Genomic DNA, 57,671 nt, shown 5'->3' with positions numbered 1-57,671 from the left:
ATGGGTGTCCACGGCCATGGTCGGTTGGCCGAAGGCGGTGTTGAGCACGACATTGGCGGTTTTGCGGCCGACGCCGGGCAGCGCTTCGAGCGCTTCGCGGGTATCCGGCACTTCACCGCCATGTTTTTCCAGGAGCAGCCGGCAGGTTTGCATAATGTGTTTGGATTTGGTTTGGTAGAGGCCGATGGTACGGGTGTATTCCATCAGCTTTTCTAGGCCTAAATCGAGAATGGCTTGCGGAGTGTTGGCCACAGGAAAGAGTTTGGCGGTAGCTTTATTGACGCCTTTGTCGGTGGCTTGGGCGGAGAGCAGCACGGCGATGAGCAGCTCGAATGGGCTGTGAAACACCAGCTCGGTGGTGGGATTGGGGTTGGCGTCGTGCAGGCGTTGAAAAATTTCGCGGCGTTTTTGCAGATTCATGTTTGATGGATGATGTTGGTAACTATTAGATAATCTATATAAATATTTTCAGGTAGCCTTAATCGAGGCTACCTGAAAAATGTTGCGCTCTTCGTAGAAGTTAAGTGCCGCTGCTCACGCGTAGTTTTTGGCCGGGGTGCAACACGCTGTTGCTCAGGTTGTTGCTACGTTTGATGTCAGCCACGGAGGTGTTGTAGCGGCGGGCGATGGATTGCAGGGTATCGCCGCTGCGCACGGTGTGGGACATGGTTTGCTGGCGGCTGTTTCTGCCATTGCGATCGTTGCCGGTGCGGCTGTTACGGTCGTTGCGGCTGCTGGATTTGTTGTCGGCATAGCGGTTGGCGGCCTGATGATTACTGCTGGCGCTCACATGCAATACTTGGCCGGGGCGGATATTGTTGCCGTGCAGGTTGTTGACGCGGCTGAGGTCGGCCACGTTCACGTTGTAGCGGCGGGCAATGGAATACAGTGATTCGCCGGCCCGCACTTTGTGGGTTACGGTTTGTGCGCCACGGCGGTTGGCCTGCTGCTCTTGTCGGGCAGCGCGGCGTTGGTTGTTGCCGGTGTTGGCGGCTAGCTGGCCGAAGCTGGCATTGTTGGCGCGGCGAACCTCAGCTTGGGCTTGGCGGCGAGTTTCCTGGGCTTCGGTTTGTGCTAAGGAAGCACGCACGGCGGCTGCGGCACTGCTGCTGCCGGGTTCGTCGGCAGGCTTGGTATTATCTGCGCTGCTGTTGCCAGCCAAGGACATCAACGGGTCGGGCTGGGGATTGCTGTTGTCGGCAAGTTCAACGGTTTCAGGTAGCCTGTCGTTTGGGCTGTGGATGTTGTTGGGCGTGGCGGGTTGGTCTACGGATTGGGCAGCTGTTTGGACAACCGTTTGAGCTGGGGCTACCTGAATATCGGGCGAGCTGTTCACGCGGGGTGCGGGTTCGGTGGAACGGGTGCCGTTGGAAGCCAATGCGGTAAAAGTAGCAGGGGCAGTTGGGTTTTGCGCCTGCTGCACGGGGGCATGGACGGGTTCGGGCGGGTTGGCCGGTTGGACTGAGGCTACCTGAACAGGGACGGGCGGTGTTACAGGCTGGGCAGCCGGTTTGGCAGCGGCCACGATGCTGTTGCGTTCGGATACGCTCTGGCTGTTGCGGCGGATGAGGTTGCCCAGCGGGTCGCCGCCGGCGGGTTTGTTGTCGGCAAGCATCTGCACGCCGCGGCCAAGCTGGCTGTTGTTCAGGCTGTTTTTGGCCACGAGAATAGGCAAACCGGCACGGATAGTGTTGCTGCTGAGGCCGTTGGTGCGGCGCAGGTCGGCCACGCTCACGCCGTTGCGGTCGGCGATGTCGCTGAGGGTGGTGGCACCGTCAGAGTGCAGGATGTCGTAGGAGAGCAGGGATTCTTTGGAGGCACTGCGCAGGTTGCGCTCAAAAGCATTGACTGCGCCTACGGGCAAGAGCAGTTTGCGCTGACCGTTTTCGGGCAGGAACACGGGCACTTTGAAGCTGGGGTTGAGCGCTTCGAATTCGGCTTGGCTGATGTTGGCCAGACGGGTGATGGCGTTGATATCTATCGGGCTATCGATGCTGATGGCTTCGAAATAGGGCTTGTTTTCGATGTTGGAAAGATTTAAGCCGAATACTTGCGGGTTGCTCACGAGGTTGCGCACGGCTAGAAGCTTGGGCACGTAATTGCGCGTTTCGTTGGGCATATTGAGGTTTTCATACACCGGCTCGAGCCCCTGGCTGCGGGCGCGGTTTACGGCGCGGCTCACGTTGCCTTCGCCCCAGTTGTAGGCAGCCAGCGCGAGCGACCAGTCGCCAAACATATTATGCAGATATTGCAGATAGTTCAGTGCTGCGTTGGTGGAAGCGTAGATGTCGTGGCGGCCGTCGTAAATATTGTTTTGCGTCAAGCCGTAGTGGCGGCCGGTAGCGGGCATAAACTGCCACAGGCCGGAGGCTCCCACGTGAGAACGGGCTTTGGTAACGAATGCGCTCTCAATAAACGGCAACAGAGCGATTTCGGAGGGCATGTTGCGCTTTTCCACTTCGGAGAGAATGTGGTAGAGATAGGGGCGGCTGCGCTCCACGGTGCGGTTGAAATAGGCACTGCGGGTGCTGAAGTAGGTTTCGTGGCGGCGCACGATTTCGGGATTGACTTCGCTCATGCGGAAGTCTTGCCGCATACGGCTCCACAGATTATTGTGGCGGGCTTGGCTGGGATTACGCAGAATGGCAGCGTTGAGGTTGGTGATGGAGGCGGCAATCTGCTCCGGTGTATAGTTTTGGGCGAGGGCAGAAGCTGGAATTCCCAGGCTTAAAATGGCTAGGGAAAGAAATTTGAATTTACTCATGGCAGAGGAATGAGTCCGTTTGGTTTAACGTTATGATTAGCTAAAAATTTTTTGGATATTAAGGGTTGGGTGGAAGCCGTGTCAAGCCGCAGCTGAACGTTTTGCCGGCACGGCATGCGTAGAGATAAAATAATAACACGAGAGTGCACCCGAACTCTCATTTTCGGCAGGTTTCTTTGCGCTGTGTTTTGCAAAATTTTGTTTGATAGGTATGATGGCCAGAAGAATGAGGAGGCGGCATGATAGAAGAAAACAGGTTGGCCGAATGGCTGGATAACACTGCTACAGGGGGCTACCTGAAAATGGCGGAGCAGGCGTTTTTTGCCGTACATACGGATAATTTATATGGTGTTACCGTGACCACCTCGCTCTGCAACTGGGATTGCTGGCCGCATCAGGTGTTGCGGTTGGGGCGGGGTAGGGCGCAGGCAGACGTGGTGTGTGCACTGCCGCAACTGCCGCTGTTGTCGGGTAGCGTGCAAACCTTACTGTTGCCGCATGGTTTGGAATTGTGTGCGCAGCCGGAAGAATTGCTGCGGGAGTGCTTCCGCATATTGGTGCCCAACGGCAGTTTGGTGCTCAGCGGGTTTAATCCGTATTCGCTGTGGCGCTTCGGGCTACCTGAAAAACAACTCGGCCTGCGCGCCCATGCGCTGCCGCTGCCGAAAGTGCGGCGGATGCTGGCTGAGGCCGGCTTCAGGCCGGATACAGGGCGGTTTATGGCGTATGTGCCGCCGTGGAAAAGCAGTCGGGCGTTGCAGCGGTGGCGGTTTATGGAGTTGGCGGGTAACCGCTGGTGGCCGGCAGCCGCCGCGGCTTATGGTTTGGTGGCAGTGAAAACAGTGTATCCGCTTACCCCGCTGCGCGAAAAGGCCGGCCAACTGCGGAGCGAAGGGTTTTCGCTGCTGCCGGGAAATTGTCGGCAGGGATAGGGGGGGAGAAAATGGTTGCGTTGCTGTGGGCATTTTAGTATAATTACGTGAATTACCTTGGAAAGGTGGATGAGTGGTTGAAGTCGCACGCCTGGAAAGCGTGTATACGTGAATAGCGTATCGAGGGTTCGAATCCCTTCCTTTCCGCCAGAACATTTTTGTAGAGTACGCGCTTTGCAAATCCAAGAAAAAACAGCCAGCTCACACTGCTCGGCTGTTTTTGTATCTGTAGCTAAAGTCCTTCGCTGCCTACGTTGTCAATCTGTTTTGCTGTGTAGCAGTTATGGGAATTTTGCTATAGCTGTACTGTCCACCAGCGGCCGTAAAGGCAATCTGAAAGGAGAATCCTATGCATTTTGATACTGAAGTTATCCACAGTAGCTACAATCCGGACGAGCACAACCGTGCCGTGATGCCACCTATCTACCAAAATAGCATGTTCGCTGTACACACCATTGGCGAAGATATTCCATACCGCTATTCGCGTATGGGTAATCCCACGCGCAAAATTTTGGAAGACACCGTGGCTGAGTTAGAACATGGTTGTGCCGGCTTTGCCTTCGGTAGCGGTATGGCCGGCATTGATGCCGTGTTCCGTACCGTATTGCGCCCCGGCGACACTATCGTAGCCGTGGCCGATATCTACGGCGGTGCCTACGACCTGCTCACTGAAGTGTATGCCCAATGGGGCATAAACGTGATTTTCGCCGACCTTACGCTACCTGAAAACCTAGATAAGCTTTTGGCCGAACACAAAGTGAAACTCGTGTGGCTGGAAAGCCCCAGCAACCCGCTGCTGCGACTGGTAGACATCTCTTTATTGGCACAAAAAGCCAAAGCTGCCGGCGCGGTGGTGGGCATCGACAACACCTTCGCCACTCCCTATCTGCAAAACCCGCTCGATATGGGCTGCGACATCGTGTTCCACTCCGCCACCAAATACCTCTGCGGCCATTCCGACGTGCTGATGGGTATTGTGGTGGCTAAGGAAGAAGCCCTGGCCAAACGCCTGCAAAGCACCTTGATAAACACCGGCGGCATTGCCGGGCCAATGGATTGCGCCCTTGTGTTGCGCGGCATCAAAACCCTCTCCGTGCGCATGAAGCAGCATCTGGCCAACGCCGCCGAGCTCGCCCGCCGCTTGGAACAGCATCCCGCCGTGGATAAAGTGTTCTATCCCGGCCTGCCCAGCCATGAGCATCACGAATTGGCCAAACGCCAAATGCGCGGCTTCGGCGGCGTGGTGTCGGTATATTTGAAGAAAGACGGCCAAGCTGCTGCCGATTCTGTTATCCGCAACCTCAAACTACTGCACATGGCCGCCAGCCTTGGCGGCGTGGAAAGCCTGGTGAACCATTCCTTCAGCCAATCGCACAGCGGCATGAGCCCGGCGGTGAAAGAAAAACTCGGCATCCGCGAAGGCCTGCTGCGCTTCTCCGTGGGCATTGAGGATATTGAAGACATTTGGCGCGACATCGATACTGCATTGAACACCACGCTGTAACGCGCCTGCCAGAATGGCAAACAGGCTACCTGAAAACTTGCATGGCATTTCAGGTAGCCTTTTATCTGCCGCCACATTCCCCGAAGCCAGCCCAATCCGCTACAATACGCCCTTTCTCAATAGCGGATTCACTTAAAGTTTTGCTACGGCGTTGGTTCGCTTGGTATCGAAAGCTTGTTAATCCTCTATCTATCTCATTTCGAAAGCCAATATCATGACCATCAAAACCCGTTTCGCCCCCAGCCCCACCGGCTACCTGCATATCGGCGGCGTGCGCACCGCGCTGTATTCATGGGCATTTGCCAGACATCACGGCGGCGAATTCCTGCTGCGCATCGAAGACACCGATTTGGAACGCTCCACCGCCGAATCCGTGCAAATCATTCTCAACGGCATGCAATGGGTAGGCCTGCACGCCGACAATGCCGACAATATCGTTTACCAAACCCAAAACTTCCCGCGCTATAAAGAGTTAATCCAACAACTGCTTAATTCAGGCCATGCCTACCATTGCTATTGCAGCAAAGAAGAATTGGAGCAGATGCGCGAAAAAGCCGAGCGCGAAGGCACGGCCACTTACGACCGCCGCTGGCGGCCGGAAGCCGGCAAAACACTGCCGGAAATTCCCGCAGGGGTAGAGCCAGTTGTCCGCTTCAAAATGCCGACCGACGGCGTAACCCGCTGGAATGATTTGGTAAAAGGCGAAATCAGCATCCCCAATGCTGCGCTCGACGACCTCATCATCGCCCGCGCCGATGGCACGCCCACCTACAACTTCTGCGTGGTGGCCGACGATATGGACATGGGCATCACCCACGTTATCCGTGGCGACGACCATGTGAACAACACGCCGAAACAAATCAACATTTTCAAAGCCCTCGGTGCCACCCCGCCCGAATACGCCCACCTGCCCATGATCCTAAACGAGCAGGGCAAGAAAATCTCCAAACGCAGCGGCGACACCGTGGCCATTACCGAATACGAAGACATGGGCATCCTGCCCGAAGCCCTGCTCAACTACCTCGCCCGTTTGGGCTGGGCGCACGGCGACGACGAGTTTTTCAATATGGAGCAGTTCGTGCAATGGTTTGAGCTGGAACACGTTTCTTCCTCCGCCAGCCGCATGGATGCAAAAAAACTATATTGGATCAACGCCGAACACATCAAAGCCACAAGTAACGCCGAACTGGCCAAACTGGTGTTGCCACGCTTGGAAAAACAAGGTGTTGTGGTTTCAGGTAACCCCAAGCTGGAAGACGTGCTGGCATTGGTGAAAGACCGCGCCCACGATTTAAACGCACTGGCCGCCGAATGCACCTACTTCTACCGCAAAGCCGTGCCGTTGGAAGCCGATGTGGCCAAACATTGGGATAGCGAAGCTCCCGCGCGGATGCAGCGTTTCGCCGCCAAACTGGCCGAACTGCCCGAACAGGATTGGACGGCAGAAAACATCCACGCCCTGTTCCCTCCGTTCTGCGAAGCCGAAGGCATCAAAATGGGCAAACTCGGTATGCCGCTGCGCCTGGCGGTGTGCGGCACCGCCAAAACGCCCAGCGTGGATGCCGTGCTGGCCTTGATCGGCAAAGAAGAAGTGTTGCACCGTATCCGCGAGTCGGCTTAAGCCTGCGAAAGGCTACCTGAAAGCAGCTACCCTGTTTCAGGTAGCCTCCATCACATCATGAATCAACTCATCCTCGATTTTCCCGCTGCTCCGCCGAGTTTCGACACCTTTCTCGGCCAGGGCAACCGCGAGCTGTTGCAAGTGTTGCGCGAGCAGCGCGAGCCTTTTGTGTATGTGTGGGGGCCGGCCGGCGCCGGTAAAAGCCATTTGCTCCAAGCTTGGGCGGCGCAGGCAGAAGCGGCCGGATTGTCCGCACACTACCTGAATGCCGCTGCCGAACCGCTGCACGAGATGCCGCCGGCAGACTGCCATCTCGCCCTCGACCAAATCGACAGCCTCGATGCCGACGGCCAAGCCGAATTGTTTAATTTCTGCAACCATATCCGCCAGAGCCGGCAGGGCGCACTCCTGATTGGCGCCAGCGTGCCGCCGGCGCGCTTAGCCGTGCGTGAAGACCTGCGCACCCGCATGGGCTACTGCCTGGTGTATGAAATCAAACCGCTCAGCGACGAAGAAAAAATCGCCGCCTTGGTCGAAGCCGCCCGCAGCCGCCAAATCCGCATTTCGCCCGATATTTTCCGCTATCTGCTGCACCATTGGCGGCGCGACATCGGCAGCCTGATGGCCATGCTCGACACCCTCGACCGCCACGCCCTAGCCAGCCACCGCCCCATTACGCTGCCCCTGCTCAAACAACTGTTGCAACAGAATATTTAAACCAATGAACCTCGCCATCTTCGACCTCGACCATACTCTCATCAACTGCGATTCCAGCAGCGAATGGAGTAATTTCCTGCACGAAAAAGGCATCTTCAGCGATGCCGATATGCAGCGCCATCAAGCGTTCGACCGAGACTACCGCAAAGGCTGCCTCGATCTCGATGCCTATCTCGCCTTCGTCCTGCGCCCGCTAGCCGAATACAGCCGTGCCGAGCTGGACGAAATGCACCGCGAGTTCATGCAGCGCATCCGCCCAAGCATCACCCAAATGGCCAGAATGCTGGTCGATAGCCACCGCGACGCGGGCGACACCCTGCTCATGATTTCCGCCACCAACGAATTCATCATCACCCCCATCGCCCGCGAATTCGGCATTGAAAACATCATCGGCATCAGCCTCGAAACCGATGCCCAAGGTAACTACACCGGCCGCCCGATAGGCACGCCCAGCTTCCAAGAGGGCAAAGTAACCCGCCTGCACCAATGGCTGGCCGAACGCGGCCAAAGCCAGGCCGACTACGAAAAAGTTTATTTCTACAGCGATTCCCGCAACGACCTACCGCTCTTGGAGCAGGTAAACCAGCCCGTAGCCGTTAATCCCGACCCCGTGCTCACCCTCACCGCCGCACAGCGCGGCTGGCCGATATTGGATTTTGTGTGATAGTGCCAATGGCTTAGCCGCAGTATGAAAAAAAGCTACCTGAAAATCCTGTTGCCAAGGTTTTCAGGTAGCCTTTTAGGGATAGCCGCTTTGCCGTTGCCCGGATTTGCCGCGCATTGCCAGGATATCTTTTGACGGATTGGGGCTTTCTTTTCCGGTTTCACCTTCTTGGCTACAGATTGATTAGCATTCATGACTTAAGATCCCTTATGGTTGGTTGGTAAATATATAAATTGGTGGAAAACTTCTCTTTGCTTCAATTTGTATATGCTTCGGCAGTCTTTCTCCCCGCTCCAAAAAAACCCTTAAATCCCTCTTCTATTGATGGTTGCTGAAGATAGGAGGTTGTTGCCTTATACAATACCCTTTTACTGACGGCATCATAATGTATTTCACTCCATAATGAAACATATGGTTTATTAGACAACTTAAAATTAGTATACCATGCCACACGTGTATTGTCGCCATCGCTAAATTGATACTCTATCCCTTCAAAATCCACTGTTTCCGGATAACGCGTGCCCACTTCTTTTGAAGTGCCGGCATAAGGATAATAGCCCAACTCCCGCCAAGCTTCCTCGCCGCCCACCATCCGTTTCCACTCCTCGGGATCCACATATACCCATACCCCCGTTTTTTTTGCATGCTTCCTCGGCATGACGGACTGCCTGCCAGTTCTCAATTTTCCATTTCACAATCCAGCCGCCCATCAGCAGCATAAATCCGGCAAATGCTCCGGCCTTCCCCGCCCAACCATATTGAGGCAACATCCGGGTGAATATCTTTCTGCCGAATTTAACGGCCAACCTTGTCAGCACAATCCACAAAATCAGCGAAAAGAAAAACAAAAATATAATAGCCAGTCCGTACATGTTTTACTCCATAAATTAAACTTGGATTTTCACCAATTGTATATTGAATTGGGAAAAAGGCTACCTGAAAATCCAAACCAGGGTTTCAGGTAGCCTTTGATTTGTAGCTATTCCAAACTGCTAATCCACTTCCCGTTCGTGCGGCAGGCGGCCGGCCCAGTCGCAGGCGAACTGGTAGGCGGTGCGGCCGGAGCGGCTGCCGCGCATCTGCGCCCATTGGAGGGCGGCGCGGCGGGCGGTGTCATCCAGCGGCAGGCCGGCATCGGCCAGCCAGCTTTCAGCCGCGGCGAGGTAGTCTTCTTGGCTGAAAGGGTAGAAGCTGAGCCAAAGGCCGAAGCGGTCGGAGAGGGAGACTTTTTCTTCCACTGCTTCCTGCGGGTGCACTTCGCCGCACTCGCCGGTGCGGGCGAGGTTGTCGGCCATGTGTTCGGGCATGAGGTGGCGGCGGTTGGAGGTGGCGTACACCAGCACGTTGTCGGCGCGGCGGGAGAGGCCGCCGTCCAGCGCGGTTTTGAGGGCTTTGTAGCTGTCTTCGCCGTCTTCAAAGGAAAGATCGTCGCAGAAAACGATGAATTTTTCACTGCGCGGGGCGAGCAAATCGAGTAGGGCGGGCAGGCCGGCAAGGTCGTGTTTGTCCACTTCAATCAGGCGCAGGCCACGCTCGGCGTATTCGTGCAGCAGGGCTTTGATGAGCGAGGATTTGCCTGTGCCGCGCGCGCCGGTGAGCAGTGCGTTGTTGGCCGGGCGGCCGGCGAGGAATTGCTCGGTATTGCGCACCAGGCGCTGGGTTTGCGGGCTGATGGCACACAGGCGGGAGAGGGGGAAAGTGTGCGGGCGGGGCAGGGTGGTGAGCAGGCCGCCGTTGCCGTGTTTCTGCCAGCGGAAAGCGATGGCTTGCCAATCGGGCTCGCGCTGTTCGGGCGGCAGGAGTTGGTCGAGGCGGTGCAGCACGGAGGCGGCTTGCGTGAGGAAGGGTTTGAGTTTCATGATTGGGTTGGGTGGCTGGTTATCAAAGGAAGGAAGGCTACCTGAAAATGTCGGCATGGCACAAGGGGCAGGGCAGTGATAGCCGATTGCTATAGCAATGGAAATTGTCATTTGCCCGCTCTAGCAGTATCATTGCCCATTTTTCAGGAAAGCCGCCATGAGTACCGCATTGATTCAAGATTACCTGCGCACCCAAGGCCTGAAACTGCCGGCAGAGGCGGTGCAGATAGCCATGCTCACCGCCGGCAGCGTGATGGCGGCGGGCAGGGCGGAGATTGAGCCGGAAATCCTGTGGTATCGCAGTGCAGACGGCACATTGGAGCAGCATCTGCCGCGCAACGAAGTGCACCACGCCCGGCTGCGCCAAATCTTTATGGCGCTTGATTCCGCCTATACCGCCAGCCCCTGCCGCAGCGCCGCCGTGTATCTGCTGCACACACCAGGCAGCCTGCTGCACCTGGTGGCGCAAGGCGAGCCGTTGGAAAAGCTGCTCGCCGTAGAGCAAGACTTAGAAGCCGCGCACACCGCCCACCTAGCCACGCGTAGCGCGCAAACCGGTTGGCTGAACCAAATAGACGACGTTGCCCAATGGCTGCAAAACGGCGACCTCGCCGGTAGCCGTCACCGCCCCGGCAGCCAGCTGGCCGTACCGGTATGCGCCGAAAACGGCCGCGTGCTCGGCGTGGTGTATCTCGAACATGGCCACACCGCCGCCTTCGATGAAGCCGCCCAAAGCATCTGGGTCGGCCTGGCTCTTGCCTTGACCGAACCGCTCGCCGCTTTGTTGCAGCCGGAAGACGCCGTCGAATAAAGGCTACCTGAAAGTTAAAAACAAGCACTCCACACACACCAAACAAGCACCATGACCCCGCTAAAATTCATCGCCTCCTGCCGCCTGCCCACCGAATACGGCATCTTCACCATGCACGGCTTCGAAGAGCCGAGCGGCCAAGAACACATCGCCCTGAGCATGGGCGATATCGCCAACGGCGAGCCCGTACTCTCCCGCATCCACTCCGAATGCCTTACCGGCGACGCCCTGTTTTCACAAAAATGCGACTGCGGCCCCCAGCTGCAAGCCGCCATGCAGGCCGTGCAGCGCGAAGGACGCGGCGTGATTGTGTATCTGCGCCAAGAAGGGCGCGGCATCGGCCTCATCAATAAAATCCGCGCCTATGCGTTGCAAGACCAAGGCCTCGATACCGTAGAAGCCAACCTCGCCCTCGGCCTGCCCGTAGACGCCCGCGATTTCAGCCTGGCCCAAGCCATCTACCAGCACCTCGGCGTTCACTCCATCCGCCTGCTTACCAATAATCCCGATAAAATCAGCAAGATGGAGCAAAGCGGCATTAAAATCACCGAACGTGTGCCACTTTTGGTGGGACAAAACAGCGAGAACACAGGCTACCTGCAAACCAAAGCCGCCAAACTCGGCCATTTGATCGACAACTGATTTTTCAGGTAGCCTCCCGCTCCAAGGCTACCTGAAACCTAAAATCCACCCAACAAAGGCAACTTCCATGACCCTCCGCATCGGACAAGGCTACGACGTCCACCAGCTCGTGCCCGGCCGCCCGCTCATTCTCGGCGGCGTAACCATCCCCTTTGAAAAAGGCCTGCTCGGCCACTCCGACGCCGACGCCCTGCTGCACGCCATCACCGATGCCCTGCTCGGTGCCGCCGCCTTGGGCGATATCGGCACCCACTTCCCCGACACCGCCGCCGAACATAAAGACGCCGACAGCCGCGCCCTGCTGCGCCAAGCCTACGCCGCCGTGCAAGCCCAAGGCTGGCGCGTAGTGAACGTGGACAGCACCATCATCGCCCAGCAGCCCAAACTGCGCCCCCATATCGCCGCCATGCGCGCCAATATTGCCGCCGACTTGGGATTAGCTGAAAACTGCGTCAATATCAAAGGCAAAACCAACGAAAAACTCGGCTACCTCGGCCGCATGGAAGGCATCGAAGCCCAAGCCGTGGTGCTGCTGGAAAAGGCCGTCGGATAAAACCCGAATCCCGCGTATAAAAACAAAAAACGAGCGGCAGAGGCACGGATTTGCCAAGTCGTCCGTTTTTCAGGTAGCCTCAAGCTCCATCAGGCTACCTGAAACCGGATTTTCCCCTCCTTCCTTTTTCAGGTAGCCTCTCTGCCACCAGCCGGAAAGGCCGCACGATGAAATTCACCAATCTCCACCAAAACTTCATCCTCCTCGCCCCGCTCGGCATCAAGCAACACCTTGAAAACCGCGCCTTCTGGCCCGCCTTCATCAACGAAATCAACCCCTTCTCAGGTAAAATCAAAGGAATACCGCGCATCGGTGCCAGTCAGTATGAAGGCAACGGGGAAGTCAAACTCGGCCGCTTATCGTGGCGCGCGGAAAAATTGCAGAAACTTGCCGATAACTACTATCTCAGCACCCAGCCGGAAGCCTTTGAATTTCCCTACTTCTTTGCCAATTTCCCCAGCCCCGTTACCTGTTCCAAGCAAGACACCACACCGGCGCTTACCCTGATGCTGCATGACGCCAGCTACGGCGGCCTGCCGCAGAGCGGCCTGCTGCTCAGCTTCCGCCAAGATTATTTCGACGAACTGGGCGAAACTATTGTGCACGAATTGCTCAACCGCCTCAGCGCGCTGCTGCAAGCCGGTTTGCGCCTGCGGAAACAAACGCAATACGCCTACCCCTACAAGGAGAGCCTTTCCGACGTATGGCAAGACTGCATCATGGATTTATTCCCCACCCATGCCGCCGAGCTGACGAAAAAAGGCTGGGAAATTAAAAAAGATTTTGCCGGCTGGGCAAAGTTCTAAACCCCGTCCGCCAAAGCAAAAGGGCAGGGCGGCCGCATACCCAAACTCCCGCCCGCATAGTAGAATAAGGCTACCTGAAACGAAGCCAAGCCCACCAATCACGCTAACAGGAGAACACTATGTCCGCCCAAGACCAACTCAAACGCACCGCCGCCCAAAAAGCCCTCGAATTCGTGCCCGAAAATGCCTACATCGGCATCGGCACCGGCAGCACCGTAAACTTTTTCATCGAAGAGCTGGCCAATAGCGGCATCCGCATCAAAGGTGCCGTTTCCACCTCCAAAGCCACCAGCGAACTCTTAAAACAACACGGCATTCCTGAAGTGCCGCTCACCGAAGCCACCGAGCTGCCCGTGTATATCGACGGCGCCGACGAAGTCAACCACAGCCTGCAAATGATTAAAGGCGGCGGCGGCGCGCTGTTGGCCGAAAAAATCGTGGCCAGCGCCGCCGAAAAATTCGTCTGCATCGTAGACGAGAGCAAATACGTTTCCCGGCTGGGCAAATTCCCGCTGCCGATCGAAATCATCCCCGCCGCCCGCTCGCTGGTATCGCGCCAGCTGCTCAAATACGGCGGCAGCCCGCAGTTGCGCTTGAATTTCACCACCGACAGCGGCCACAAAATCATCGATGTGCACAATATGCCCATCAACGAGCCGCTCAAACTGGAAGACGAACTCAACCGCATCCCCGGCATTGTCGAAAACGGCCTGTTCGCCCGCCATCCCGCCCACGTACTGATTATCGGCCGGGAGGAAGGCGCAGAAGTGATCAAAATCGGCGGCTGATTGTAGCCGTTTGGCCTGGTCGTGCGGCACAGGACAGGCTACTTGAACATGGCAGCCTTCAGTTTGGAGCGCAAACCTATTCCTTGGCCGAGATAAATGCCCGCACTCCATTGGATATTTCCATATTTCAGGTAGCCTTAAGCGTTCACCAGGCTACCTGAAAACATAAAACTTAAGTGGCGAGATTGTGTATTTGTAGCCAGTTTTATCCGTTGTTTAAACATGAAAAGTTCTACTTTATTAAAATGAATAATATTAAAGTTCACATAATATATATTATGTAAAATTATTATATTGGTATATAGCTTCGGTATTTGTTTATTGCTTTGGTTGTCCATAAATGCGTTTTTAGGAAGCTTCTGATCGGGTGAGCAGCATGGCATCGCCGTAGCTAAAAAAGCGGTATTGTTGCTCGATGGCATGGCGGTAGGCGGCGCGGATGTGCTCGACGCCAGAAAAGGCGCTCACCAGCATCAGCAGGGTGGATTTGGGCAGATGGAAGTTGGTAATCAGGCCGTCGGCTACCTGAAAACGGTAGCCCGGGGTGATGAAAATATCGGTATCGCCCTCGCCTGCTTGCAGGCGGCCGCTTTGGGCGGCGGCTTCCAGGCTGCGCATGGAGGTGGTGCCGACTGCCCATACGCGCTTGCCGTTTGCTTTGGTTTCCGCAATGGCTTCAACGGTTTCAGCGGGGATGCTGTACCACTCTTTATGCATTTTATGTTCGGCAATATTTTCGCTGCGCACAGGCTGGAAGGTACCGGCGCCCACATGTAGGGTAATTTCGGCACGACGGATGCCGTTTGCCTGCAGTTGATCCAACAATTCGGGGGTGAAGTGCAGGCCGGCGGTGGGGGCGGCAACGGCGCCTTGATGTTTGGCGTAAACGGTTTGGTAGTGTTCGTCGTCGGCTGCATCGGCGGCGCGCTCAATATAGGGTGGCAGCGGCAGGCGACCGGTTTGTTCGAGGATTTGGTATACGTTGAGGCTACCTGAAAACCGTAGCTTAAAAAGCTCGCCTTCGCGTTCTTCCATTTGCGCCCGAATGCCGCCGTCAAGTTCCAGCAGGTTGCCGGGCTTGGGCGACTTGGAGGAGCGGATGTGCGCCAGGGCGCAGTGTTCGTCCAATACGCGTTCAATTAGGGCTTCAATGCGACCGCCGCTAGCTTTGTGCCCGAACAGGCGGGCTTTCATTACTTTGGTGTTGTTGAACACGAGTAAATCGCCGGCTTCGAGCAGGTTTGGCAGCTCGGCAAACAGGCGGTCGCATAGGGGGAGGCCGGGGCGGGCATCGAGCAGTCGGCTGCTGCCACGCTGTTTGGGCGGCTGCTGGGCAATTAGGTGTTCAGGTAGGTGGAAATCGAAATCGGCAAGCTGCATGGTGCGGTAGGCAGGCGGAGAAAAGCGGGCATTATATAACCATTTTGCTTGGGTGTTTGGGGGTTGCATTTTCAGGTAGCCTTATATCGGCAGAGGCTACCTGAAAAAATCGGCAAGCGTTTTAAACCGATATTTTCAGATTACCCTTCGCCACCTCTGAAAAAATCGGCTAAAACCCTTGCCAGACGGGCATAAAGCAGCTACCTTTTGTTTGATTTCCTATTGCGTACGGTATTTCGATGAGCAAACAGCTGTATTCCGGCAAAATTTGGAGCAAACTCTGGCTGAAAGCGCTGCTTTTCGGCCTGGTTTTGTTGGTATTGTGGCTGGGTGCATCATTCGGTTTGAGCCGATTGCTCAGTGAAGCCCGCATCCGCCAAACTGCCAACCAAATGCTTGCCGCACAAGGCCAGCAGCTGAATTTTGATGGCCGTCAAATCGAACGCGGCTGGTTCCCCTATCCTTATGTGGTGCTGCACCAAGTGGGATTGAGCCGCACGCAGGAAAACGGCCAAACGCTGAATGCCGAGGCCGTGCAGCTTTCATTTAATTGGTCGGCTTTGTGGGGCGATGTGTCTATCCACAGTCTGCACCTGCAACGCGCCAGCATCAGCGCGCGTCGGCTGGAAAGCGGGCAATGGGAAGTGGCTGGGTTCACTGCTAACCAAGCAGCAAGCAGCACCCTGCCCCGCCATATCGAACTTGATGATTGTTCCCTGCGCCTGCAATACGGCGAACAAAAACAAACCATGCGTCAAGTATCCGGCTTTATCGATCGTGCCGATGAGAACTTCAGCCTCTCTGCCAGCCTGTTTGCCCCGCAGGAATACAGGATACAGGCCTCTGGCGCCTATAGCGGCAGCCACTTTGAACAACTACAAGCCAATCTTGCCGGCTTCCTGCCCAACGGCCAGCCCTTCACCGCCGCCTGGCAAGGCAATGCCGACTATACCGCCGAGCAAAGCCGTCTCAATACCAAAGACGGCCGGCTCAGTATCCAAGTTCCTGCCTGGTCGCTTAATATTGATGGCAATACCCGCAACTGGCAATTCTCCCCCGACAGCGTCGTTTTGCCTGAAACCCACATTGTCTTCAACGTCGACTCAGAAAATGGTCAATCCTCGGCTGAAACCGTGCGGCATAGCGGCAGCGGCAGCATCAACAAAGTTTCCTATCAAAACCGCACCTTAGCAATCGCTGGTTTCCAACTCAGTGGTGCAGTGGAATACGAGCAAGGCAGCAGCGGCTACAGCGCCAACGGCCGCCTCCAAGCACAGCCCGGACATTTTCAAATCGACAACCTCTACCTCAGCACCCGCCACAACGCCGCACCCGGCAGCATGCCCTATCTCTCCGGTCAATGGCATGGCCAAGCCGCCGGTAACAGCGAAAGTTGGAAAGCTGAACTGCAGGGCCGCCTCGACAACAATGAGGGCTACCTGAAAATTTCCGGCAGTTTCAGCGATCAAGGCCACAACATCGAAGCGGCTATCAATCTGAGTAAACTTTCACTCAGCAGCTATCTCGAAACCAAACGCCCTGCCCCTGCCGCCGAAAACACCGCAGCCCCTTTGTGGCTGCAATACTGGCCGCGAGCCCTGCACCACCGCCAAATTCGGCTTACCCTCGATATCGGCATGCTTGAAGGCTCCGGCCTGCAAATCCAAAATTTCCACAGCACCCTGCACCTAGACGCTGAAAAACTTGAAGCCCAAACCATCAAAATGCAGATGTACGATGGCAATGCCGAAGGCAGTGCCGTGTTGCACCACGGCAGCCGCCCCAAATGGGAAGCCGCCATCCGGTTCAACAACATCCAAATCAAACCCCTGCTGCAAGATGCCTTTCGCTTCAACCACCTCAGCGGGCGCGGTAACGCATCCTTCCACCTGGGTGCAGAAGGCCTCAAACGCAGCGAATGGCACACCACCCTTGCCGGACAAGGCAAAATCGTGCTCGACAATGGTGCGTGGCAAGGCATCAACCTTGGCAAAATCCTCAACAAGCCCGACAACCTACCCGCCCAAAACCTGATCCGCTATAACGCCGAGAGCAATACCCCCTTCCGCCATTTCAGCATCGAAGCCAGTGTAGAAAACGGTATGGGCACCACGCCCAGCCTCAGCCTGCAAAGCGACAGCCTCAACCTCAGCGGCCAAGGCAGCTTCGACATTCGAGCCACCACACTCAACTACGCCGTGCTCGCCAGTGTCGGCCAAGATCTCTGGCTGCCGTTAAAAATCAACGGCAGCATCAGCCGCCCCAACTTTGCCCTCGACTACCAACGCATCACTGGCAACCTGCAAAGCCCCGAACAAAAACAACGTGCCCTGCAAAATGTACTGCAACAGCAATGGCAGTGGATACAGAAACTGCCTGAAAATCAACAGCAATAGCTGTCGTGCGTATCTCCAGGCCGCCTGCTTGTTGGCAACAATTTTCAGGTAGCCTCAACCAGCCAAACAAAGGCTACCTGAAAGCATAAGCTTTAACGAAGTTAAAACCTGCGGCGCAATTTTTCAGGTAGCCTTTTACTGGAAGCGAATTGAATTGCACAAAACAGCCTGCTGCTGAAGCGCACAGGCTGTTGCTATTTGGAAAGGGTCTTGCCTAGTTTGGCAGTGGCTTGGTGTTTTAATCCCCTTACGCCCTGAGTTGCAGGTAGTTTTGCAAACCCAAACTTTCCATCAGATCGAGCTGGGTTTCCAGCCAGTCGAGACGTTCTTCGTTTTCGTCTTTCTGTTTTTCCAAAAGCTGACGGGAAACGTAGTCCTGCTTTTCTTCGCATACGGCAATGGCTTCCACTAGTGCCTGGTGTTTGTCTTGCTCTTTTTGCCGGTCGCATTGGATGATTTCTTCGGTGTTTTCGCCAATCAGCAGTTTGCCGAGCTCTTGCAGGTTGGGCAGACCTTCCAGCAGGAGGATACGCTCAATCAGGGCATCGGCTGCTTTCATATCGGTGATGGATTGTTTGTGGAAATAACCGCCCAGCTTTTCCAAACCCCAGTTTTTCAGAATGCGGGCATGCAGGAAATACTGATTGATGGTGATAAGCAGGATGCCCAGGTTTTTATTGAGCTGGCGGATAACTTCGCGATCGCCTTTCATACGTTTTCCTTTCCGTATTACAGCTGGCTTTGCAGGTAGTTCTGCTCGCCGAGCAGGTCGATGAGGCGCAGCTGCTGTTCGAGCCAGTGGGCGTGATCTTCTTCGGTGTCTTTGAGCTGGTTGATCAGCAAATCACGGGTTACGTAGTCTTGTTTTTCTTCGCACAGTTTGATGCCGCGTTTGAGGTTTTCGCGTACTTCGTATTCGGTATCCAAATCGAATTGCAGCATTTCGCGCACGTTGCGGCCGATGCGCACGGGAGCAGGCACCATCTGCGGAGTGCCGCCGATCATGAGGATACGGCGGATGAAATCGGCAGCGTGCTCGGTTTCGTCTTCCATTTCATGGCCGATACGGGCGAAGAGCTTGGTGTATCCCCATTCGTCGTACATGCGGGAGTGGATGAAATATTGGTCGCGGGCGGCGAGCTCACCGGCCAAGAGTTGGTTCATGTAGTCGATAACTTCTTTGTTGCCTTGCATTGTTTTACTCCTGTGGATAAATGGAATGATGCGTGTAATGGCAGCGGTAATATATGCTGTCGTTTCAACCTGGTGGATTATACGCAGCTTGTTGCAAAAATTCTCATATTGCGCTTATTAATGCGAATAATTATCCTGAAAAGTAAGCGATTTCTTTTCAGTATGCAGCAGAAAATTTCAGGAAAATAAAATGGTTAGGCAGCTTAGTTTAGCCAACTGAATCTGCCAATGATTATCAATGGATAAAATATTTACTTTTCTTTGCACTTAATAGTGTGTTTTTTAGGAATTTCATTAGAAACATTGGCTTGTACATATATGATAACTATTGCTATTTCATTAGGCACAACGGGCTATTTGCTGGTCTTGCCTTCTGTATTGGTAAAGGCTACCTGAAAATGGGTTCCTGCGAGGAAAACAGTTTTCAGGTAGCCTTTTGATTTTGAAACTTGGATTAAATACATCTTCATACCAAGCGATGATGCACTAACAGTACAAAAGCAAGATACAACAAAGGCTACCTGAAACCCCTTTCAGGTAGCCTTTGCCGACAAGTCTATCAAGCGGTTTCGCTGCCACCAACAGTTAAGCCGGCATCGATACGCAGCGTGGGCTGCCCCACACCCACAGGCACGCTCTGGCCTTCCTTACCGCACACGCCGATGCCGCTGTCGAGCGCCATGTCGTTGCCGATCATGCTCACGTGTTTGAGCACTTCCGGCCCGCTACCGATGATGGTGGCACCTTTAACAGGGTATTGCAGCTTGCCGTTTTCCACCCACCACGCTTCGGAGGCGCTGAACACGAATTTGCCGCTGGTAATGTCCACCTGCCCGCCGCCGAAGTTCACGGCATACAGGCCTTTTTCGATTGAGGCGATGATTTCTTCCGGCTCGCGGTTGCCGTTTTGCATGAAAGTGTTGGTCATGCGCGGCATCGGTGCGGCGGCGTAGCTTTCGCGGCGGCCGTTGCCGGTTACCGCCATGCCCATCAGCCGGGCGTTGGTTTCGTCTTGCAGGTAGCCGGCCAGGATGCCGTCTTCAATCAGCACGGTTTGTCGGGTAGCATTGCCTTCGTCGTCCAGATTGAGTGAGCCGCGCCGTTGCTCGATATTGCCTTGGTCCACCACGGTTACGCCTTTGGCTGCCACGCGTTCTCCCAAACGGCCGGCAAACGCGCTGGTGCCTTTGCGGTTGAAATCGCCTTCCAGCCCGTGCCCCACGGCTTCGTGCAGCAGCACGCCCGGCCAACCGCTGCCGAGCACCACGGTCATGCTGCCGGCGGGCGCGGGGCGCGATTCCAGGTTCACCAAAGCCTGTTTTACCGCCGCCTCCACATAACTGCGCAGCCGCTCTTCGCTGAAATAATCCAGCCCGTGCCGCCCGCCGCCGCCAAAGCTGCCCACTTCGCGCCGCTCGCCCCGCTTGGCCACCACGGTGATGCTTAAGCGCACCAGCGGGCGGATATCGGCAGCGGTGATGCCGTCCAGCCGAGCCAGATAGATTAAATCGTGTTCGCAAGTCAGCCCTGCCATCACTTGCACAATCCGCGGGTCGGCAGCTTTGGCCAGCTGTTCCACACGGTTGAGCAGCGCCACCTTGGCAGCAGAGTCTAAGCCGGGAATCGGATTGTCCGGTGTGTAGAGTGCAACCTGCTGGCGGCTGGCTGAACCAGCCAGCTTAACCTGCCGCTCCTGCCCCGCTGCACCGATGGTACGTACCGCTTCTGCCGCCTGCCGCAATACGGCCGGGCTTAGGCTGTCGGCATAGGCAAACGCCGTTTTCTCGCCCGACACCGCCCGCACGCCCACACCTTGATCAATCTGAAAACTGCCGGATTTCACCATGCCCTCTTCCAAATGCCAGCTTTCATAGGCGGTGCGCTGGCAGTAGATGTCGGCATAGTCCACTTGGTGGGTGGAAATGGCAGATAAGGCGCGGGCGATTTCGTCTGTGCCCAGTTGGTTGGCATGCAGCAGTTGTACGGAAATGGTGGAGTGCGCTGTGTTCATGGCGTTAAAGGATTGAAAACGAAAGTCGGGCGGCATTATATAACGGTTGGGCAGCAGCTCGTATTTTGTCTGTTGGCAGAATTGCGAAAATAAATCACATTTTAGGAGTATCGATAAAAATATTTCCTATCTAAATATTGATAGCAATTATCGCTTATGTATAATAGCCATGCCCTTTCTTATGGGGCATAGCTGAAGAAGCTATATCTACCCAATTCTACAGGAGTGCGCCTAGCGAAACCAATTGTTTAACATCCCAATATTCAAAACCGAAAAGTTGAAGCCCGCTGCCAAAAACAGCGGGTTTCGGCTGTTCGCAACTCTCGCAAAACAGCTTCGGATTTACTCTGCCAACCTAAATTAAGCTATAATGCCCCGATTTTGAGTGCAGGCTACCTGAAAATCAAGCAGCCTGTACAGACAATTTCCCCTGAGGACAAGAAAAATGGGCTTTTTGCAAGGCAAAAAAATCCTGATTACTGGCATGATTTCCGAGCGTTCTATTGCCTACGGCATCGCCAAAGCCTGTCGCAAACAGGGCGCCGAGCTGGCGTTTACCTATGTGGTGGACAAACTGGAAGAGCGTGTGCGCAAAATAGCGGCCGATTTCGGCTCTGATTTGGTATTCCGCTGCGACGTGCAGAACGACACCGAAATCGAACAAGTATTTGCTGGCCTGGGCAAAAAATGGGATGGTCTCGACGGCCTGGTGCACGCTATCGCCTTCTCGCCCAAAGAAGCTCTCAGCGGCGATTTCTTAGACAGCATCAGCCGAGAAGCTTTTGAAATTTCACACGATGTTTCTGCCTACAGTCTGCCCGCGCTGGCCAAAGCTGCTCGCCCGATGATGCGCAACCGCAACAGCGCCATCCTCGCGCTCACTTATCTGGGCGCCGTGCGTGCCATACCCAACTACAACGTAATGGGCATGGCCAAAGCCAGCTTGGAAGCCGCCATCCGCTTCACTGCCGCCTGCGTCGGCCCCGAAGGCATCCGTTGCAACGGTATTTCCGCCGGCCCGATTAAAACCCTGGCTGCCGCCGGTATCGCTGATTTCGGCCGCCTGCTCAACCACGTTGCTTCGCAAAACCCGCTGCGTCGCAACGTAACCATCGAAGAAGTGGGCAACACCGCCGCCTTCCTGCTGTCCGACCTCTCCTCCGGCATCACTGGCGAAATCACCTACGTGGACGGCGGCTACAGCATCAACGCCCTAAGCGGCACCGGCGCCTAATTTTCCGCCCGATTTAGCCCGTTAAGGGCACACAGGCTACCTGAAAACAATTTTAACGAAAGTAAAAATCCGTTTTCAGGTAGCCTCTTGCTTGCCCAGCACCAAGACAGTGCCCCGTTTTGGTGTTATCCTTGCGCTTTCCTAATATCACGCATTTTGGTTGTTGCATGAAAAAACTCCTTTGGCTGTTCTCCGGCCTCATCCTGCTGCTGGCTGCTCTGCTTCTCGGCGCGCCCTACTATCTTGGCATCAAAGCCGAACAAAGCCTGAACAAACAGCATGAAATCCTAAGCCACACATCCTTCTTGCAAGTCGAATCCCGTCGCTACGAGCGCGGCTGGTTCAATTCGCACGAAACCACCGTGGTGCGCTTCAAGCCCACCTTCCTGGCTCAGCTGCAAGACAAACTGCCCGACAACATTAAAACCATCCTCACCCAGCCCATCACGCTGGAGAGCAACATCAAACACAGCCTGTTTGCCAACGGCAGCATGCCTGTGCGTGCCGTGGTAGACACCGAATTCGTTTTCCAGCCCGAAAGCCGCGAAATACTGCAACGCTTCTTCGGTAGCCAAGCCCCTGCCAGCCTGCGCAACGTGATCCAACTCAACGGCAACGGCCGCCTCACTTGGCAGGTGCCTGCTTTCAAATACCAAGAGCTCTCCGGCATCGCCATTAATTGGCAAGGCCTCGAAGGTAGCACCGACTACGCCAAATACTTCACCGAATACCAAAGCAGCCTGAACAACCCCGGTCTCACCATCACCCTGGCCGACAAAGGCAGCGTTTCCTACAAAAACCTCCAGCTGCACACCGAAACCCGCGAAGGCAGTCACAACCTGGCCCTGGGCAGCAGCAAGCTCACCCTCGGCCAGGTGGAAGTGGAGTGGAAAGACAGCATCAACTACGACATCCGTCTTAACGATGTGCTGAACATGGTGTCCGACCTGCAAATCGGCAGCTTCATCAACCCCTACGGCCAAGTGCCGCCCGCCAAAATCACCCTCAACGACCTGCAAATCGAAACCCGCATGGATCAAGACGGCCGCTGGGTGAACACCGAAGGCAAATTCGGCTTCGCCAAGCTCAACTACGGCAGCGACAACTACGGCCCGCTGGCCATCCATGTGAGCGCCGAACACATCGATGCCGAAAGCCTCGCCGCGTTCAAAACCCGCCGCGACCAGCTCATCACCCAGCGCCTCAGTGACGAGCAAATGCGCGAAGCCCTGCTTGCCGCCCTGCGCAACGAAGCCGCCGGCCTTTTCACCAACGACCCCGTTATCCGGCTCAAACAGTTTGACCTCACCACCCCGCAAGGCATGATCAGCGGCAACGGCGAACTCAAATTCAGCAACCTCACTACCGCTGATTTGAACGACATTGACAAAATGCTCGCCCAAACCGATGCCGATTTCCACATTGCCGTACCGCAGCAAGTGATCGAGCGGCTCACCGTCGCCCAAGCTAAAAACTACATCAGTGTCGATCCCTCCCTACCCGATGCCGACCACGAAATCAAAGAAGCCGTGCGCCTGTGGCTCGACAGCGTGCTCGAAAGCATGGCGCGGCAAGGCTACCTGAAAATCGACGGCAACCAAATCGTGAGCACCCACATCGTCGTGCGCAACAAAACCTTCAGCATGAACGGCAAACGCATCGAATCGCAAGCCGATGAAAACCTGTTGCCCGACAGCTCCCTGCCCGCCGATTCCAGTACCCCGGCCACGCCGGCATCTGCGCCTGCCACCGCCTCGGCCGCTTCCGTCCCGCCGAAGGGCGCATCTGCCCCCTAGCCCAGCAACAGAAGGCTGCCATTTCAGGTAGCCTTCTGATTATTTTCCAAACAAGCACCGCACAAAATGAGCCAATCCCCCTACCCGCCCGCCACCTATCCTGAAAAAGTGGGTATTTACCCTGCCCACTGCCATTCCGGCAGTGGCTATTTCTACGATGACGTGCTCGAATACCGCGTATGGTGCCATCCCGAGCGCGGCGTCCCCGATTTATATGAAGGCGACGACTACTTCCATGCTTTCGCCACCCATGCCGAAGCCCTCGCCTTTGCCCGGCAACAACCCGGCAGCGAAGATCCGCTCGTCCTAGTACGCCAGCAAGAATATATCGACGAACCCCAGCCCGGCACCTTCATCCGCCGTATCGGCGAACGCATCACTGAATGGCTGCCGGAATGGCTGGAAAACAGCCGGCGCCAGCCCGGATCAATCGAAGCCTTCCTCGCCAACAGGCTACCTGAAAGTGATATTTTGGCGAAGCCAAGGCAGAGCTTTTGCGGAGCTAAAACAAAACCGCAATGAAATTAAACCACTAAGGCTACCTGAAACCCCTTCCTCATCATGCTCCACACCGATTCCCTCACCGCCGCCGAACCCGAACGCCTCATCACCGCCCGCCAGATTTCCAGCCAGGAAGAGCAGCTCGAACGCGCCCTGCGCCCCAAAACCCTCGCCGACTACATTGGCCAGGCCAAAACCAAAGAGCAGCTCGGCATCTTCATCCAAGCCGCCAAAAAGCGCGGCGAAGCCCTCGACCATACCCTCCTGTTCGGCCCACCCGGCCTGGGCAAAACCACCCTTGCCCACATCATCGCTAAAGAACTCGGTGTGAACCTGCGCCAAACCAGCGGCCCCGTGCTCGAACGCGCCGGCGACCTTGCCGCCCTGCTCACCAACCTCGAGCCGCACGACGTACTCTTCATCGATGAAATCCACCGCCTCAGCCCCGTGGTGGAAGAAATCCTCTACCCCGCCCTCGAAGACTACCAGCTCGACATCATGATTGGCGAAGGCCCCGCTGCCCGCAGCGTGAAAATCGACCTGCCCCCCTTCACCCTCGTTGGTGCTACCACCCGCGCCGGTATGCTCACCAATCCCCTGCGCGACCGCTTCGGCATCGTCTCCCGCCTCGAGTTTTACAGCAGCGCCGACCTCGCCACCATCGTTTCCCGTTCCGCCGGCCTACTGCAAATGAGCCTCGACGATACCGGCGCCTTCGAAATCGCCCGTCGCAGCCGCGGCACCCCGCGCATTGCCAACCGCCTGCTGCGCCGCGTGCGCGACTATGCCGAAGTGAAAAGCAACGGCCGAGTGGATGCCGCCCTAGCCGATGCCGCCCTGCAAATGCTCGATGTGGACAACGAAGGCCTCGACATGATGGACCGTAAATTTCTCGAAGCCGTGCTGCACAAATTTGCCGGCGGCCCCGTCGGCTTGGACAACATCGCCGCCGCCATCGGCGAAAGCTCCGACACCATCGAAGACGTGATCGAGCCCTACCTCATCCAACAAGGCTTCCTCCAGCGCACCCCGCGCGGCCGCGTGGCCACCGAACGCAGCTACAGCCACTTCGGCCTGCCGTTTAAGCCTTGAAGGCTACCTGAAACCATCGGCATCTTTTTAGCTTCGCAGAAACTTCGCTTTGCTTCGTTTTCAGGTAGCCTTTCTTGCCGTTTAAAGGCTACCTGAAAACCTTATTTACCCCGTTTCCCCTATCCGCCCCTTACTCAAAATGCCCCAATTCTCCCCCGCCGACCACGCCCTGATGCAGCAAGCCATTGCCCTTGCTTGGCAAGGCCGTTTCTCCACTTCGCCCAATCCGCGTGTCGGCTGCGTGATTGCGCAGGGCGGGCAGATTGTCGGCCAAGGTTTCCACCTCAAGGCTGGCGAGCCGCATGCCGAAGTGCACGCCCTGCGCCAGGCCGGCAGCGCCGCGCAAGGCGCTACCGCCTATATTACCCTCGAACCCTGCGCCCACCACGGCCGCACTCCGCCCTGCGCCGAAGCCCTGAACCGCGCCGGTGTGCGCCGCGTGGTAGCCGCCATGCAAGACCCCAACCCCCTGGTGGCGGGCAAAGGGCTCTCCATGCTTGAAGCCGCCGGCATTCAGGTAGCCTGCGGCCTGATGGAACGCGAAGCGCGGCAGCTCAACCGCGGCTTCCTCTCCCGCATCGAACGCGGCCGCCCGTTTGTGAAGCTGAAAACCGCCGCCAGCCTCGACGGCAAAACCGCGCTTGCCAACGGCCAAAGCCAATGGATTACCGGCGAAGCCGCGCGGCACGATGTGCAGATCCAGCGCGCCGAAAGCTGCGCCGTGCTCACCGGCATCGGCACCGCTCTGGCCGACAACCCGCGCCTCACCGTGCGCGACTTCCCCACCCTGCGCGCCCCGCTGCGCGTACTGCTCGACAGCCGCCTGCGCCTGCCTGCCGGTAGCCATCTGCTCGACGGCAGCGCTCCCACGCTCATCTATACCTTGTCCGACAGCCCCGCGCCCGCCGCCGCCGAAATCTGCCGTTTGAAAGCTGACGCCCAAGGCCGGCTCAACCTGAGTGCCGTGCTGGCCGATTTGGCCGCTCGCGGCATCGGCGAGCTGATGTTGGAAGCCGGAGCCACACTGGGCAGCGCATTTTTGGCGCAGGATTTGGTGGACGAAATCGTCTGCTACCAAGCGCCCAAACTGCTCGGCGGCACGCAATCATCCACCTTGTTCAGGCTACCTGAAAACCCTGCCGCTCTCAGCTGTGAGTCCAATTGGCACACCATAAGCGTCGAGCAGCTGGGTGACGACATCAAATGGGTGCTGCAAAATTGGCGGGGTTGAAATGCCCGCATGTTTGCCGCCATTTGTTTCCATTCTTGTATTATCACTAAGCAGCTAGTGACTGGTTTTGTTGCCATAAGATTTCCTCGCCGGCGTAGTAAGGAAGAAAATAGCTTCAGGTAGCCTTTATGTTGCCGCTCCTGTAAGCCAGGGCCTCGAATCCGATATTCCGATTGACAGCGTGGTTAAGGTATATGTATGAAATAATTATTGTTTCACGCAAAGCAATGAGCCGCAGACAGTACAGCTAGTACAACAAAGCGAGATAAAGCAGTATGAAGTGCTTTAGTTATAAAAAATTCCAGGTAGCCTCAATCATGCTGAAGGCTACTTGAAACCGATTTCTTTCTGTTTACACGTCTTCCGGCGCCAGCTCAATCTGTGTGGCGCCCTGCTTTTTCAAGCCGGCTTCGGCTGTCTGCCAAGCTGCATCCAGCCGGCTACAAGCTTCCCCTTCGGCTTTGAGGCCGAACAGCAGGCGGTAGCGCTGCTGGGTGGTGGGGGTGGCAGGCAGGCTGAAGCTGCGGATGCCGGGGTAGTGCTGTTCGATGTCGGCCATCAGGGAGCTGATACAGGATTCGGGCAAGTCGATCCAAGCGCTGACGCTGCGGCGTTCGGTTTGGTGTTGGAGATGGGCGTAGTATTCGTCGAGTACCCAAGCTGCCATGGGCTGTGCCATTACGGGGAAGCCGGGCAGGAAGTAGTGTTCGCGGATGGAAAAACCAGCGATGTTGTTGTAGGGATTGGGAAGCAGGCCGCTGCCTTGGGGGAATTCGGCCATGCGCAGGCGGATTTGGTGGCCGATGCTGCCGAGGCTGTCGCCGTGTTTGAGGGATACGACTTCGATGTTGGCAGCGGCCTGCGGGTGCAGCGCCAGCGGCAGACCGAGGGCTTCGGCCGCAGCTTGGCGGGTGTGGTCATCCGGCGTGCTGCCGATGCCGCCGGTAACAAAGGTGGGCAGGCCTTCGGCAAAGCTTTGGCGCAGCCGGTGGACGAGGAGTTGGCGATTGTCGGGCAGGTATTGCACGGAATCGAGCAGCAGGCCGCGCTCTTTGAGCAGCTGTTTGAAAAAGGCAAAGTGTTTGTCTTGGCGGCTGCCGTGCAGGATTTCGTCGCCGATGATGATAAGGGAAAAGGACATGAGGTTTCTTTGGGAAGGAAGGCTACCTGAAGCTATGGTTGATGCTTTCAGGTAGCCTCTATGCAAATAACAGACTATCTGAAAATTGGATTGCTGCTTGAGCGTCTCCGAAACCTGCACTTTCAGGTAGATTTTTTTGCTTAATAGCTGATTCCCGGCATCGGGTAATACTGGAGGATGGGCGCAGGGCGGGTGGGGTGCACTTCGCCTTCGGCTCGCGGCAGGATTTCCACTACAGCCACATCGCAGCTGTTCCCGCCGCGCGAATACTGTATTTCGTAATTCTTGCCAGCCTGCGGGGTGAGGCTGCTGGCGGTGTAACAGCGGTGTACCTGGCTGGTGGTTTTACTGGGAAACGCGCCATCGAGCACCAGCGGTTTGCTGGCGGGCACAACAAATTCTTTATACGATTCGCGGAACACCACGCCGGTATCGGCATTCACAGTGTTGCTGCGCTGAGTGGTAGGCATGCCCACCGAAAGGTTGCGGATGCGGCGCGGCAGGCCACCAGTAAATCTGGTGTGGCGGCGTCGGCCTTGTTTTCTGCCCATTGTTCGCAGCTGCTGTTCGGGATCATGTGCACCACATCGTGGCCGTATTGGCCGTAAATGCGTAGTTGAGCCTGGTCTTGTGCGTTATACAGCTCTTCGCGGTGCATGATTTACGATTTCTGCGACATAAAGCAGCTACTCAAGGCCAGTGTGGCGCAAATAGGCAGCAATAAGCTAATTTTCTTCATTAAGACGTTCTCCATTAGGTAAAGGTTAAGCTACTCGGCTATAGTAAATCCAAAATCTGCCCGGGCGTATCCAGCCGTGCATCTGCCGGCCATTCGTGCACCTGGTCGCTCTCGGCGATGTAGCCCCAGTTGGCCAAGGCTGTGGCCATGCCGGCGTTTTTGCCCGCCACCATATCGCGTTCGGCATCGCCCACATACAGGCAGCGCTTAGGTGCAATGCCGATTTGCCGACAGGCGTGGTGCATCGGCAGCGTGCTGGGTTTGGACTCGGCGCAGGTGTCGCCGCTCACCACCACGGCAGGCGGGGCGATAAAGCCCAGCTTGGGCACGAGCAGGCTGGTGAAACGGTGCGGCTTATTGGTGATGATGCCCCAGGCAATGCGGCGGCGGGCGAGCTGCTCGAGCATGGGGTTGATGCCTTCAAACAACACGGTTTCATCGCAAAAGCCGTGTTCGTATTCAGCCAGGTATTCCTGCCGCCAGCGCGAGTGGTCGGGGTGGCTTTTTTCAATGCCCGTGCCCAGCTTAATCAGATAGTTGGCACCATGGCTGGCCACTGGTCGGATTTGCGCCATCGGTACGGCGGGTAGGCCGTTTCTGGCCAAGAGGCGGTTGAGCGCGCCGCCCAAATCCAGCGCAGTGTCTGCCAATGTGCCGTCTAAATCGAATAATACAGCTTGAATCATAAGGTTCTCCAAGAAGGCGGATGAAGCTACCTGAAAAGTATAGTGAATTAAAATGAGGATGCTACCGCGTTGGCTTGCCTTACCGTGTTATCTGTATTGTCTGCGGCTCGCTGCATCTACCGCAACCTTTTCCGCCGCTTACCGCAGCCGTGAATTATAGCGCAGGAATAAAATCCGGTTAAAAATTCGCCACCCTATTTTGCCTAATGCCTTGCCGCAGCGGAAAAATTCCTTTGCCCTGCTATCTTCACAATTCCCACCGCCCTGCCCCGCCACGCCCAAGCTGGTACAATGCGCCGTATTCCGTTTTGATTCGCACAAAGGAAAAATGATGAAAAACCAAACCTTCCGCCTTGTTGCCGCAGCCGTTTTGGCAATAGCCATCGGCAGCGCCCAGGCCGGCGGCATCGAAGCCCTGCAAAAATTCAACGCCGACACCGACGGCATCAGCGGCAGCTTCAGCCAAAGCGTGCAAAGCCGTAACAAAACCCGCAATGCCCAAGGCCGCTTCAGCATCCTACGTCCTGGCCTCTTCAAATGGGAATATACCAGCCCCTACAAACAAACCATCGTAGGCGACGGCAGCCACATTTGGCTCTACGACATTGATTTGGCGCAAATCACCAAAACCGCGCAAAACCAAGCCATCGGCGACAGCCCCGCCGCCATCCTCTCCAATAAAGACGCCCTCTCCGCTAGCTACACCCTAAAAGAAGACGGCTCCGCCGGCGGCATCGACTACGTATTGGCCACGCCAAAGCATTCCAACGCCGGCTACCAATACATCCGCCTTGGCTTCAAAGGTGACGATCTGGCCGAAATGCGCCTAAAAGACAGCTTTGGCAACCAAACCACTATCAAATTCAACAATCTGAATACCAGATCCAACCTCTCCCGCAGCCAATTCCGCTTCACCCCGCCGCAGGGCGTGGATGTGCTGACGCAGTAAGAGCAGCTGCATACTTAAGATGAAAGGCTACCTGAAAATTTCAGGTAGCCTTTTTGTGTTAATCAACAATATATGACTAACCTTTTCAATGCGCCTCTTCCCAATTCATACCCACGCCCACCTCAGCCACCAGCGGCACTTTCAACATCCCTTCGTCCACTTTCGCCATAATCTGCGGCAGCTTTTCTTTCACTAAATCCAGTTCGACTTCGGGTACTTCCAACACCAGTTCGTCATGCACCTGCATAATCAGTTTGCTCTTCAGGTCGTCTGAAACCAGCCAGTGAGACACGTCTATCATGGCGCGTTTGATGAGGTCGGAGGCGGTGCCTTGCATGGGGGCGTTGATGGCGGCGCGTTCGGCTCCGGCGCGGGCGTTGGCGTTTTTGTTGCGGATGTCGGGCAGGTAGAGGCGGCGGCCGAACAGGGTTTCGACGTAGCCTTGGGTGGCGGCTTGTTCTTTGGTGCGCTGCATGTATTCGGCGACGCCGGGGTAGCGGGCGAAGTAGCGGTCGATGAAGGTTTTGGCGGACAGGTTGTCTATGCCCAGCGATTTGGCGAGGCCGTATTGGCCCATGCCGTAAATGAGGCCGAAGTTGATGGTTTTGGCGTAGCGGCGTTGTTCGGACGAGACGTTTTCGGAGGCGATGCCGAATACTTCGGCGGCGGTGCGGCGGTGTACGTCTTCGCCGTTTTGGAACGCGGCAATCAGGGTTTTGTCGCCGGAGAGGTGTGCCATGATGCGCAGCTCGATTTGGGAATAGTCGGCGGAAACGATGACGCTGCCTTGCGGTGCGGTGAAGGCGCGGCGCACGCGGCGGCCTTCGGCGGTGCGGATGGGGATGTTTTGCAGGTTGGGGTTGTTGCTGGCGAGGCGGCCGGTGATGGCGACGGCTTGGGCGTAGGTGGTATGCACGCGGCCGTCTTTGGGGGAAATCATTTCGGGCAGTTTGTCGGTGTAGGTGGATTTGAGTTTCGCCAGGCTGCGGTTTTGCAGGATGATTTTGGGCAGGGGGTAGTCGGGCGCGAGCTGTTCGAGCACGGCTTCGTTGGTGGAAATGCCGCCTTTGGCGGTTTTTTTCAGGCCTTTGGTGGGAATGCCCATTTTGTCGAACAGGATTTCTTGAAGCTGTTTGGGCGAGTTGAGGTTAAACGGCTGACCTGCGGCGGCGTAGGCTTCTTGTTCGAGCTTCATCAGCTCGGCGCCGAGTTCCGCGCTTTGGCGGGCGAGTTCGGCGCGGTCGATTTGCACGCCGTTGTGTTCCATTTCAAACAATACCTGCGCGACGGGCAGCTCCATTTTTTCATACATTTCAAGCTGTTTGGCGTCCATTTGCGTGCGCAGGTGCGCTTCGAGGCGCAGGGAGAAATCGGCGTCTTGGGCGGCGTATTCGGTCGCCTGCTCGATGGCGACGTCGGCAAACCCGATTTGCTTCGCGCCTTTGCCGCACAGCGATTCGTAGGTAATGGTTTCTAAGCCCAGCCAACGTTCGGACAATTCGTCCAAGCCGTGTCCGAGATGGCTCTCGATGATGTAGGAGGCGAGCATGGCGTCGCCGGCAATGCCGTTCAGCGCGATGCCGTAGTTGGCGAAAACGTGTTGGTCGTATTTGAGGTTTTGCCCGATTTTTTTCAGGGCGGGGTTTTCCAAATGCGGTTTCAGACGACCTAATACGTCTTGCAAATCGAGCTGTTCGGGTGCGGCGGTCAGGCTATGCCCTACGGGGATGTAAACCGCTTCGCCTGCTTGGAACGCGATGCTGATGCCGACCAGCGCGGCGTTCATTGCGTCTAGGGAAGTGGTTTCCGTATCAATGCCGATTGTGTCTGCCTGCGACAGTTTGTCTAACAAGGCGGCAAACTGCGCTTCGGTGGTAACGGCTTGATAATCCAGCTTTTCGGGTGCAACAGCTTTTTCAGGTAGCCTTTCAGACGACGTTTCCATGTCCAACGCCGCCTGTTCGCCTATCGTATCGCTGCCGAACAAATCGCCGTCCGCCGCTTCGTGCATACGGCTTTCCGCTTCCTTCAGCCAAGTGCGGAAGCCCCAGCGTTTGAAATCGACCGCAAGCTGCGACCATTTCGGCGAAGTGCGGCGCAGGCTTTCGAGGCCGTCTGAAAGCTCCGCGTGCAAGTCCACATCGGTTTTAATCGTTACCAAATCATACGACAGCGGCAGTTGGGGCAGCGCGGCTTGCAGGTTTTCGCCGACCTTGCCCTTGATTTCCGCAGCGTGTTCCATCACACCGGCCAGCGAGCCGTAGGCTTTCAGCCATTTCACCGCCGTTTTCGGACCGCACTTTTCCACGCCCGGCACATTGTCCACCTTGTCGCCCATCAGCGCGAGATAATCGCGGATTTGGTCGGGGCGCACGCCGAATTTTTCCTTCACGCCTTCAATATCCAGCGTTTCGCCGCTCATCGTGTTCACCAGCGTTACGCGCTCGTTCACCAGCTGCGCCATGTCCTTATCGCCGGTGGACACCACCACATTCCAACCCGCTTCGCCGCCCATCGCCGCCAGCGTGCCGATCACGTCGTCCGCTTCGACTTGCGGAATCACCAGCACCGGCCAACCCATCAACCGCACCAAATCCGGCAAGGCTTCCGCCTGCGGGCGCAAATCGTCCGGCATCGGCGGGCGCGTCGCCTTATAGTCGGGGAACATCTCGTGGCGGAAATTCTTACCCTTCGCATCAAACACCACCGCGCAATAATCGTGCACATAATCCGCCCGCAGCCGGCGCAACATGTTCAACACGCCATAAAGCGCACCCGTCGGCGCACCGTCAGGCGCGGACAACTGCGCCATCGCGTGATAAGCGCGGTAGAGATAAGAAGAGCCGTCAACGAGGAGGAGGGTTTTGCGCATTTGGGCAACCGTTTGTGTGAAATGAAAACAGCGGGATTATAGCGCACAATAAGCAGGCTACCTGAAAGCCAGCCAAAACCGAACGGCAGATTGCAGCTAGCCTTTGGCAGGTGGAAGAAAGGCTACCTGAAAACAGCGGCGCTAGAATTTCAGGTAGCCTTTTAGAGGATGGATGACGGATTTGCTTTTATTCAGAAGATGCTTTTTATTGGCAAGCAAAGTGGTAATGCTGCCCTACTCTGGAAGTAAGCTCAAGGTTGGTTGCAAGCGGTGCAGCAGTAAAGCTCAAATAACGTGAATTGCTATGTGGCTCAAATTGCTCGGCCGGTTTTTCAGGTAGTCTTCAAGCCAGCCAGTTGTAGCATTGTTCCCACAGCAGGGTTTCTTCCGGCTTTTCACGGCCGGCCAGCAAGGCTTGCTCAGAGGCTCGGCGAAAGGTGGCGCGGGTGTGCGGGTCAGCAAACCAGACAGAAAGTTTGGTGACTAGATACTCACGATGCGGGCGATGGTCGGGGAGATAACAGGCTTTATACCAGTCCGGTTCGTTTGCACCATAGGGTATGGTCAGATACAAGCCGATAAATTCGCGCAGGGCGTTGGTTTCAGAAGCAGACTGTGTCCACAGGGCGAGCAGCTTGTCGGTTACGTCTAGGCCCGCAAAGTGGAACATGACGAGCCACGTGGACAGACAGCCTTCGTAGCGTGGGGCGGCGATTTGGTGTGCAAACCAGGCGGCAGCGAAGCGGTGCAGCCAGCGGATTTCATCTTCCGGCCAGCATTCGGGCAGGTCGCAGCGCAATTTGTCGAGCAGCATTTCATCGGTGGGGCGCACATCTTCGTCGTTTACCAAGGCCTGCAAAATGCGTGGCAGGAAATGCTTCATATCGCGCGCGGTGGCGGCTTCGTCTGCCAGCGGCACGCTGCCCAGATAGCCGGCCAGGTTGTTGACAGGAATCTCGCGTAATCGGTAGCGCAGCAGTTCGCGTTGGCAGTCTTTAGGCGTGCAGCATTCGCAGGTGCAGATATTGAGAGGGAAGCGGACTGTATAGGGAGCAAACAGCTGGTAGGCTTCTTCGATAAAGGCTTGCATTCGGTGGCTCTTTGATTGGGGTTCAGGTAGCCTGAATCAGTTTGAGGCTACCTAAAAATATAGCTGCTGTGATTTGAAGTATTCAGTATATCAGGCGCTTTGTTAGATACCAGCATTCGGCCTGCGGCTTGCTTTCTTTGTTAGTGGTTTATGGTTTCAGGTAGCCTGGACTGATTTGAGGCTACCTGAAATTAAACTGTCGTTTCAGCTTTTCAAGTAGCCTCTTTCCCCAAAAAACACAAGCTGTTTTCAAGCTGTGTTTCTTGCTGCGGTATGCTTAGTGCACGTTTTTCCAGTATTCCTTTATTCCTTCTTCAGGAAGTAGGCCAGCGGCAGTATGATGGCGAACAGGAACAGCACCAGCAAGGTTTTGAAGGTGGTGTTACGGTAGCGCACAGACTTTACCGGCGAGCGGTTGAGCCAGACAGGCGGGCAATCAGAATCACTGCCGCATCCATGCCGGTTACACCTCACATCTACGTGCCCGGAAGGGAACGGCGCGCAAGATGGCGTAGAACGAGGTGAAATACCATACCGGGGCGATGTGCTCCGGAGCTTTCAGTGAGGTGGCCGCGTTGAAGTTGGGCGCTTCGAGGAAGCGGTCGTTTTCAGGAGCGAAGAACATAATGGAGCAGAACACAATCAGGAATCAAAATATCTTTATACATGGTAATACGAATGGAAGGGGACGCCGCTGTTGAGCGGGATGCCGTTTTCGTCTTTCAGCTTTTTGATTTACACTTGATTGCCACGCCGTCTGGGTTGTTGGAGCCTACTTCGTGCAGCGCAATCAAATGCGCCGCCACCAAACCGACCAGCACCAGCGGCATGGCCATCACGTGCAGAGCAAAGAAGCGGTTGAGTGTAACGTCGGAAACGTTAAAGTCGCCGCGAATCCAAGTGGACAAATCAGGGCCGATTACGGGAATGGCACCGAACAGGTTGATGATTACCTGCGTGCCCCCAAACGACATCTGAAAGGCTTCCGCCGTCAGGGCGAGGAAAATCAGCGCGCCACACACCCACACGAGCTCGCGCGGTTTTTTGAACGAGCCGTAAATCAGGCCGCGGAATATAGCAGATACACCACGATGAAGAACAACGAAGTGCCGAGGAGTACATATAGCGGATAATCCAGCCGTCAGACACATCTCGTATGATGTATTCTACCGCAGTAAGTGTGGCGGGCAGATGGTATTGGTTTAGGTTGTAGTTTGATTGGTCATGATTTGTTCATCGGTATAAGCTGTCTTCAGCTACGCGGATGGTGGTTTCAGTATAGATATTTATAAGGAGGGATCACCAGATTAGACGGCGCTGGCATTCCTTTGAACGCACGGCTGACCAAGTCGAATTTGGAGCCATAGCACAGGCAAAAGAAGCCGCCTTTCCAGTGTGCACCCAAATCCACTTGCCGCGTCACTCGGCGGTAACCAACTGGCCGGTTTCAATTTTTCTCATGTCGATGTCGATCGGCGCAACGGCTGCTTTGGCCTTTTCCGAAGGGAAAAACTGACAACGAAAGGCTTGGCTACCCCCAGCGCACCACACCGGTGGCTCCGGCAGTGGCCAGTACCAAAAAGCGCCGTTGTTCTTGATTGATTTCTTGGTTAGTCATTACTCAATCATCCTAATACTTTAAAAATACCGAAATACCAAGGCTTTTGCACAACAGCCGTTGTGGCGTCGCAAAGAGGCAACTTTGCAAAGACCTTATCCTGCCAATAGCGCAGCGGCGTGATTTAACTTAACCTAAATCAACACTTAAAGAAATATTTAAAATAAAGTAAAGATTTGTCTTGCCGCAGCGGGGAGCATGGGCATAAGTGCAACAATGTAACAACTTGTTCAAATGATAAAAATGCATCCAAGGCTACCTGAAAAGCAAGATGTAAAGATTACATGACAACTTAAACTTAGGCTGGATTGTCTTCATCAAAAAACAGGCATTCCAGCGGCCATTCTTGCTGTAACCGTGTCGACAGCGCCTGGATGCCGTAACGTTCGGTGGCGTGGTGGCCGGCACTCACGAACAGCACACCGTTTTCCTGCGCCAAATGGTATTGCGCTTCGGAAATCTCGCCGGTAACGAAGGCGTCTACACCAATATCGATCGCCTGCTGGAAAAAACCCTGCGCCCCGCCGGTACACCAGGCCAGCTTACGCACCGGCCGCGACAAATCGCCGGCGGAAACCGGCTTGCGTCCCAAGCACTCAGCCAGATTAGCCAGCAGTGCATGGCCGTCTGCCTCTGCCTCTGGTGTGCCGAACATTATTAGGTTTTGCTCGCCGGTTTGGCCTTCGATGCGCCAACCCATGCGTGCTGCCAGCTGTGCGTTATTACCCGCTTCGGGGTGGGCATCAAGCGGCAGGTGGTAGCCGGCCATATTGATGTTGTGTCGAATAAGCGTGGCGATGCGGCGGTGTTTCCAGCCAGTGATGGTTGCTGGCTCGCTTTTCCAAAACAGACCGTGGTGCACCAAGAGCATATCAGCATCCTGCTCCACGGCATAATCGATGGCGGCCTGGCTGGCGGTAACGGCACACACGATTTTGCGCACCTCGTCTCGTCCTTCCACTTGCAAGCCGTTGGGGGCATAGTCGTGAAATTCGGCTGTGCGCAAAAATTCGTTGCACCAGCGGATGATGTCTTGGCATTGCGGCACGGTTGGGCTCCGGAGCGAATGGGTAATGGGTCTATTGTATTTTCAGGTAGCCTCGTATCTAAGGCTACCTGAAATCTGTTTGGGCGGGTTATTTATTGGCCAGTTTGATGATGTCGTCGGCCAGTTTGCCAGCAGCGGTTTGGTAACCTTGAGCGGTGAAATGCACACCGTCGCGCGCGCCTAAGCCTTGTGCCATCCAGCTTTTCATACTGCACGCGCCCCCCATAGCAGCCTGCCACGACCAATACAAAATTTGCTCCTGCTGCGCCACTTCGCGCTGCATTTGCTGTATGGCGTCAAGATAAGGCGGGCGTTGGCCGCATTGGCCGTGCCGTCCTTGAAGCGACTCAGGTGCGCCGATAATCAGGATGCCGGCACCAGGCAGGGCTTCGCGGATTTTATGGATGGTATTGGCCCAGATGCGTTTGGTTTGCGCCATGTCGAGATGGCTGTTAAACGCCTCGTTGGTGCCGTAGGCCAGGATGACCAAATCGGCCTGGGTGGCAGACAAATCCTGCTGCCAATCGGCGCGCCAGCCGCTCCATTGGGAGAGCTGCGAGCCATTGATGCCCATGGCCGATACGGTTACGCCGGGGCGGTTGTTTTCGATGTTGATGTGGCCGATTTCCCAAATATCGCCAGCTTGAGCTCGGTAGCTGAGCGGCAGCTGGGAGGTGAAGGAGAAATACTGCCAAGCGTTACTGCCGAGATTGGGCAGGGAGGCGACTTGGCTGCCTTGCGCGCCGTACACTTTAAGTTCGCTGTCGGCAAACACGGGGCGGGCGGTGATGGTGATTTGTTGGGCTTCGCTGATAGGGTTGCGGGGGTTAACGGTTACGCTACCGCTGCCGCCAGAGGAGCGGCTAAGAATACCGCCCAATGGGAATTCGGCACGGGCGTTGCGGTTGCTCAACACCTGCCAGCCGCTGCTGCCATGCAGCACTTGGGCGTTACGCTGGCCGGATACAGTGTTGGGATATACCCAGCCGATGCCGCCATCACCCCACTGTTGTTGCAGGCGGGTGCGCAATTTGTTGGTGAAGTAGTCGCCGGCGGTATGAGAGTCGCCCAGCTGGATGATGCGGAATTTCACGTCGTCCCCACGGTTGAGCCGTTGCAGCTTGTCGAGCCACACGGGCTGCCAGCTGCCGTAGTTGGTGAGCTCGGCTTTTTCAGAAGAGCCTTGGGCGGCGGTTTCGGCGCTGCAGGCCTGGCAGGCGAGCAGGCAGACAGTCATTAAGGCCAGTTGGCGGCCTTTTTTGGAAAACAACATTACTCTAGCTATCCTTAAATTATGATTTTCTATTCGCCATCACAGTTTCGGAGGCGGTGGGGTGGCGGGCGCAACGGAATTGGTGGGCTGATAGTCGATGCGGCCTACTATCTGGTCGGCCAGAAGCTGTTGCCCCTTTATGGTGAAATGAATGCCGTCTTTACTGCGCAAACGGACGGTTTGTCCGTTGATGCTGATGCTGTCTCGGTATTTCCCATCTTCGCCACCCATGATTTTGTCGGTAGGTAACCAGATGGTTTTTCCGGCCAGCTCACTGGCAAATAGGCTGTCTAAGTAACGCATTTGGGCATTGAAGCGGGTACTCTTCATCAGCGGAATGCCCAGCCAGATAATCTGAACGTTAGCTGCTTTGGCGGCAACAACAATGCGTTCAATACGCTGCCGGTAAACCTGTTCCCATTCAGGGCTTTGGAATTTCAGGTAGCTTTGGGTGCCCGGCTCAGGATTGGGGAAATCCCAAGGGTCGTTTGGCCCCAGGAACACCACCAGCAACTTGATTTTTTGATCTTCCCGCAAAATTTTTTCTATGGTGGCCGGCCAGTCGAAGAAGCTGGGGTACGAAAGGCCAGTGCTTTGACGGCTGAGGTTGAGTGAGTCGATGCCGTATTGGCTGCTCAACCATCTCTGTACATGCGGCGCTACACCTTCCATCATGGAATCGCCGGCAAAGAATACTTTGTCGCCTGCTGAAAGCTGCACGCACTCGTGCAGTGGTTTGGATGCGGTGTTTTGTGCCGCAGCCGGCTCGGAAGCGGATTTGGTTCTGGTTTCGGGCGGTACAGCAGATGCTGTGGGTAACACTACACCCGGCGGGATGTGTGCGGTGGCGTGCTGCTCGCGCCAGCTTTTGTTTTCGGCTTCCAGCCAGCTTAGGGCAGCTTCATGCCGCTGCAAGGCTGCCTGCTGCCAACGGCTGCCGTTACGCCACCAACCATAGTCGGTTAATTTTTCCAAAGGGCTAGCACGGTGGTAGGTTTGCTGCCAATAGGCGTTGATAGAATCTTGACTAAACCACACGGTGAACAGTGCAGTGAGCAGCATAGCCGCATACAGCCGCCACACCGGGGAAGTGGGCTTGCTTTGGTTATCCGGTGTTGCACTCGGGATGCCGATTGCGTCGGCCACGGAGTGAGCGGTTTTGGCCGGACGCACGGTAGCAAATTGTGCAGGTTTCGGTTTGCGCTGCGGCGTTTTGTGCCCTGCTCTGGTTGTTTTGCCTGAGGCTACCTGAAAATGGGTTAGCGATGCGGATTCGGTTTTGGCCGCTTTGGCTGCGGGTTTGGCTTGCGAATTGGGGTTGGTTGCTACCTGCTCCGATACAGATACCGGTAATTCCAGCTGCTCAGGGCGTTTTTTTGTACTAGATTTGCGGCGTGCGGCTTTGTTGCGGTGTTTGTTCTTATTGGCTCTGCGTTTGGCTTTGCTGGGATTCATAACTGCCCAATCCTTTCTTATTATTATGGTTATTAAAAGTTGGCATACATAAAGCCCGGAATGCCGGAAGGGGCAAACACCATCAATAGCCACATGGCGGCACCCATCGGTAGCGGCCATATCCACATCGGCAGGCGTTCCAAGAGCACTATTGCGCTGTCAAACAGCTTGGATAAGAGGCCGTAGGCGGCCAGTGCGAACACCATCGCACCCAGCACTAATAAGGTTTCCAATTCCGGTACGCCACTGCCGCCTCCACCCAACAACGATCGGAACATCAGCCCGGTATCGGCCAGACTTTCAGTGCGGAATACTACAAAGGTGAGACAGACAAAGTTTACGGTAAACAGTACCGCTACTAGTTTACCAAAACGGGACAAGCCGGACAGTTTCTCGCGCCCGCCTAGCATTTTATCACCGATATTCAGCCCCACCAGCCCAACGCCGTGCAACGCGCCCCACAGCAGGAAATTCCAACCATGGCCGTGCCAGATGCCGGAGAGCAGCATGGCAATCATCAAATTGATTTGTGTGCGCCGCCAGCCTTTGCGGCTGCCGCCCAGCGGGATATAGATGTAGTCGCGAATCCAGGTGGAGAGCGTGATGTGCCAGCGGTTCCAAAAATCGCGCAGATTAAACGCGCGCAGTGGCATGGCGAAGTTTTGCGGCAGCTGAAAGCCGAGCAACATAGCCATGCCTACCACCAAATCGGTGTAGCCGGAAAAATCCATAAATAGTTGAACGGTGTAGCCATACATCGCAGTGAGCACTGTGATGGAGTCGTATTGCAGCGGGTTTTCAAACACTGGATCCACCCAGTTGCCGCCTAGCGCCCCGGCCAGCCACCATTTTTTGCAGATACCCAGCACAATCAGGCCAATAGCCAACGCCGGGCGGATCATGGTGCGCGGCTGTTCGCTGCGGATTTGCGCCGCCATGCCGCCGTCTGTGCCATAGATGCTTTTTAATTGGCCGGTACGGGCAATCGGGCCGGAAGTGATGGTGGGGAAAAAGCTGAAATACAGCAAAAGCTCGCGCCATTTGAGCCGTACGTCTTCATTGCGGTAAAGCGACACCAGATAAGCCACGCCCTGGAAAGTATAGTAGGAAATACCCAGCGGCATCAGAATACCCAGTGCCGCATCGTGCCCGCTTCGCTGCAACAGCGGCAGGAAGAAATCCACATATTTGAAAAACGACAAATTCAACATCGCCAGCAGCACGCCAACCGTGAACCATCTGCGACGCGCCGTCTGTCCCCTTCCCTGCGACAGACCGGCAGCAATCAACGTAGTACCCAGTGAAAACGCTAGCACGGCCACGGCAAACCCCCAATGCAAATGCCACAACCAACCCAACCCAGCAAATAGCAATAGCCAATTCTGCCAGCGCGGCCGCTTGGCCAACAGCCAGTAAACAGGGAAGAAGCACAGGAAAAAGGCAGCAAATTCTATTGACAGCAGCGGCATAAAATCAGCGCAAAGAAAGAAAGGGGTAATTCGTTGGCGAAATCATTGAATTATACTGTGTCCTTCTGCCGGGATAAAGCCTTTTACATCTTCTGTGCCGTGTAGATTTGGTTTCAGGCAGATCGCTTTTCCCAGGTAGCTTCAAAAGGGCTACCTGAAAGCATAAGCCTCAACGAAGCCAAAATCCGTTTAGCCAGCCGCCCTATCCCTTTAACAGCCGATTCGGTATCATAATACCTTTTTACCGCAGCTATCGGCCATATCCAAGCAATAGTAGCCTACCAGAGAACATCATGAATAAAAACACCTTTATTATCGGCTTTATGCTGTTCGCCATCTTTTTTGGCGCCGGCAACCTGATTTTCCCGCCCACCCTCGGCCTCAATAGCGGCTCCGAATTCTGGAGCACCCTCCTCGGCTTCGTGATCACCGGCGTCGGCCTGCCGCTGTTAGGCATCGTGGTAAGCGCTTTCTACCATAACGGCTACAAAACCGCCCTCACCCGCATCCACCCTTGGTTTGCCGTTATTTTCCTGATGGCGATTTATCTCACCATCGGCCCCTTCTTCGCCATCCCTCGCACCGGCGCCACTTCCTATGAAATGGCCGTGCTGCCCTTTATCGGCGAAGCCGGCAGCGGCTCGCTCCTTGCCTTTACCGTGGTTTACTATGCCATTACCCTGTGGCTGAGCCTGAACCCTTCCAAAATGGTCGAACGCATCGGTGCCATCCTCACTCCCGCTTTGCTCGTCGCCATCCTTGCCCTGATCGGCAAATCCGTGTGGTGGCTCTACGGCAACCCGCCCACCATGCCGGCTGCCAATTTTGGCGACCAATCCGCCTTCTTGGCCGGTTTTATCGGTGGCTACCAAACCATGGACGTGCTTGCCTCCGTAGCCTTTTCCGTGATTGTGATCAACGCCATTAAGGCCAAAATGCCAGCGGATCAGCGCGATAACCAAGTGGTGATGAAGCAAACTTTTGTGGCCGGCATCATCGCCGCAATATCGCTGGCTATTATTTATGTCGGCCTGGCTTGGGTGAGCAACCGGCTGCCCGTGTCGCCCGACACCCTGGCAGACTTAGCTGCCAAACAGCAAGATATCGGCTCCTTCCTGCTCAATACCGCCGCCTACCAAACCTTCGGCAGCTTCGGCCGTATTCTGTTCGGCATCATCGTTACCCTCGCCTGCCTTACCACCTCGGTCGGCCTGGTTACTGCCGTGGGCGAATTCTTCTACGGCCTGTTCCCGCGCATCCGCTACAGCAGCTACGTCATCGCTGTAACCCTCGTGAGCTTCATCCTGGCTAACCAAGGCCTAAGCGCTGTTATCGGCAAATCCGTGCCCGTATTGATGGTGCTCTACCCGATTGCTATGACCATCCTGCTGCTGCTGATTATCGACAACTTCATCCGCCCGATGCCACTGCTTGCCCACCGCCTCGCCACCGGCCTGGCTACCGCGGTTTCCATCCTCTCCGTGGCCGGTGCGGGCTTTACCGAACAACTGCCGCTGAAAGCCTATTCGCTGGAGTGGCTGCCCTTCGCCCTGGCCGGGATTGTGCTCGGCGGCATCATCGGCAAAATGGCCGGCGGTAAACCGGCTGATCAGAAAACAGTTTGATTAATTAGATTGCTTGATAGCGAGATAAGTAAGGCTATCTGAAACAAACGCGGCGCTGTTCCGCAATGTTTTCAGGTAGCCTTTTGTAGCAAGCCAACCCATGTTCTCAATTAGATTAAAGGCTACCTGAAATTCAGGTAGCCTTTGTATTGTCGGCCAACCAAACCAATCCGCAGCATCACAGATCAGCCAGGCGCTCCACGCTCGGTGCGTAGTAGTAGGCGCTGCGTTTGGCGGTGGACATATATTTCAGCAGCAGGTCGATTTTGCCGTCTTTTTCGCCGAACATGAATTTCAGCTGCTCGTCGATATTGTGCAGGCTGGCGCTGTAGGCGATGAATTGCAGGCCGTGCTCGCCACTCACTTGGCCGAAAGGCAGACTGCGGCGCACAATTTTCAGGCCAACGCCGTTTTCTTTGATGTTGGTGCGGCCCAGGTGCGAATCGGGCAAACGGTCTTCACGGGCAAATTCGATGTTGTCGGCTTTGCTGCGCCCAACGGCCTGCTCCTGCTCTTTCACGCTGATGCCGTCCCATCTTTTCAGGTCGTGCAGGTATTGTTGCAGCACCACATAGCTGCCGCCCGCGCTTTTCCCTTCGGCAATGATGCCGACGGAAGCGATTTCTTCATCGCCGTGCGGGTTTTCCGTACCGTCCACAAAGCCATCCAACCCGCGCTCTTCCGGCATGCGGAAGCCGTGGGTTTCGTTTTTCAGTTCAAGCGATTCGCCGAAAGCGGCCAGCACTTTTTCCGCCAGCAGGTAGTTCAGGCCGGTGTGGGTGGATTGGATATGGATCATCAAATCGCACTGGGTGGCCGGGCACAGGCCGTTGCCCAGCGGCACGAAGGGGCGGATTTCTTCGCCTTCGCCGCTGTGGTTCAGGCCGTGCCAGAAGTCTGCACCGAAGGCGATGGTCATGCCCAAATCGTGGCCGGGGAAACGGGTTTGGCAGTCGGCCAGCGCAGCGAGGGCTTCGCGGCAGGCGGTTTTCACTTTGGCGTCGTCGCGCACGTCGGCCTCGATATAAATGGCGGCGGTGATGGTTTCCGGGATGATGGCGGTTTGCGGGGTACTCATGCTGGTGATCCTTTCTTGTCTTGGTATTGTTTGGACGATGTACGCATTATAACGGCAGGCTACCTGAAAATTCGGCGGCGCTGTTTTTCAGGTAGCCTTTGCCGTATCGGCGGGAATACGGATAGGGCTAAACCAAACCCTGCCGCAGTTGCGCCAAGGTGGCGGGGCGGGTTTCCAAGTTTTCCGGCGACACGGCGCGCACGTCGGCGCGGGCGGTGAATTGTGCCAATGCGTTTTGGTTGGCGGGGCTGAGGTGGGGCTGCAAATCGGGCAGGCGGTATTGCATGAACACCCAGGCCATGCCCAGCGCTAAGTGGGCGACATCGCCGCTGGCGGCATCCAGCTGCGGGGCAGCGGCCAGGCCTCGGATGCAGGCGGCGCGGGCGCGTTCGGTGAGCGGGTGGTCGGGGGTGTTTTCGGCTTTGAATTTTTGCAGGCCGAAGAGTTTCACCAGCTGGTCGAGCAGGGAGAAGGCAAAGGCGGCGGTGGCGGTTTGCTCGGCGGTGTGCAGGGGGTGGCCGAGCAGGAAGTCCAAAATAAACGGGCTGTTGCCGATGACGGTGCCGCTATCGGTTTGCAGCACGGGCACTTGGGAGAAGGGGTTGAGGGCTTGTAGCCCGGCGGGGTTTTCCCACGGATTGGTGTAGGCAATGGTGAAATCGAGCTCATGCCGCGGAAGGGTGGCGAGCAGGACAAGGCGGCCATAGGGGGAAGTGTGGCTGGTGTAGAACTTCATGGGTTTCCTTCGTTTTGATTGCGGTTTGTTTTGAACTTCGGTGCGGCCAGGTTTTAGCCTCGCAGAAACTCGGCTTCCTTCGGAAACTTCATTTTCAGGTAGCCCGTTGTGCGCTTTGAGGCTACCTGAAATACTGCTACAACGAAATTGAAATAGATTGCGGCGTTAAACCGGCTTTCAGGTAGCATTATCCGGCAGCAGCAATGGCGGTTTGCTGGTGTTGCAGCATCTCGGCGATGCCTTTTTGGCCGAGCGCGAGCAGTTGGGTGAGCGCGGCGGGGCTGAAGGCGGCGCCTTCGGCGGTGCCTTGGATTTCGATGATGTTGCCGGAGGCGGTCATCACGAGGTTGATGTCGCTGTCGCAGCCGGAGTCTTCGGGGTAGTCCAAATCAAGCAGGGGCACGCCGCCGACGATGCCGAGCGATACGGCGGCCACGGCTTCGCGGATTGGGTTGTGCGCGAGTTTGCCTGCGGCCAAGAGCTTGCCCACAGCCAGATGCAGGGCGACGTATGCGCCGGTGATGCTGGCGGTGCGGGTGCCGCCGTCGGCTTGGATCACGTCGCAGTCGATCAGGATTTGGCGTTCGCCCAGCTGGCTTAAATCCACAGCGGCACGCAGGGAGCGGCCGATCAGGCGTTGGATTTCCTGGGTGCGGCCGGACTGCTTGCCTTGGGCGGCTTCGCGGCGCATACGGCTGGCGGTGGAGGCGGGGAGCATGCCGTATTCGGCGGTTACCCAGCCTTGGTTTTTGCCGCGCAGAAAGGGCGGAACGGATTCGTCGATGCTGGCAGTGCAAATCACTTTGGTGTTGCCGCAGGCAATCAGGACAGAGCCGTCGGCATGGGGCAGGAAGTGGGGGGTGATGCTGATGGGGCGCAGTTGGTCGGTGGCACGGCCGGTGCGGATGGGGGCTGGGGACATGGTATTCTCGCTATGTAGATGGGGATTAGGCTTTGGCTTGGCAGAAACTTCGCTACGCTCCAATTTTGTTGCAGCTTGCGTTTTCAGGTAGCCTCAGTTCAGTCGAAGGCGATTATACCGCCGGATGGCTGGCATTGCTTGGGAATACGGGCGCGGGTGGCTGGAATAGCTTTGATTTCAGCTATATAATCTAGCTATCCCAGCCCAAAAGGCTACCTGAAACCCCAACCGGCCTGCACACCATGTCTGATTTAATCGTTTTCAACAAGCCCTATGGGGTTATCTGCCAATTCAGCCCGCACGAGAAACACCGCTCGCTGAAAGAGTTTATCAACCTGCCTGATGTTTATCCCGCCGGTCGGTTGGATACCGACAGCGAAGGCCTGCTGCTGCTCACGGCCGACGGCCGCCTGCAAGCCAAAATTGCCGACCCACGCCACAAAACGGTGAAAACCTATTGGGCGCAGCTCGAAGGCAGCCCGGACGAAGTAAAACTGGATTTATTGCGGCACGGTGTGGATTTGGGCGATTTCGTTACCCGCCCGGCGCAGATCAGGCTACCTGAAAAATCGGAAACCGACCGCCTGTGGCCGCGCGTGCCGCCGATTCGGGTGCGCAAGAGTGTGCCGGATTTTTGGTTGGAAATCCGCATCAGCGAAGGCAAAAACCGCCAAGTGCGCCGTATGACGGCCAAGGCGGGCTACCCCTGCCTGCGGCTGGTGCGCGTGGGCATCGGTCGGTTGGATTTGTGGCAGCTGGATCTGGCACCAGGTCAATGGCGGCCTGCACCGTGTTTGCCCTAGCTCAATATTCGGCGTAATGGCCGCACTCTCGGTATGCCGTTTGCTTGGCATTTGTCTAATTGAATAACATGAGGTTTGATATGGCAGATTTATCCCAGCAGTTGGCGCAGTGGCAGCATACTGCCCGTTTCCGTTTCCCCCTTTTAATCAAACCACGCGCGGAAGACAGCCATAAAGGCACTTTCGGCACGGTGGCTGTGGTGGGCAGCGCGGCCGGCATGTCCGGCGCCGGCGTGCTGGCGGCCAGCGCGGCCTTGAAAGGCGGGGCGGGCAAAGTGTGGCTCGGGTTTGCGCAAAACAGCCTGCCGATACCGTATCTGCCTAATTATCCGGAAATCATGATCACCACCGCCGAGCAGCTGGTGCAGCGGCGCGACATCAGCGTTTACGCTATTGGCTGCGGCTTGGGCATGAGCGATGCCTCGCGTCAGCTGTTGGAGCAGACCACGGCAGCGGCCATCCATACTGATGCACCGCTGCTGCTGGATGCCGATGCGCTGAACCTGCTGGCGGTAGAGACTATGTTCTTGCCCAATAATGTGGTGCTCACGCCTCATCCGCTGGAAGCGGCACGCCTGCTGGGTATTACAGTGGAAGAGGTGCAGGGTAACCGCTATTTAGCGGCCTCCAATATTGCCGAGCGCTACGGCAGCTATGTGGTGCTCAAAGGTGCGAAAACCTTGGTGTGCACGCCAGATGGGCGGATTGTGTATGAAAACGACAGCGGCAACCCCGGCTTGGCAACCGCTGGCAGCGGCGACGTATTGAGCGGCCTGATGGCTGCCCTGCTGGCGCAACATCTGCCCATGCAAGATGCAGCCTGCGCGGCAGTATGGATGCACGGCACGGCGGCAGAGCTGCTGGCTGCCCGAGGCATCGGCCCCATCGGCCTGACGGCGGGCGAGATTGCCGATGCGGTGCGTGAGCTGCACAATCTGGCAGCGGGTTAAGCTGAATCGTCGGCTTGCTCCAAGTATAATTGCAGCAATAGAAAGGCTACCTGAAACTTTCAGGTAGCCTTTTCAAGCGGCAAAATCAATCAGTTTTCATCCCGATCCAATTTCTGCGAGCCATGCTGTATCGGGTATTTGCGTTGCAGCACTTGCAGATATTGACGGTAGAATGCTTCAGTATTGCGCCCAGCAACTTGTTGGCGCAGCTCCGGCAACTGCTGTTTGCTGTTTTCCGGCAGGCTAATGGCGCGTACCTCCACCAAGGCGGCATTACCGTTGGGCAGGGTAATCACTGCGTAGCTGGGTTTGCCGTTTTGCGGATGGGCTTTCACGATGGCGGCAAAGTTTTGCAGGCCAACGGCTTGTTGCAGCTGGGTGGCACTGGCTTTTTCCGGATTGCTCCATTGCAGGTTATCCACTGCCTTACCGGCTTGCAGATTGCTCAAGGCTTGAGCAGCGGCAGCTTGTGCCAGCTTGGCACTCTCCACGGCCACATAATCCTTACGCACCGCTTCCTTGGCTTCTTCAAAGCTTTGATTGCGGGCCTTGCTCACATCGGTAGCACGCAACACGCGCAATACGCCGTTGCCCATATCCAATACTTCAGAATTGTGACGGCGCTCGATCACCTCGGCGCTGAACATGGCTTCCTGCACGGCTTGCGGCAGCTTGGCGGCGGCAGCTTCGGGCTGGCTGAGCCATTCTTCATGTTTTTGCAGCGGCAGCTTCATTTCCTGCGCTACTTTTTGCAGGCTGTCCGGATTGTCGAAAGCCAATTGTGCCAACTGCTCGCGTGCATTGCCCAAGGCTTGTGCGGCTTTGCGTTGACGCACGCTCTCTTCTAACAGAGCTTTCACGCTCTCAAACGGCGGTTTGGCTTCGCTGGCGACGGTGGGCAGATTGCGGTAGGCTTCTTGCAATTCCTGCGCGCTCACAGTTTGCTGTTTGGCCAGCTCTTCCACGTTCAAATCAACAAACTCAAGTTTCACTGCCAAAGGCAAGGCATATTTGGCTTTGTTGGCTTCAAAATAGCTGTGCAAGGCGGCATCAGTAGGCTGTACTTTGCTGGCAAAATCGGTCGCATTGAAGGGCGCAGTACGCAGCTCGCGCTCGCTGCCGGTAAGAGCAAGGATTTGGTTTGCCTGGCTGTCGCTAACGATATTGCCGTTGCTCAGCAGGCTGATAAGGGTTTGGCGGCGGTATTGGCTGCGCATTTCGTCAATCAGCCGGTCTTCAGTAATACCTCTTTGGCGCAGGTAAGCTTGAAATTGCTCGGAGCTGAATTGGCCGTTGACTTGGAATGAAGGATCGCGCGTAATCACGCCCTTGATTTGCTCAATAGAAAGTTCTCCAACGCCCAGTTCTGCCGCACCCTGATCGAAATAGGCCTGCTGCACCAGCGATTGGTAAACATCGTCTTTGCTGATGGGTTGGTCGCTATGGCGCGGCGCTTCCCTTAACAGTTCCTGCACTTGATCGGCAGTGATGTGGGTGTTGCCGATTTTGCTGATATAGCTGCTGTGCATACCAGAAGTGAGGGTTTGAGCACCGAATCCCACAAAGGTAACAGTAATCAGCCCCAGGAGCACTTGAGACAGGCGGCGGTGTTTTTCGACGATGGCAAACATAAAAATAAAAAGGAAACGTGGTGAAAATTAAATGCAGTATTGTAACGGTTCTGCGGGTGGCGGGCTATAGCGAATTAACTTAACTTTCTCGATGGCCTTGGCTGACTTTACTGCACTGTGAATATCATCTGCGGTTCGCTGCCTTGTATCGAAAGCAAATTTAATCCGCGATATAACTCCAAACAGTTTATTTAATGCCAGAATCCTCCGCTGCACTGCCAAGCATAAGAGGCTACCTGAAAACATAGGCAAGAAAAAAGACAGGCAGAAAGCCCTGTCTTTTTTCATTTATGCAAGAAGGTGCGGTTTACAGCGCGTCTTTCAACGCTTTACCTGCACGGAATTTCGGAGATTTGGCGGCTGGAATAATCAGTTCTTTACCAGTTTGCGGGTTGCGGCCTTTACGTTCGGCGCGCTCGCCCACATAGAAAGTACCGAAGCCCACCAGAGTTACGGTGTCGCCTTTTTTCAGAGCGGTGGTAACAGCCTTGGTAAAACCATCCAGTGCCTTGCCGGCAGCAGCCTTGGAAATGTCAGCTTCCTTGGCAATCGCTTCAATCAATTCAGACTTGTTCACGTTAAGTCCCTTTCTAGTTGAGGAGTAATGAAGAATCGGCCGATTGTGGTCGGCACCAATGCGTTTGTCTGCAACAGGCTGCTTTATAGCAAGTTCAAAATCATCGGTCAAGCAAATAAACGGCTGGCAGGCGGCTATTTTCAGCTAAAGTGGCAGGTTTGCGCCTTTCACACAACAAAGCCTGCCACTTTCTCCCTAATGCTTGGTGGCGTGGCCGCCGGATTTCGCCGGGGTTTTCGGTTTGGCCGCAAGCATGTCCTGCCAAGGTTGCGGCTGGTATTCCAGGCCGAAGGAGAGCACTTCGTCAATCCAGCGCACCGGATGGATTTCCAGCCCTTCTTTCACGTTTTGCGGAATTTCTTCCAAATCTTTCACATTTTCCTGCGGAATCAGCACATGCTTGATGCCGCCGCGCAGAGCAGCTAGTAGTTTTTCCTTCAAACCGCCGATGGGCAATACTTCGCCACGCAGAGTGATCTCACCGGTCATGGCCACGTCGGCACGCACGGGAATACCGGTGAGCGAGGACACGATGGCCAGCGTCATACCGATACCGGCGCTGGGGCCGTCTTTGGGCGTAGCACCTTCCGGAACGTGCACATGAATATCGGTTTTTTCGTAGAAATCCGGTGCAATGCCCAATACTTCGGCACGCGAGCGCACCACGCTCCAAGCGGCAGAAATAGATTCCTGCATCACATCACCCAGCTTACCGGTGCGCAAAATATTACCTTTGCCTTTGAGCGCAACAGCTTCGATGGTAAGCAGCTCGCCGCCGACTTCTGTCCACGCCAGGCCGGTAACCTGGCCGACACGGTTTTCGTTTTCGGCCACGCCGTAATCGAAGCGGCGCACACCGAGGTATTCGTGCAGGTTGGCGGCATCCACCACCACGATTTGCGGCGCAGCAGCGCGTTTGGTGTTGGCTTTTTTGTCTTGCTCCAATACCTGCTTCATCACCACCTTACGGCAAATTTTGGCGATTTCGCGGTCAAGCGAGCGTACGCCGGCTTCGCGGGTGTAGTAGCGGATGATGTCTCGTACTGCGCTTTCTTGAATATCGATTTCGCCTTTCTTCACTCCGTTCCGTTCAATCTGCTTGGGCACGAGATATTGCATGGCAATATTTACTTTTTCGTCTTCGGTGTAGCCGGAGAGTCGAATAATTTCCATGCGATCGAGCAGCGCGGACGGGATGTCCATGCTGTTGGAAGTGGCGAGGAACATTACGTTGCTCAGGTCGAAATCCACTTCCACATAGTGGTCGGCAAAGGAGTGGTTTTGCTCCGGATCGAGCACTTCCAACAGCGCACTGGCCGGATCGCCGCGGAAATCGCGGCCGAGTTTGTCGATTTCGTCCAGCAGGAACAAGGGATTGTTCACGCCAGCTTTAATCATATTCTGCATGATTTTGCCTGGCATCGAGCCGATGTAGGTACGGCGGTGGCCGCGGATTTCGCTCTCGTCATGGATGCCACCCAAAGCCATGCGCACATATTTACGGCCGGTGGCCTTGGCAATAGATTGACCAAGCGAGGTTTTGCCCACGCCGGGCGGGCCCACCAGGCACAGAATCGGACCTTTGAGCTTGTTCATGCGTTTTTGCACCGCCAAGTATTCCAAAATACGCTCTTTTACCTTTTCCAAGCCATAGTGGTCGGCATTGAGCACCAAATCGGCCTGCACAATATCTTTGCTAACCTTGCTTTTCTTCTTCCACGGAATGTCTACCAGCGTTTCGATATAGTTGCGCACCACGGAAGACTCAGCCGACATCGGCGGCATCATGCGCAGCTTTTTCATTTCGCCCAGCGCTTTTTCTTCCGCTTCCTTGCTCATGCCGGCTTCACGCACCTGCTGTTCAAGTTGGTCGAGCTCTTCGCGTTCATCGCCCTCGCCTAACTCTTTCTGAATCGCTTTTACCTGCTCGTTCAGATAATAGTCGCGCTGGGATTTTTCCATCTGCCGCTTCACCCGGCCGCGGATGCGTTTTTCCACCTGCAAAATGTCCAACTCGGCTTCCAGCTGGCCAAGCAGGTGTTCCATGCGCTCGGCCACATCGGTGATTTCCAAAATCTCCTGCCGCTGCTCCAACTTGAGCTGCAAATGGGCGGCAATGGTGTCCACCAGGCGGCTGTGGTCGGTGATGCCGTGAATGGTGCCGGCCACTTCGCCGGGGATTTTCTTGTTGAGCTTGATGAACTGGTCGAACTGCGCCAAAAGCGTACGGCGCAGGGCTTCGTAGTCGTGGCTATCAGTATTTTCTTCGGCAGCCAGCACTTCAATTTCGGCTTGGAAATAATCGCCGCTGTCGTTCACGGCCAATGCGCGGGCGCGCTGCATGCCTTCCACCAGCACTTTTACCGTGCCATCGGGCAATTTCAGCACTTGCAGGATATTGGCCAGCGTACCGATGGTGTGTAAATCGTCTGTGCCGGGGTCTTCGTTGGCCGGATTTTTCTGCGCCAAAAGGAATACCGGCCCGTCTTGCTCGATGGAGGCATCCAGCGCGGCAATGGATTTGGGGCGGCCGACAAACAGCGGCAGCACCATATGCGGATACACCACCACGTCGCGCAGCGGCAACATCGGCAAGGTGCGGATTTCAGCGGGGTTATGCTGGGATTGGGTCATTATCTTCTCGGTTATTGTTTTCAGTTGAATAGGATGGCTAAAGCTTCATTGCCCGGCAAATTGGGGGCAGCCAAGCGCATTTCAAGCATTCGGAGAAGTTTAGTTTGTAAAAGGCTACCTGAAAACTGGCAGCGGTTTGAATTTTGTTGACACTAGGCTTTCAGGTAGCCTTTTGCCTGATGCCGCCGAAACGCGCCAAGCCAAAGTTGCCGCCACCAGCTGCTTCTGTCTATACTGCCTCCCGTCTCCCATTCCCGCCCGCACCAGCCGGCAAACGCCATGACCACCCCCGCCCTCATCTGGCAAGGCATCCCCGCCGAACAAGAGCTTGCCGCCGCCATCTCCCAGCATCCCCGTGCTGCCTGCATTTTTCTCAGCGACGATTTTTCAGGTAGCCTCCATGAGCCCGATAAAAGCTACCTGAAAAGTTGCGCCGCCTTCGCCGCCAACTTTATCCCCGCCGATGCCAACCCGCTGCAACGCGATATTTATCTGCTGCCCGCCGCCGCGGCCGCCGGGTTGGCGCAATACGGCTTCGGCGAACTGGTTTGGCAAAACAGTTCGCCTGTACCGCAACAGGCTAGCCCAAGCAAGCCCTGGCAAATTGCCCCGCCGCCCATCCCTGTGGAACGTGTACTGATTATCGGCGGCGGCATTGCCGGCGCGGCCACCGCCCACGCCCTCGCCCGACGTGGCATCAGCAGCCTAATCCTCGAGCAAAACAATCAGCCCGCCCGCGCCGCCTCCGGCAACCGGCAAGGCCTGCTCTACGCCAAAATCTCCGCTCACCCCACCCTACAAACCCGCCTCCTGCTCGGCAGTTACGGCTACAGCCGCCGCCTGCTCGAACACCTTCTGCCCAACAGCCAGGATTGGCAGGCCTGTGGCGTGCTACACCTCAACCACAATCAGAGCGAAACCCGCCGCAACCGCGAACTGGCCGAGCAACGCGCCAACCGCCATCTTTATTACGCCGTCCTCCCCGCCGAAGCCGAAGCACACTCCGGCATCCCGCTGGGCGGGCAGAGCGGCCTGTTTTGGCCGCAGGGCGCTTGGCTCAACCCACCATCCTTCGCCGCCGCCCTGCTCGTATCCCCCCGCATCCGCGTGCTCACGCAGCATCGACTCACCAATCTGCAACGCCACGGCAGCGAATGGCAGCTTACCGTGAATACGCCGCAAGGCATGCAGACTTTTTCAGGTAGCCACATCGTGTTCTGCTGCGGCGCCGAGCAATTGGCCGATATCCTACCCGAAGCCCTGCCGCTGCAATTCATCCGCGGCCAAACCAGCCTGGCCGATGCCTCGCCCCTCAGCTGCCGGCTGCGCTGCGCCCTGAGTGCCGACGCCTATATTTCGCCGGAATATCGCCATCAGCACTGTTTCGGCGCCAGCTTCGTGCCCAACGAGCAAAGCAGCGAGTTGCGTGCCGCAGAAGACGACGGCAACCACGCCAAACTGGCGCAACTCTCGCCCGCACTCGCCGCCGCCCTGCCCGCCTACCAATCCGGCCATGCCGCCGTGCGCGCCGACTGCTACGACCATCTGCCCGCCGTGGGCGCACTGGGCGACTGGGCGGCGATGCGTGTGCAATACGCCAAACTCGCCCACGATAAAAACTACCGTCTGCCCGACCTGCCCTGCCCCCACCTGCCCGGTCTGTTTGTGAACAGCGGGCACGGCAGCCGAGGTCTGGCCACCGCCCCGCTGTGCGGCGAACTGGTAGCCGCTCAGATATTGGGGCAGCCGCTGCCCGCCGAACCCGAAGTGGCCGCCGCCCTCGCCCCCAACCGCTTGTTAATCCGCCGCATTATCCATCGGCAAACTTAAAGGCTGCAGGCTACCTGAAAATGTAATAGCAGCAGAATAGTCTTTCGTTGCGCTACTGGCTTGATTTGCCCCATATGGCCAGCTGGAATGCCTGCAAATCCTTTTGCAAGCATATTTCATTGAAGAACTATTGAAGGAATAAAGCAATGTGGTATCAATCATTTGAATTTCACGACCGACACCCTCCTGCCACGCCAAACGACATTGCCGCATTCCGTGCCCCTTTGCCCGAAGCCGAACACGCCAATGCATTAAACTATCTTGAATCTTACGCAGCACAACTTAGCGCCACCGGATATTGCCTGCCGCCCCACTTTATATATCCCCAATGAGCTAATGCAGCTTTGGCAATATTCCGTGCGCGGCGGTATCACGGGCAATGGGCAGGATTTTGGCTACTCTCACCAGCAGAAATTGTATCTTATTATTTTAGCTACCAGTTCTGGTATTACGCGCCTAATTTGCTGCCGATTGCATTCAATGGTGGAGGCGTGTTCTATTGTTACGATTTCGGGCAGCTCAACCCTTTAATTGTGATGAAAGACTCAGGCTCAGATTACCTAGACGTTCCTGTTGGCAGCAGCCTTGCCGCCGTGCTGGCTCAAAAATTGGATTACTAGATAGCAAACCAATCTGGTTAAAAGGCTACCTGAAACTTCAAACAAACCAAACCCACACGAAATACACCATGCCCAACCGCACCCTCCTCCTCGACCACCCGCAGCCGTTGCTTGACCAGCTGCATGCGCGCTCCAGCAGCAGCGAAATGCATGGCGGCAACAGCGTGCAACTCTTGCAAGACAGCCGCGAGAACTTTCCCGCCTGGCTGGAGGCGGTGGCTGCTGCCGAGCATTATGTGCTGATTGAAATGTATATTTTCGCCGCCAACGATTTCGGCGTGCGGCTGCGCGATTTGCTGGTGGAAAAATGCCGCCAGGGCGTGAACGTGGTGCTGGTGTACGATTGGATCGGCAGCCTGTGGCCGGCTGTGTGCCGCTTTTTTGAACCGCTCAAGCAGGCCGGCGCGCAAGTGGTGGCCTACAACCCGCCTGGTTTTGCCAGCGGCATCGGCCTGCTCTCGCGCAACCACCGCAAATCCTTCGTGATAGACGGCCACACCGCCTTCGTGAGCGGATTGTGTGTGTCTTCCGCCTGGGAAGGCAATCCGGCCACAGGCGTGGCGCCGTGGCGCGATACCGGGCTGAAACTGCAGGGGCCGGTGGTGGCCGAAGTAGCGCAGGCTTTGTCCGACACGCTGCGCTCGCAAGGCGAAAGGCTACCTGAAAACATCACCCCTTATGACGGCACCGCCGCTGGTACGGTGCGCGCCGGCGTGGTGGCCACCACGCCCAGCAACAACAATATGATGCGGCTGGATTTGAACGCGCTGGCACTAGCGCGGCGCAACCTGTGGCTTACCGATGCCTATTTCATGCCCACCCGCCTCTACACTCAAGCCCTTATCAACGCCGCCAACGACGGTGTGGACGTGCGCATCCTGGTGCCGCGCACTTCCGATATACGCTGGATAGGCCGCGTGTCGCGCATCCGCTACCGCAGCCTCTTGGAGGCCGGTGTGCGCGTGTTTGAATGGGACGGCCCGATGATTCATGCCAAAAGTGCCATTGCCGACGGCCAATGGGCGCGCGTGGGCTCGACCAATCTCAACTTTGCCAGCTGGTATCTCAATCGTGAATTAGACGTGGTAATCGAAGACGCAGTGGTGGTGTACCAGTTGGAGCAGATGTTTCTGCAAGACCTTACTAACGCCACCGAAATTGTGCTCAACAGCAGTGAACGCCGTGCCGCCCTACGCCGGCGCCACCAAGTGCTCTCCAAGAAGCGGCACAGTCGCCAGAGTGCCCAAGCAGCAGCACGCCAGCTGCTGCAGCTTTCCAGCATGTTTCGCGGCAACTTCTACGGCACGCGCACGGTGGATGAAAACGAAGCCAAATCCTACCTGAGCCTGGGCATTGGTATGCTGGCACTGGTGCTGCTGCTGTGGTTTGCGCCTTATCTGTTGGTGGTGCCTCTGATATTCCTGCTGCTGGCCGGTGGGCTTTCCACCACCGTCCACGCTGTGCGCCAATTGTGGCGCTTCCGCCGCCACAAGCGCACTAGTAAGGTAGATCGTCCAGTTGAATAGAAGGACTACTTGAAACAACTTTTTGATACAGCTAAGGCTGGGTTCTGCGAAACTAAAGCGTTAGCTTCAATGAAGTTATAATTGAAGCATATTTTTCATGCAAGGCGGCAAGCTGCAAACAACGCAGTAGTACGGCAAACCAATGCAAATGCAGTAGGAAGAAATAAAAGTTTTAGCTAAAAAAACCTGATTTTCAATTTTCAGGTAGCCTGTCCGGACAAAATTAACACAAGATAACAAAGCAGACGGTAAAAACAGTAAAAACTGTTTGCTAGTCTGGTTGGGTTGCTTCATTTAAATTGGCAAAGAGGCTATTGCATATGGCAATGATTGTTAGCACGGCACGGTAAAATGCGAATAAAATAATCCCGTATACAGTATAGACCTGTTTTGTTTCTGTTGGTTTTTCCTGTTGTTATATAAAATCCATAATAAAATAATTGATAATAGTTGTTATTTGCGCTAATATAGTAAAATTCCTGAACCTGATACAAGGCGGCGAGTTGCAGGCAGTACAGGAGTACAGTTAAAGCGAGCCAAATGAAGTATCTGTTTCAGGAATTTTACTATAGCAGGCAAAATCTTTGCTTTAGTTGTCCATTTAATTAGCTCAACTTAATTTAGGAGAAAACAATGCGCCGATTATTATCTGCATTCTGTCTGTTGGCCGCCTTGGGCTTTGCTGCACCGGCCTATGCTAAATTCAAAGTGGTTACCACCTTCACCGTAATTCAGGATATTGCCCAAAACGTGGCGGGCGATGCGGCCGTGGTGGAATCGATTACTAAGCCGGGCGCAGAAATCCACGATTACCAGCCCACACCGCAAGACATTGCTAAAGCCCAATCTGCCGATTTGGTGTTGTGGAACGGACTGAACCTGGAACGCTGGTTTGAGCGTTTCTTCCAAAACGTGCGCAACAAGCCGGCAGTGGTGGTAACGCAGGGTATTGTGCCGATGTCAATTCACGAAGGTCCTTATCGTGGCACGCCCAACCCGCACGCTTGGATGTCTACCCGCAACGCCTTAATCTATGTGGAAAACATTAAAAACGCACTAATTAAGTACGACCCGCAAAATGCAGCAGCGTACACCCGCAATGCCGCCGCTTATGCCCAGCGTATCCGCAACCTAGACCGCCCTTTGCGCGAAAAACTGGCACGCGTGCCGCAAAATCAGCGTTTCTTGGTAACCAGCGAAGGCGCGTTCAGCTATCTGGCACGTGATTATGGTTTCAAAGAAGTGTATCTGTGGCCGATTAACGCCGAGCAGCAAGGTACGCCGCAGCAGGTGCGCCGCGTGATCAACACTGTGCGGCAAAATCATATTCCGGTAGTGTTTAGCGAGAGCACCGTATCGCCGCGCCCGATGCAGCAGGTATCGCGCGAAACCGGTGCCAAATACGGCGGTGTGTTGTATGTGGATTCGCTTTCCGCCAAAAACGGCCCGGTGCCGACCTACCTCGACCTGCTCAACACCACGGTTTCCACCATTGTTAGAGGATTTGGAAAATAATGTCTGAACAAGCCGCCTCCATCAGCGTTGAATCGGTAACGGTTCGCTACAGCAACGGCCACACGGCCATCCGTGACGTGAGTTTCACGCTGCAAGGCGGCACTACCTGCGCGCTGGTGGGCGTAAACGGCAGCGGCAAATCCACCCTGTTTAAAAGTCTGATGGGGCAAATTAAGCTGAAGTCGGGCAACATCCACCTGTGCGGCCTGCCCGTACCACAGGCGCTCAAGCGCAACCTAGTGGCCTATGTGCCGCAGAGCGAGGAAGTGGATTGGCAATTTCCCGTGTCGGTGTACGACGTGGTGATGCAGGGGCGCTATGGCTACCTGAATTTCTTGCGTCTGCCTAAGGCGGAAGACAAACGTAAGGTGCAGGAAGCTATGGAGCG

At 55.9% G+C, this 57,671-nt stretch carries 48 protein-coding genes, 1 tRNA gene and 2 pseudogenes (2 of these 51 running past the window's edge); 26 read left to right on the top strand and 25 right to left on the bottom strand.

Annotation, left to right across the window (positions count from 1 at the left end; genetic code table 11):
- Window positions 1-420, bottom strand: partial view of an endonuclease III gene (gene nth / locus A7Q03_RS02470; RefSeq protein ID WP_067438840.1) — the 5' portion only. It extends 213 nt beyond the left edge of the window; the window shows 420 of its 633 coding nt (coding positions 1-420); the start codon lies at window positions 418-420; its stop codon lies beyond the left edge, outside the window.
- A gap of 100 nt (window positions 421-520) precedes the next feature.
- Entirely contained in the window at window positions 521-2,764 is a 2,244-nt protein-coding gene (locus tag A7Q03_RS02465; RefSeq protein WP_067447007.1) for a LysM peptidoglycan-binding domain-containing protein, read from the bottom strand.
- 239 nt (window positions 2,765-3,003) lie between these two features.
- Between A7Q03_RS02465 and A7Q03_RS02460 the strand changes: the two genes are divergently transcribed.
- The 6 genes from A7Q03_RS02460 (at window position 3,004) to A7Q03_RS02435 (ending at window position 8,202) form a co-directional block, all read left to right on the top strand.
- Window positions 3,004-3,696 (top strand): class I SAM-dependent methyltransferase, encoded by a 693-nt coding sequence (locus tag A7Q03_RS02460; protein ID WP_067447005.1) that lies wholly within the window; start codon window positions 3,004-3,006, stop codon window positions 3,694-3,696.
- Between the two features lie 59 nt (window positions 3,697-3,755).
- A tRNA-Ser gene (locus A7Q03_RS02455) sits at window positions 3,756-3,846 on the top strand.
- 199 nt (window positions 3,847-4,045) lie between these two features.
- Window positions 4,046-5,200 (top strand): PLP-dependent aspartate aminotransferase family protein, encoded by a 1,155-nt coding sequence (locus A7Q03_RS02450; RefSeq protein WP_067447003.1) that lies wholly within the window; start codon window positions 4,046-4,048, stop codon window positions 5,198-5,200.
- Between the two features lie 214 nt (window positions 5,201-5,414).
- Complete coding sequence (gltX, locus tag A7Q03_RS02445; RefSeq protein ID WP_067447001.1) at window positions 5,415-6,821, top strand: glutamate--tRNA ligase; 1,407 nt, start codon at window positions 5,415-5,417, stop codon at window positions 6,819-6,821.
- A gap of 57 nt (window positions 6,822-6,878) precedes the next feature.
- On the top strand, window positions 6,879-7,538 hold the full coding sequence (gene hda / locus A7Q03_RS02440; RefSeq protein ID WP_067446999.1) for a DnaA regulatory inactivator Hda: 660 nt from the start codon (window positions 6,879-6,881) through the stop codon (window positions 7,536-7,538).
- Window positions 7,539-7,542: 4 nt separating this feature from the next.
- Window positions 7,543-8,202, top strand: a complete 660-nt coding sequence (locus tag A7Q03_RS02435) for an HAD family phosphatase (RefSeq protein WP_067446997.1) — start codon at window positions 7,543-7,545, stop codon at window positions 8,200-8,202.
- Between the two features lie 256 nt (window positions 8,203-8,458).
- On the opposite strand, the gene A7Q03_RS10085 is transcribed toward A7Q03_RS02435, so the two are convergent.
- On the bottom strand, window positions 8,459-8,860 hold the full coding sequence (locus A7Q03_RS10085) for a hypothetical protein (RefSeq protein WP_156496186.1): 402 nt from the start codon (window positions 8,858-8,860) through the stop codon (window positions 8,459-8,461).
- Window positions 8,861-9,194: 334 nt separating this feature from the next.
- The gene (locus tag A7Q03_RS02425) at window positions 9,195-10,061 is read right to left on the bottom strand and encodes an ATP-binding protein (protein ID WP_067446993.1); all 867 of its coding nucleotides are present in this window, start codon (window positions 10,059-10,061) and stop codon (window positions 9,195-9,197) included.
- Window positions 10,062-10,218: 157 nt separating this feature from the next.
- On the opposite strand from A7Q03_RS02425, the gene A7Q03_RS02420 reads away from it, so the two are divergent.
- From A7Q03_RS02420 to rpiA, 5 genes are all read left to right on the top strand, one after another.
- Complete coding sequence (locus A7Q03_RS02420; RefSeq protein WP_067446991.1) at window positions 10,219-10,872, top strand: GAF domain-containing protein; 654 nt, start codon at window positions 10,219-10,221, stop codon at window positions 10,870-10,872.
- A gap of 51 nt (window positions 10,873-10,923) precedes the next feature.
- A complete protein-coding gene (gene ribA, locus A7Q03_RS02415) occupies window positions 10,924-11,514 on the top strand; it encodes a GTP cyclohydrolase II (protein WP_067446989.1) in 591 nt (196 codons plus the stop codon).
- A gap of 67 nt (window positions 11,515-11,581) precedes the next feature.
- Window positions 11,582-12,067: a 2-C-methyl-D-erythritol 2,4-cyclodiphosphate synthase gene (gene ispF, locus A7Q03_RS02410; RefSeq protein ID WP_067446987.1), complete on the top strand. Its 486-nt coding sequence runs from the start codon at window positions 11,582-11,584 to the stop codon at window positions 12,065-12,067.
- A 167-nt stretch (window positions 12,068-12,234) separates the two neighbouring features.
- A complete protein-coding gene (locus A7Q03_RS02405; protein ID WP_067446985.1) occupies window positions 12,235-12,873 on the top strand; it encodes a hypothetical protein in 639 nt (212 codons plus the stop codon).
- Window positions 12,874-12,992: 119 nt separating this feature from the next.
- On the top strand, window positions 12,993-13,661 hold the full coding sequence (rpiA, locus tag A7Q03_RS02400) for a ribose-5-phosphate isomerase RpiA (protein WP_067446983.1): 669 nt from the start codon (window positions 12,993-12,995) through the stop codon (window positions 13,659-13,661).
- A 348-nt stretch (window positions 13,662-14,009) separates the two neighbouring features.
- Here the strand turns inward: rpiA and queA are convergent, their stop codons facing one another.
- A complete protein-coding gene (queA, locus tag A7Q03_RS02395) occupies window positions 14,010-15,041 on the bottom strand; it encodes a tRNA preQ1(34) S-adenosylmethionine ribosyltransferase-isomerase QueA (protein ID WP_067447369.1) in 1,032 nt (343 codons plus the stop codon).
- 239 nt (window positions 15,042-15,280) lie between these two features.
- On the opposite strand from queA, the gene A7Q03_RS02390 reads away from it, so the two are divergent.
- A complete protein-coding gene (locus A7Q03_RS02390; protein ID WP_067446982.1) occupies window positions 15,281-17,437 on the top strand; it encodes an AsmA family protein in 2,157 nt (718 codons plus the stop codon).
- A 247-nt stretch (window positions 17,438-17,684) separates the two neighbouring features.
- Here A7Q03_RS02390 and bfr (A7Q03_RS02385) read toward each other — a convergent pair whose 3' ends face one another.
- The 3 genes from bfr (A7Q03_RS02385) to tldD all read right to left on the bottom strand — a co-directional run bounded on the left by bfr (A7Q03_RS02385) (window position 17,685) and on the right by tldD (window position 20,642).
- Window positions 17,685-18,149: a bacterioferritin gene (gene bfr / locus A7Q03_RS02385; RefSeq protein ID WP_067446980.1), complete on the bottom strand. Its 465-nt coding sequence runs from the start codon at window positions 18,147-18,149 to the stop codon at window positions 17,685-17,687.
- Window positions 18,150-18,166: 17 nt separating this feature from the next.
- Complete coding sequence (bfr, locus tag A7Q03_RS02380; RefSeq protein ID WP_067446978.1) at window positions 18,167-18,631, bottom strand: bacterioferritin; 465 nt, start codon at window positions 18,629-18,631, stop codon at window positions 18,167-18,169.
- 559 nt (window positions 18,632-19,190) lie between these two features.
- Window positions 19,191-20,642 (bottom strand): metalloprotease TldD, encoded by a 1,452-nt coding sequence (tldD, locus tag A7Q03_RS02375; RefSeq protein ID WP_067447367.1) that lies wholly within the window; start codon window positions 20,640-20,642, stop codon window positions 19,191-19,193.
- 445 nt (window positions 20,643-21,087) lie between these two features.
- Between tldD and fabI the strand changes: the two genes are divergently transcribed.
- The 5 genes from fabI (at window position 21,088) to ribD (ending at window position 26,496) form a co-directional block, all read left to right on the top strand.
- Window positions 21,088-21,876, top strand: a complete 789-nt coding sequence (fabI, locus tag A7Q03_RS02370; RefSeq protein WP_067446976.1) for an enoyl-ACP reductase FabI — start codon at window positions 21,088-21,090, stop codon at window positions 21,874-21,876.
- Window positions 21,877-22,043: 167 nt separating this feature from the next.
- Window positions 22,044-23,672, top strand: coding sequence for a YdgA family protein (locus A7Q03_RS02365; protein ID WP_067446974.1), 1,629 nt, complete (start codon window positions 22,044-22,046; stop codon window positions 23,670-23,672).
- A gap of 66 nt (window positions 23,673-23,738) precedes the next feature.
- Window positions 23,739-24,194, top strand: coding sequence for a GCN5 family acetyltransferase (locus A7Q03_RS02360; protein ID WP_067446972.1), 456 nt, complete (start codon window positions 23,739-23,741; stop codon window positions 24,192-24,194).
- A 39-nt stretch (window positions 24,195-24,233) separates the two neighbouring features.
- Window positions 24,234-25,265 (top strand): Holliday junction branch migration DNA helicase RuvB, encoded by a 1,032-nt coding sequence (gene ruvB, locus A7Q03_RS02355; RefSeq protein WP_067446971.1) that lies wholly within the window; start codon window positions 24,234-24,236, stop codon window positions 25,263-25,265.
- Between the two features lie 139 nt (window positions 25,266-25,404).
- Complete coding sequence (gene ribD / locus A7Q03_RS02350; RefSeq protein WP_067438901.1) at window positions 25,405-26,496, top strand: bifunctional diaminohydroxyphosphoribosylaminopyrimidine deaminase/5-amino-6-(5-phosphoribosylamino)uracil reductase RibD; 1,092 nt, start codon at window positions 25,405-25,407, stop codon at window positions 26,494-26,496.
- 352 nt (window positions 26,497-26,848) lie between these two features.
- Here the strand turns inward: ribD and A7Q03_RS02345 are convergent, their stop codons facing one another.
- The 3 genes from A7Q03_RS02345 to A7Q03_RS02335 form a co-directional block, all read right to left on the bottom strand.
- Window positions 26,849-27,637 (bottom strand): molybdopterin-binding protein, encoded by a 789-nt coding sequence (locus tag A7Q03_RS02345; protein WP_067446969.1) that lies wholly within the window; start codon window positions 27,635-27,637, stop codon window positions 26,849-26,851.
- 140 nt (window positions 27,638-27,777) lie between these two features.
- Complete coding sequence (locus A7Q03_RS02340; RefSeq protein ID WP_067438907.1) at window positions 27,778-28,188, bottom strand: hypothetical protein; 411 nt, start codon at window positions 28,186-28,188, stop codon at window positions 27,778-27,780.
- Between the two features lie 226 nt (window positions 28,189-28,414).
- Entirely contained in the window at window positions 28,415-29,062 is a 648-nt protein-coding gene (locus A7Q03_RS02335) for an HAD family hydrolase (RefSeq protein ID WP_067446968.1), read from the bottom strand.
- 331 nt (window positions 29,063-29,393) lie between these two features.
- On the opposite strand from A7Q03_RS02335, the gene lolA reads away from it, so the two are divergent.
- Window positions 29,394-30,011: an outer membrane lipoprotein chaperone LolA gene (gene lolA / locus A7Q03_RS02330; RefSeq protein ID WP_153705466.1), complete on the top strand. Its 618-nt coding sequence runs from the start codon at window positions 29,394-29,396 to the stop codon at window positions 30,009-30,011.
- Window positions 30,012-30,096: 85 nt separating this feature from the next.
- On the opposite strand, the gene polA is transcribed toward lolA, so the two are convergent.
- The 8 genes and pseudogenes from polA to A7Q03_RS02295 all read right to left on the bottom strand — a co-directional run bounded on the left by polA (window position 30,097) and on the right by A7Q03_RS02295 (window position 40,836).
- Window positions 30,097-32,883, bottom strand: a complete 2,787-nt coding sequence (gene polA, locus A7Q03_RS02325; RefSeq protein ID WP_067446966.1) for a DNA polymerase I — start codon at window positions 32,881-32,883, stop codon at window positions 30,097-30,099.
- Between the two features lie 343 nt (window positions 32,884-33,226).
- On the bottom strand, window positions 33,227-33,973 hold the full coding sequence (locus tag A7Q03_RS02320) for a hypothetical protein (RefSeq protein ID WP_067446964.1): 747 nt from the start codon (window positions 33,971-33,973) through the stop codon (window positions 33,227-33,229).
- Window positions 33,974-34,309: 336 nt separating this feature from the next.
- A pseudogene (locus A7Q03_RS02315) lies at window positions 34,310-35,182 on the bottom strand (cytochrome bc complex cytochrome b subunit); the annotation flags it as partial.
- A gap of 24 nt (window positions 35,183-35,206) precedes the next feature.
- Window positions 35,207-35,591 (bottom strand): annotated as a pseudogene (locus A7Q03_RS10340) (ubiquinol-cytochrome c reductase iron-sulfur subunit N-terminal domain-containing protein).
- A gap of 298 nt (window positions 35,592-35,889) precedes the next feature.
- Window positions 35,890-36,639 (bottom strand): Nif3-like dinuclear metal center hexameric protein, encoded by a 750-nt coding sequence (locus A7Q03_RS02310; RefSeq protein WP_067438917.1) that lies wholly within the window; start codon window positions 36,637-36,639, stop codon window positions 35,890-35,892.
- A gap of 88 nt (window positions 36,640-36,727) precedes the next feature.
- Window positions 36,728-37,912 carry an SGNH/GDSL hydrolase family protein gene (locus A7Q03_RS02305; protein WP_067446962.1) on the bottom strand — a complete coding sequence of 395 codons (1,185 nt, stop codon included), beginning with the start codon at window positions 37,910-37,912 and terminating at the stop codon, window positions 36,728-36,730.
- A gap of 39 nt (window positions 37,913-37,951) precedes the next feature.
- Window positions 37,952-38,974: a DUF459 domain-containing protein gene (locus tag A7Q03_RS02300; RefSeq protein WP_067447366.1), complete on the bottom strand. Its 1,023-nt coding sequence runs from the start codon at window positions 38,972-38,974 to the stop codon at window positions 37,952-37,954.
- Window positions 38,975-39,399: 425 nt separating this feature from the next.
- The gene (locus tag A7Q03_RS02295) at window positions 39,400-40,836 is read right to left on the bottom strand and encodes an MBOAT family protein (protein ID WP_067446960.1); all 1,437 of its coding nucleotides are present in this window, start codon (window positions 40,834-40,836) and stop codon (window positions 39,400-39,402) included.
- 293 nt (window positions 40,837-41,129) lie between these two features.
- On the opposite strand from A7Q03_RS02295, the gene brnQ reads away from it, so the two are divergent.
- Window positions 41,130-42,461: a branched-chain amino acid transport system II carrier protein gene (gene brnQ / locus A7Q03_RS02290; protein WP_067446958.1), complete on the top strand. Its 1,332-nt coding sequence runs from the start codon at window positions 41,130-41,132 to the stop codon at window positions 42,459-42,461.
- 178 nt (window positions 42,462-42,639) lie between these two features.
- Here the strand turns inward: brnQ and A7Q03_RS02285 are convergent, their stop codons facing one another.
- From A7Q03_RS02285 to rph, 3 genes are all read right to left on the bottom strand, one after another.
- The gene (locus tag A7Q03_RS02285; protein ID WP_067446956.1) at window positions 42,640-43,539 is read right to left on the bottom strand and encodes a Dyp-type peroxidase; all 900 of its coding nucleotides are present in this window, start codon (window positions 43,537-43,539) and stop codon (window positions 42,640-42,642) included.
- Window positions 43,540-43,666: 127 nt separating this feature from the next.
- Window positions 43,667-44,275: a glutathione S-transferase N-terminal domain-containing protein gene (locus A7Q03_RS02280; protein WP_067446954.1), complete on the bottom strand. Its 609-nt coding sequence runs from the start codon at window positions 44,273-44,275 to the stop codon at window positions 43,667-43,669.
- A 187-nt stretch (window positions 44,276-44,462) separates the two neighbouring features.
- Complete coding sequence (rph, locus tag A7Q03_RS02275; protein WP_067446952.1) at window positions 44,463-45,197, bottom strand: ribonuclease PH; 735 nt, start codon at window positions 45,195-45,197, stop codon at window positions 44,463-44,465.
- Between the two features lie 242 nt (window positions 45,198-45,439).
- Between rph and A7Q03_RS02270 the strand changes: the two genes are divergently transcribed.
- Complete coding sequence (locus A7Q03_RS02270) at window positions 45,440-46,000, top strand: pseudouridine synthase (RefSeq protein ID WP_067446950.1); 561 nt, start codon at window positions 45,440-45,442, stop codon at window positions 45,998-46,000.
- A gap of 80 nt (window positions 46,001-46,080) precedes the next feature.
- Window positions 46,081-46,950 (top strand): NAD(P)H-hydrate dehydratase, encoded by an 870-nt coding sequence (locus A7Q03_RS02265; protein ID WP_067446948.1) that lies wholly within the window; start codon window positions 46,081-46,083, stop codon window positions 46,948-46,950.
- 89 nt (window positions 46,951-47,039) lie between these two features.
- On the opposite strand, the gene A7Q03_RS02260 is transcribed toward A7Q03_RS02265, so the two are convergent.
- The 3 genes from A7Q03_RS02260 to lon form a co-directional block, all read right to left on the bottom strand.
- The gene (locus A7Q03_RS02260; RefSeq protein ID WP_067446946.1) at window positions 47,040-48,581 is read right to left on the bottom strand and encodes a peptidylprolyl isomerase; all 1,542 of its coding nucleotides are present in this window, start codon (window positions 48,579-48,581) and stop codon (window positions 47,040-47,042) included.
- 307 nt (window positions 48,582-48,888) lie between these two features.
- Window positions 48,889-49,194 carry an HU family DNA-binding protein gene (locus A7Q03_RS02255; RefSeq protein ID WP_161802039.1) on the bottom strand — a complete coding sequence of 102 codons (306 nt, stop codon included), beginning with the start codon at window positions 49,192-49,194 and terminating at the stop codon, window positions 48,889-48,891.
- Window positions 49,195-49,353: 159 nt separating this feature from the next.
- Complete coding sequence (gene lon, locus A7Q03_RS02250) at window positions 49,354-51,792, bottom strand: endopeptidase La (protein ID WP_067446944.1); 2,439 nt, start codon at window positions 51,790-51,792, stop codon at window positions 49,354-49,356.
- 279 nt (window positions 51,793-52,071) lie between these two features.
- On the opposite strand from lon, the gene mnmC reads away from it, so the two are divergent.
- The 5 genes from mnmC to A7Q03_RS02230 form a co-directional block, all read left to right on the top strand.
- Window positions 52,072-53,622 carry an FAD-dependent 5-carboxymethylaminomethyl-2-thiouridine(34) oxidoreductase MnmC gene (gene mnmC / locus A7Q03_RS02245; RefSeq protein WP_067446942.1) on the top strand — a complete coding sequence of 517 codons (1,551 nt, stop codon included), beginning with the start codon at window positions 52,072-52,074 and terminating at the stop codon, window positions 53,620-53,622.
- 344 nt (window positions 53,623-53,966) lie between these two features.
- Complete coding sequence (locus tag A7Q03_RS10545; RefSeq protein WP_231863701.1) at window positions 53,967-54,242, top strand: SMI1/KNR4 family protein; 276 nt, start codon at window positions 53,967-53,969, stop codon at window positions 54,240-54,242.
- Between the two features lie 68 nt (window positions 54,243-54,310).
- A complete protein-coding gene (locus A7Q03_RS02240; RefSeq protein ID WP_067446940.1) occupies window positions 54,311-55,768 on the top strand; it encodes a phosphatidylserine/phosphatidylglycerophosphate/cardiolipin synthase family protein in 1,458 nt (485 codons plus the stop codon).
- Between the two features lie 633 nt (window positions 55,769-56,401).
- The gene (locus tag A7Q03_RS02235) at window positions 56,402-57,283 is read left to right on the top strand and encodes a metal ABC transporter substrate-binding protein (protein ID WP_067446938.1); all 882 of its coding nucleotides are present in this window, start codon (window positions 56,402-56,404) and stop codon (window positions 57,281-57,283) included.
- Window positions 57,283-57,671 carry the start of an ATP-binding cassette domain-containing protein gene (locus A7Q03_RS02230; protein WP_067446936.1) on the top strand. 538 nt of this gene lie beyond the right edge of the window, so the window shows 389 of its 927 coding nt (coding positions 1-389); the start codon lies at window positions 57,283-57,285; its stop codon lies off the right edge, out of view. The genes A7Q03_RS02235 and A7Q03_RS02230 overlap by 1 nt, the downstream gene beginning before the upstream one ends.

This window comes from Eikenella sp. NML99-0057 (assembly GCF_001648535.1).
GTDB lineage: Bacteria > Pseudomonadota > Gammaproteobacteria > Burkholderiales > Neisseriaceae > Eikenella > Eikenella exigua.
The sequence above is the reverse complement of the archived record's forward strand: the minus strand, read 5'-3'. Positions and strand labels throughout refer to the sequence as shown.

Coding starts and splice junctions, on each gene's coding strand:
- A7Q03_RS02450 (WP_067447003.1), top strand. CDS start 4,046: ATGCATTTTGATACTGAAGTTATCCACAGTAGCTACAATCCGGACGAG.
- fabI (WP_067446976.1), top strand. CDS start 21,088: ATGGGCTTTTTGCAAGGCAAAAAAATCCTGATTACTGGCATGATTTCC.
- A7Q03_RS02280 (WP_067446954.1), bottom strand. CDS start 44,275: ATGAAGTTCTACACCAGCCACACTTCCCCCTATGGCCGCCTTGTCCTG.
- A7Q03_RS02265 (WP_067446948.1), top strand. CDS start 46,081: ATGGCAGATTTATCCCAGCAGTTGGCGCAGTGGCAGCATACTGCCCGT.
- A7Q03_RS02365 (WP_067446974.1), top strand. CDS start 22,044: ATGAAAAAACTCCTTTGGCTGTTCTCCGGCCTCATCCTGCTGCTGGCT.
- A7Q03_RS02420 (WP_067446991.1), top strand. CDS start 10,219: ATGAGTACCGCATTGATTCAAGATTACCTGCGCACCCAAGGCCTGAAA.
- A7Q03_RS02465 (WP_067447007.1), bottom strand. CDS start 2,764: ATGAGTAAATTCAAATTTCTTTCCCTAGCCATTTTAAGCCTGGGAATT.
- hda (WP_067446999.1), top strand. CDS start 6,879: ATGAATCAACTCATCCTCGATTTTCCCGCTGCTCCGCCGAGTTTCGAC.
- A7Q03_RS02305 (WP_067446962.1), bottom strand. CDS start 37,912: ATGTTGTTTTCCAAAAAAGGCCGCCAACTGGCCTTAATGACTGTCTGC.
- A7Q03_RS02300 (WP_067447366.1), bottom strand. CDS start 38,974: ATGCTGCTCACTGCACTGTTCACCGTGTGGTTTAGTCAAGATTCTATC.
- A7Q03_RS02460 (WP_067447005.1), top strand. CDS start 3,004: ATGATAGAAGAAAACAGGTTGGCCGAATGGCTGGATAACACTGCTACA.
- ribD (WP_067438901.1), top strand. CDS start 25,405: ATGCCCCAATTCTCCCCCGCCGACCACGCCCTGATGCAGCAAGCCATT.
- rpiA (WP_067446983.1), top strand. CDS start 12,993: ATGTCCGCCCAAGACCAACTCAAACGCACCGCCGCCCAAAAAGCCCTC.
- A7Q03_RS02340 (WP_067438907.1), bottom strand. CDS start 28,188: ATGGGCAGAAAACAAGGCCGACGCCGCCACACCAGATTTACTGGTGGC.
- ispF (WP_067446987.1), top strand. CDS start 11,582: ATGACCCTCCGCATCGGACAAGGCTACGACGTCCACCAGCTCGTGCCC.
- A7Q03_RS02285 (WP_067446956.1), bottom strand. CDS start 43,539: ATGAGTACCCCGCAAACCGCCATCATCCCGGAAACCATCACCGCCGCC.
- polA (WP_067446966.1), bottom strand. CDS start 32,883: ATGCGCAAAACCCTCCTCCTCGTTGACGGCTCTTCTTATCTCTACCGC.
- bfr (WP_067446980.1), bottom strand. CDS start 18,149: ATGAAAGGCGATCGCGAAGTTATCCGCCAGCTCAATAAAAACCTGGGC.
- A7Q03_RS02240 (WP_067446940.1), top strand. CDS start 54,311: ATGCCCAACCGCACCCTCCTCCTCGACCACCCGCAGCCGTTGCTTGAC.
- A7Q03_RS10085 (WP_156496186.1), bottom strand. CDS start 8,860: ATGCCGAGGAAGCATGCAAAAAAAACGGGGGTATGGGTATATGTGGAT.
- mnmC (WP_067446942.1), top strand. CDS start 52,072: ATGACCACCCCCGCCCTCATCTGGCAAGGCATCCCCGCCGAACAAGAG.
- A7Q03_RS02435 (WP_067446997.1), top strand. CDS start 7,543: ATGAACCTCGCCATCTTCGACCTCGACCATACTCTCATCAACTGCGAT.
- A7Q03_RS02335 (WP_067446968.1), bottom strand. CDS start 29,062: ATGATTCAAGCTGTATTATTCGATTTAGACGGCACATTGGCAGACACT.
- A7Q03_RS02235 (WP_067446938.1), top strand. CDS start 56,402: ATGCGCCGATTATTATCTGCATTCTGTCTGTTGGCCGCCTTGGGCTTT.
- A7Q03_RS02260 (WP_067446946.1), bottom strand. CDS start 48,581: ATGTTTGCCATCGTCGAAAAACACCGCCGCCTGTCTCAAGTGCTCCTG.
- queA (WP_067447369.1), bottom strand. CDS start 15,041: ATGCAGCTTGCCGATTTCGATTTCCACCTACCTGAACACCTAATTGCC.
- A7Q03_RS02345 (WP_067446969.1), bottom strand. CDS start 27,637: ATGTCCTTTTCCCTTATCATCATCGGCGACGAAATCCTGCACGGCAGC.
- lolA (WP_153705466.1), top strand. CDS start 29,394: ATGAAAAACCAAACCTTCCGCCTTGTTGCCGCAGCCGTTTTGGCAATA.
- tldD (WP_067447367.1), bottom strand. CDS start 20,642: ATGAACACAGCGCACTCCACCATTTCCGTACAACTGCTGCATGCCAAC.
- gltX (WP_067447001.1), top strand. CDS start 5,415: ATGACCATCAAAACCCGTTTCGCCCCCAGCCCCACCGGCTACCTGCAT.
- A7Q03_RS02270 (WP_067446950.1), top strand. CDS start 45,440: ATGTCTGATTTAATCGTTTTCAACAAGCCCTATGGGGTTATCTGCCAA.
- A7Q03_RS02425 (WP_067446993.1), bottom strand. CDS start 10,061: ATGAAACTCAAACCCTTCCTCACGCAAGCCGCCTCCGTGCTGCACCGC.
- A7Q03_RS02405 (WP_067446985.1), top strand. CDS start 12,235: ATGAAATTCACCAATCTCCACCAAAACTTCATCCTCCTCGCCCCGCTC.
- A7Q03_RS02295 (WP_067446960.1), bottom strand. CDS start 40,836: ATGCCGCTGCTGTCAATAGAATTTGCTGCCTTTTTCCTGTGCTTCTTC.
- brnQ (WP_067446958.1), top strand. CDS start 41,130: ATGAATAAAAACACCTTTATTATCGGCTTTATGCTGTTCGCCATCTTT.
- A7Q03_RS02360 (WP_067446972.1), top strand. CDS start 23,739: ATGAGCCAATCCCCCTACCCGCCCGCCACCTATCCTGAAAAAGTGGGT.
- A7Q03_RS02390 (WP_067446982.1), top strand. CDS start 15,281: ATGAGCAAACAGCTGTATTCCGGCAAAATTTGGAGCAAACTCTGGCTG.
- bfr (WP_067446978.1), bottom strand. CDS start 18,631: ATGCAAGGCAACAAAGAAGTTATCGACTACATGAACCAACTCTTGGCC.
- rph (WP_067446952.1), bottom strand. CDS start 45,197: ATGTCCCCAGCCCCCATCCGCACCGGCCGTGCCACCGACCAACTGCGC.
- lon (WP_067446944.1), bottom strand. CDS start 51,792: ATGACCCAATCCCAGCATAACCCCGCTGAAATCCGCACCTTGCCGATG.
- A7Q03_RS02320 (WP_067446964.1), bottom strand. CDS start 33,973: ATGCAAGCCTTTATCGAAGAAGCCTACCAGCTGTTTGCTCCCTATACA.
- ruvB (WP_067446971.1), top strand. CDS start 24,234: ATGCTCCACACCGATTCCCTCACCGCCGCCGAACCCGAACGCCTCATC.
- ribA (WP_067446989.1), top strand. CDS start 10,924: ATGACCCCGCTAAAATTCATCGCCTCCTGCCGCCTGCCCACCGAATAC.